Below are 55,018 nucleotides of genomic sequence, written 5' to 3' on the forward strand. Positions count from 1 at the left end.
GGCGACCACCGAGGGCGCGCAGGCCAGCAGGAAGGCGGTGCCGAGCAGGACGACCGCGGCGGCCTGGCCGAGGTCCTTCTCGACCCGGTCGCGGGCGGCGGTGAGGTCGCCGGCCGCCAGCGCCCGGGCGACCAGCGGGAAGGTCACGGTGCAGATCAGGATCCCGGCGGTCATCGCGAGCTGGGAGACCTTGGCCGCGTAGTTGAGGTGCGAGATGGTGCCGGGCGGCAGCGCGGAGCCGAGGTAGCGCTCGACGAACACCTGGGCCTGGCGGGTCAGCGTGAAGGCGGCGACCGGCAGCAGGGCGAGCGGGATGAGCACCAGGGCGTCGGTGCTGCGGGTGCGGGGCCGGCCCTCCGGGTGGGCGGCGCGCAGCCGGCGGGCGAACGGCACGACCAGCAGCCCGGCCATCAGCAGGCTGCCGAGGGCGACGCCGACCGCCGCGGACCGCACGCCCCAGGCGGTGTGGCAGGTGAGCAGCACGGCGAGGATGCCGACGTTGTACGCGACGTAGATGCCGCCCGCGGCGCTGAAGCTGTGGTGGGCGCGGAGGGCGGCGGCCAGGTAGCCGGCGACGCCGAACGGGAGCACGGTGACCGCGGTGATCCGGGTGCAGGTGACGGCGAGTTCGGGGTTGGCGAGGCCGGGGGCGAGCAGGTCGACCAGTTGCGGGGCGCCGAGCGCGGCCCCGAGCGAGAGGGTGCTGAGCGCGAGCAGCAGCCAGGGGAGGGTGGCCCGCACCAGCTGGCGGACGGGGTCGGGGCCGTCGGGGTTCTCCTCGCGCAGCACGAGGGCCAGGGCGAAGGCCGGCACCATCAGGAAGGACATGGCGTCCTCGATGAGCAGCGGCGCCGCGGTCTCGGGGACGGTCCAGGCGACCAGGAAGGCGTCGGTGCCCTGGTTGGCGCCGAAGTAGCGGGCGAGCAGCAGGTCGCGGAGCAGGCCGAGGCCGGAGCCGGCCGCGCTGAGCACCGCGGTTACGCCGAAGGCCTTGGCGAGGAAGCCGCGCCGCGGCAAGGGGCGGGCCGCCGGGAGGGCGAGGGCGGGCTGTTCGGTGCTCATGAGGTGCGCTCCGGGGCGGTGCCGGGCCGGGCCGGGGCGGGCTCCGCGGCAGTGCGGGCGGCGAGGCCCAGGACGACGGAGGTCAGCACGGTGGTGGTGCCGCCGATGTCGGCGTACAGGAAGTCGACGAGCACCCAGGTGAGCAGGGCGAGGGCGGCGAGGCCGGTGCCCCGGGCGCGGCGCAGGCAGCCGGCCAGCAGGCCGAGGAAGAGCGCGGCGTACGCGGTGATGCCGATCAGTCCCTGCTCGCTGAGCACCAGGAAGTACATGTTGTGCGGGGAGAGCAGCGGTTCGCGCTGGAACCCGATGGTGGCGTCGGCGGCGTCGCTGCCGGAGGAGAGGCGCAGCGGGGCGTGGCTGTCGCGCAGTTGCTGGAAGGCCTTGGGTCCGGCGCCGGTGACGGGGTGGTCCTGCCAGATCCGCCCGGCGGTGCCCCACAGGTCGTAGCGGTCGGAGACGGACTGGTCGGGGGCGGCCGAGACGGAGCCGATCGATCCGAGGCGGTCGGTGACGCCGTCGGCGCCGAGACCGAGGCCGCCGATCAGGACGACGGAGGCGGCCAGCGCGAGGACGGCGTTGCGGACGGCGAGCCGGGCGTCGGCGCGCAGCAGCAGGACGGCGGCGGCCGCGGCGGTGGCGATCCAGCTGCCGCGGCTGAAGGAGACGGCGAGCGGAAAGGCCAGCAGGGCGGCGGCGGCGTACAGGGCGCGGCGCAGCGGGGCGGAGCCGGCGGGGCCGCGTTCGGCGAGGGCGAGGGCGAGGGCGGCGAGCAGGCCGAAGCCGACGACGGTGGACATCGCCATGATGTCGAGGGCGCCGAAGGTGCCGACGGCGCGGACGGGCCGGCCCTGGTAGGAGGCGCCGGTGCCGGTGAGGTACTGGTGGGTGCCGACCGCGCCCTGGACGAGGGCGGCCGCGACGAACGAGCCGAGGACGAGCCGCTGGTCGGTGCGGTCGCGCAGGGAGCAGAGCACGGCGGCCGGGACGAGCACGAAGACCTGGGTGAGCCGGACGAAGCCGGTGAGGCTGGCGGCCGGGTCGATGGAGCCGACGGTGGCGACGGCGGCAGCGAGGACCACGGCGCCGAACAGGGCCGCGGTGGAGCGGCCGATCGCCGGGGTGCGCCCGCGCAGCAGCCGGAGGCCGGTGAGGGCGACCAGGGCGAGCGAGGCGAGGTCGGCGGCGGTGACGTGGACGGCGGCGGTGACGTCCTTCTCGCCGGTGGGCACGCAGACCAGCAGGACGGTCGCGGCGGCCAGCAGGCTGGGCCGGTCGGCGAGGGCCGCCGCCGCCCGGGCCCGCAGGTGCGCGGGCCGGGCGGCGGCGGGGAGGGTCAGGGCCACGCTGGTTCAGCTCCCGTCCGGGTGGAGCATCAGGGCCGCGGTGCGGAACAGGATCTTGATGTCCTGCCAGAGGCTCCAGCTCTCGATGTAGCGGTTGTCGAAGCGGGCGCGGTCCTCGATGGAGGTGTCGCCGCGCAGCCCGTTGACCTGGGCGAGGCCGGTGAGCCCGACCGGGACGCGGTGGCGGTCGGCGTACTCGGGGTAGGCCTGGCTGAACCGCATGACGAAGTAGGGGCGTTCGGGGCGCGGGCCGACCAGGCTCATGTCGCCGCGCAGGACGTTCCACAGCTGCGGCAGCTCGTCCAGGGAGCTGCGGCGCATCAGCCGGCCGACGGCGCCCATCCGGTGGTCCTGGGAAATGTTCCAGCGGGTGGCGGACTCGTGCTCGTTGCTGGGGCGCAGGGTGCGGAACTTGAGGACGGTGAAGACGCGTCCGTCGAGGCCGGTGCGCTGCTGGCGGAAGAGCACGCCGGGGCCGGTGTCGAAGCGGACGGCGAGGGCGCACAGGGCGAGCACGGGGGCGAGGGCGATCAGGCCGAGGGCGGCGGCGGTGGCGTCCAGGGCGCGCTTGGCGGCCCAGCCCGGGCGGCGCATGGCGGGGCGGCCGACGCGCAGGCAGGGGAAGCCCCAGAGGTGGTCGCCGCCGAGCCGGCGGGTGGTGTCGAGCGAGCCGTACTCGCGCAGCGCGGGCAGCAGCCAGACCTGGCAGCCGAGGCCGGCGGCGGTCCGCAGGGCGGCGGCGGTCTCCGCCCCGTCGGCGGCGCCGGCGGTGGCGAGGACGTGGTGGACGCGGTGGCGGCGGATCTCGCGTTCGAGGACCTCGCGGCCGCCGAGGACCGGCAGGTCGGTGTCGTCGGCGAGCAGCGGCGGGTCCGCGTCGATGAAGCCGACCGGGCGCATCCCGTACTCGCGGCGCTCGGCGAGGGTGGCGGCGATCCGGCGGCCGAAGCGGCCGGCGCCGAGCACCAGGACGGCGCTGGGGCGGTTGCGGCGGACCCGGCGGACCAGGTGGTAGACGAGGGCGCGTCCGCAGGCGGCGAGCAGCAGTTGGGCGGCCAGCAGGGCGGTGAGCCGGGTGGGGGTGGCCGGGCCGCAGTCGGGCCAGCGGCCGTCCAGCCCGCCGGCCAGCGTGACCGCGAAGGCGGTGGCGACGGCGGCCCGGACGGCCAGCGCGGGGAGTTCGTCGAGGACGGCGAGGGTGAGCCGGGTGCGGTAGAGGCCGCCGGCCAGGTTGAGCACGAGCAGGACGGGCAGCACAGCGGTGGCGCCCAGGAGGGGGGCGACCTTGAGGGCCGGGTCGACGCCGCGGTTGGCGATCGCGGTGGCGGCGCCGAGGGCGAGGACGTCGACCGCGATCAGGGCGACCGGGAGGGCGAGCCGGGAGCGGATCGGCTTGCGGTGGCGGCCGATCGGCATCGGGATCCGGCTGTTGGCCGCCCGGGAGGACCCCGGGCGGTCCAGCACGCCGGTGACCGGCCGCCCGCGGTCGGCCAGGGACCGGCTCGGTCGTGGCACGCTCTCGTGGTCAATGGTCATCAGTGCACGAACTCCCCTGCTGTGTGCCCGGGGTGACGGCGTCCCGGCGCCGGGCGGCCGGGAGCGCGCGTCGCGGCCCGGTGGGCGCGGTCCCGACTCCACCTGCTGCCGCTGACGACTTTCGATTTCGCCCCGAATTTCACGGAAGAAATCGAATCGAAGCAGGCGAAATCAGACAATACCGAGCGCCGATCTGAATGCTGGAAGTCGACTTGCCATTTCATTCCAGCCGCCCATTAATAGGAATTTCCGACTTGATCCTCGTCCTATTCGGCCGAGGTGTGCGAATACGGCAACACCGGAAACGGCGGGCATTCACGGCCTGTGAAACGATCAGATCGGCTCAGGGACACGGGTGCGCCGCCGCCGGGCCGCGGGCAGCATCTGGTACAGCGCGTCCACCCGTTCGACCACCGATCGCACATCGTGCCGCGCCAGGACGTGCTCCCGACCGTGCGCACCCCGTCGATCGCACTCGATCGGATCCGACAGCGCATCGGCCATCCGGGCAGCCAGCGCGGACGCATCCCCGGGCGGCACCAGCGCGGACGCGCGCTCGGCCGGCGGCAGGCACTCCCGGGCCCCCGGCACATCGCTCAACAGGACCGGCCGGCCCGCCGCCATCGCCTCCAGCGGCGCCAGCGCCATCCCCTCCCAGCGCGAGGGCAGCACCACCAGGTCCGCCGCCGCCAGCCACGGCCGGGGATCCGGCACGTCCCCCACCAGCCGGACACTCGCCGGCTCGGCCGACTCCCGCACCGCCGCGGCCAGCACCGCCGCGTCCGGCCCCCCGCCGACCAGCGCCAGCCGGGCCCGCGGCAGCCGGCGCAGCACCTCGGGCCAGGCGGCCAGCAGCACGTCCTGGCCCTTCTGCCGGCAGAGCCGGCCCACGCAGACCGCCAGCGGCGCCTCCAGGTCCAGGCCCAGCGCGATCCGGGCGGCCCGGCGCTCGGCGGGCGCGTAGTGGCGCACGTCCACCCCGTTCGGCACCACCGCCCACGCCCCGACGACACCCGCCGCCTCGCCGTCCGCCCGCTCCCGGGCACTGACGCACAGCAGCCGGTGCGCCCAGCGGGCCGCATACCGCTCCCAGCGGATTGTGGCGGTGGCCAGGGCGCCCTCGACCGCCGCGAAGGACCAGGCATGCGGCTGGAAGACGGTCGGCACCGTGCCGCGCAGCGCCAACCGGCCGGCCAACCCGGCCTTAGCGCTGTGCAGGTGGACCACGTCCGGGGCCGCCTCCCGGACGATCCGGCGCAGCCGCCACGCCTCGGCCGGCACCGAAGGGCCCGGCGAGCGGCGGGCGGGCCAGTCCCGGACCAGCGCCCCCGCGGCGGCGGCCTCGGCGGCCAGCCGGCCGCCCGGCGGACAGGCGACCAGCACCCGGTGGCCGGCCTCGCGCTGACCCCGCGCCAGGTCCACGACCACGCGGGCGACCCCGCCGTCGACCGGCTGGGAGATGTGAAGGATCGTCATATGCACGGCGGCGAGCCTAGGGTGGCGCCGCCGTGCCGGACGGCCGTCCTCACCCGCAGGTGGCGGCCGTCCACCCGTACGGCACCGGGGCCGTACGGGTGTGCGCACCGGTCGAGCGTGCGTTCCCGGCGGGGCGGGCTCCGGCGCGGGTCGCGGGAGCGCTCCGGGGCGGGGGTTCCCGCGGCGGGGCGGGGCCGGTTCCGCGGCGGGCTGTTCCGGCGCCGCCGGTCAGGGGGAGGCCGTCAGCGGACCTCGTCGACCAGGGCGGCGAGCACCTGGTCGTGGATGCGGTTGAGGCCCTTCGGGGCGAAGGTCCGCTCGAAGAAGCCGCCGATGCCGCCCGCGCCCTGCCAGGTGGCCGAGACGGTGACCCGCGACCGGCCCTCGCCGGCCGCCGCGACCGTCCAGGTGATCACCATCGACGAGTTGGCGTCCTTCTCCACCAGCTGGTCCGGGCTCGGCGCCGACACGGAGAGCAGGCAGTCGCGCACCCGCTTCTCGGTCGCCTGCAGCCGCCAGTGCACCTGGGTGCCGGCGCCGGTGCCGCCCGCCCGCACCTCGTACTCGCTGTACTGCGCCGGCAGCAGCTTGGGGCGGGTCACCTGGTAGTCGGCCAGCGCCTCGTAGACCCGCTCGGGGGTGGCGTCGTACTCCCGCGACGTGGTGGCCAGCACCTGTCCCATGACCTTGCTCTCTTTCCTGCGGATTCCTGCGGACGTCGGTTATCACGGCAAGCCAACCACAGGAGCAGGGCGGCGACAGCCGGAGGTGCCCGTACGGCACCGCTGCGGGCTCCGGGCCGTCGGCCTGCACCGGGCTGCGGGCTTCCACGGGCTCCGGCAACCGGGTCGCGGTCCCCGGGGCCGGGCGGGCTAGGGTGGCCGGTGTGCTCGATCAGGTGACAGCAGTGCGCTACGTCGACCCCCTGCGGGCCGGCGGTTCCGTGCCGGGCGTCGTCGAGACCGACGACCTGGGCACCTATGTGGTCAAGTTCACCGGCGCCGCCCAGGGCCGCAAGGCACTGGTGGCCGAGGTGATCGTCGGCGAACTCGCCCGGCGGCTCGGCCTCCCGGTGCCCGAACTGCGCCTGGTCGCCTTCGACCCGGCCGTCGCCGCCGACGAACCGGACAGCGAGATCCAGGACCTCCTGCGGGCCAGCGCCGGACTCAACCTCGGGATGGACCTGCTGCCCGGCGCCCAGGACTTCACGCCCGGCTCGATCCCCGTCGACCCGGTCGCGGCGGGACGGATCGTCTGGCTCGACGCCCTCACCGGGAACGTCGACCGCACCGTGCACAACCCCAACCTGATGGTCTGGCACCGCCGGCTGTGGATGATCGACAACGGCGCCGCCCTGGTCTTCCACCACCGCTGGTCCGGCGCCGACGCCGCCCTCGGCAAGCGCTACGACCTCAGCGCCCACGCCCTCGGCGGGTACGCACCCGACGTCCGGCTGGCCGACGAGGACCTCGGCCCGCAGGTCACCGTCGGGCTACTGGAGGAGGTGGTCGCCCTCGTGCCCGACGAGTGGCTCGCCGACGAGCCCGGCTTCACGTCGGTGGCCGCACTGCGCCGCGCCTACGTGGAGCACCTGGCCGCCCGGGCGGTGCTCTCCGAGCAGTGGCTGCCGGAGGGCTTCGCCACCCCCGACCAACTGCGCGAGGCCGAACGGCGCCGGGCCGCCCGCACCCGCGCCGGCCGCCCGGCCTGGCTCCAGGAGGTGCCGGACCTGCACGGCAAGCCCTCGGTGGAGACCCAGTGGGGGCGTCCCTTCGAGGACTGACCCGCGGCGGGACCGGGTGCCCGTCGGCCGGAGCCCGGGCGGCGGGCCGGCCCGGGACCGGAACGCAACGGGGCGGGGAGTGGGACCCGAATCCCACTCCCCGCCCCGCTCGGTTCAGCTCAGCGGTCCGGCCGCCCCGGAGGGCGGACCGGTCGGCCCGTCAGATCAGAGCCACCACTGCACGGCCTTCTCGGCGTTGATGATGCCCGCGCCGTAGAAGCCGTTGTCGTCGTCGGTGCCCTCGCAGGTCGCCTTCCAGGTGTCGGTGCCACCCGGCTTGTACACGCCGGCCGGGCAGGCGTGCGACTCGGCCTGGTTGGTGAGCAGCTCGGTCAGCTCGTCCGGGTTGGCCCACGGGTGGGTGCTGGCGAGCAGCGCCACGACACCGGTGGTGTGCGGGGCGGCCATCGAGGTGCCCTGCATGTAGCCGTACTTGTTGCCGGTGATGGTGGAGAGGATCCGGCCGTTCTTGTCCGGGGTGTCCGGGATCTGGTACAGGCGGTCGCCACCGGGGGCGGCCACGGTGACCTTGCCCTTGCCGTACGTGGAGTAGTACGACTTGTCGCCCTTGACGCCCACGGAGCTGGTCACCACGACGCCCGGCAGCTCGGTCGGGAGCGACAGGCAGTCCTTGGTGATCGGACGCTCGGCCGGGGTGGTGTCGTCCGGGCTGGAGGTGTCGACCGTCTTGTGGGCCAGGTCGAGGTTCTCGTTGCCCGCGGCGGCGACGTTGAGCACGCCCTTGCGCTGCGAGTACTCGACCGCGCGGCGCACGGCGGTGAGGATCGCCGCCTGGTCCGGGTCGTTCTTGCAGTTGAACAGCCACGGGTCCACGTAGTAGCTGTTGTTGGTGACCTCGAACTTGTGGTCACCGGCCCACACGAAGCCGCAGATCGCGTACTCCGGGTAGATGAACCCGCCGTCGTCGACGACCTTGACCGCGGCCAGCTTGACGTTCGGGGCGACGCCCGCGATGCCCTTGCCGTTCTTCGCGGCGGCGATGGTGCCGGCGACGTGGGTGCCGTGGTCGCTGGTGGTCGGCTGCCAGGCCTTCCAGTCGGTGTTCGGCTTGCCGCCGTCTATGCAGGAGACGGACTTCGCGGCGTCGATGTTGGCGGCGAGGTCCTCGTGGGTGCCCTCGATGCCGGAGTCCAGCACGCCGACGGTGACCTGGCGGCTGCCGAGCGACAGCTTGTGCGCCTTGTCGGCACCGATCTGACGGAGGTCCCACTGGTTGGCCTCGTACGGCTCCGCGCCCTGCGCCGGCGCGGCGGTCGGCTCGGCGGCGACCTCGGCCTTCTGCGTGTCGGCGGCGGTGATGCCCTTGGTCCGGCTCGCGCCGACCGAGTCGACACCCTTGGCGTTCCGCAGCTTGGCCGCGAACTGGGGGTCGGTCGAGCGGGCGATGACCACGCCGATCTGGCTGTACGAGTACACGACGCTGCCGCCGAGGGCGGTGACCGCCTTCTCGACCTTCTGCACCTGGCCCTGGTTGGCCTTGGTGTTGACCACGTAGCTGAGCAGCGGCCCGGTGGTCTCGGCGGTGTTCCCGGTGGCCGCGACGGCGGTGCCGGTCGGCAGGGCGAGGGCGCCCGCGGTGGCGAGGGCGAGGCCCGCCGCCGCATACCGGGTCCGGCTGATCCGAGGAACTCTCATAGGGGTTGGCCCTCCCGAGTCTTCATGCACCTGTGGTTTGGCAGGTGCATTGGAATGATCGGGACGCTAGTGAACATGCGTTGCAATCCGCAAGGGGTAGTCATCTAATCGACACACTTCGGCCATCTGCGGAAGGCGGAACTCCGCAGGTCGGCCGGGCGGACGGCCCGTCAGCGCCGCCCCGGGGCGTCCGAGGTGTGTCGGGCGTGTCGATTCTGCGAAGATTCACACGGGGGTGGTACGGCGGACGGCGGTGCGGGGGCGGCGCGGGTCGTACGGCGGTGCGGGTCGTACGGCGTTGGTACGGCACGCGCAGGTACGGCGGTGCGGGCCGATCGGGTGACGCGGGCGGGCCGGGCCCAGTCTGGCAGCTGCCTCAGACTCCGTACAGACGCCGGGCGTTGTCGGCGGCGACCCGGCGGGCGAGCAGTTCGGCGTCGGCCGCGGAGCAGGCGCCGTCGGCCCGCCAGCCGTCGAGCAGGACGCCGAGCCCGTGCCGGAACTGGGCCGCGCCCACCAGGTGGAGTTCCGCCGGCCCGTAGGCGTCGGTGGAGAACAGCAGCTTGCCGAACGGGACCAGCTCCAGCATCTCCCCCAGCACCACGGCCACCTGCGGCCCGGTGTACGAGGCCGTCAGCCCGAGGTCGGTGTACACCTGCGGGAACGCCTGGGCCAGCCAGCCGGCCTGGCGGTGGTACGGGTAGCAGTGCAGCAGTACCAGCGGCACCCCGCTGGGCTCGGCCGCCCGAATGAAGTCGGCCAGCAGCGAGGGGTCGGCGCGGTGCAGCGTCAGGTCCGGGTCGCCGAAGCCGGTGTGCAGCTGGATCGGCAGGCCGAGCTCCGCGCAGACGTCCAGCGCCGTCCAGAGCAGGTGGTGCAGCAGGACGGGCTCGGTGAGCCTCCCGTGCCCCGCTCGCAGCCGGGCGCCCGCCGCCGCGACCACGGCCGTCTCGGCGGGCCGCTCGGGGGGCACCGCCAGCCCGTGCCGGTAGGCCAGCACCGACTTGACCGCCACCGCGCCGGTGGCGGCCGCGGCCACCGCCTCCCGGACGGCGGCGGGCCAGGCCCCGGCGGTCGGGGTCAGCGCCTCGGCCACCGTCTCCAGCCGGACCACCTCGCGGACCCGGGCCCCCGAGGCGTCGGCGAACTCGCTGAGCGGCAGCAGCGGGTGGCCGCCGGCCTCGGTGAGTCCGGTGTCGACCAGGCAGGTGTCCAGGTCGGCCGCCGCGAGGAGGCGCCGGGTGGCCTCCTGGCCGCCCAGCTCGCGCCGCCGGGCCAGGTAGTCGGCGGCGGGCGCACGGGCCGGGAGGCCGAGCGCGGGAGGGCACCAGCGGCGGACGGCGAGGCCGAGCGCGCTGTCCAGCGGCGGGGTACCGGGCGGCGGCGGGCGGTCGGACTCGGTGAACAGCCCGGCCAGGACGTCGTCCGGCAGGTCGGCCGCCACCACGCTGTGGCAGTGGTGGTCGACGAGCGCGGGGACGTCCAGCGAGGGCATCGTCAGTACCTCCAGCGGGTGGCCGCCACCAACTGCTCGGGCGTGGCCGAGGCGTACTGCTCGCTCTCGGCCCGGCGCACCGCCAGCACCGCCTCGTACAGCGGGTCGCCGAGCGCCTCGCGCAGGACGGCCGACTTCTCGTACGCGGCGATGGCGTCCGCCGGGGCGGCGGGCAGCCGCGGAACCGTCCCGGGGGCGGCGTCGGCCGGATCGTCGGTGAACTCGGGCGGCAGGGCCTGCCGCTGGTCGAGCCCGGCGAGGCCGGTGGCGATCAGCGCGCCGATCGCCAGGTAGGGGTTGGCGGTCGCGTCGAAGCACTTGACCTCCGCGTTGGCCGCGGTGGCCCGCTCCCCGATCGAGCCGGTGACCAGCCGCAGGGCGGCCTCGCGGTTCTCCAGGCCCCAGCACTGGTAGGCGCCCGACCAGTGCTGGGGCACCAGGCGCAGGTACCCCGCCGGGCTGGAGGAGCCGAGCACCAGCAGCTCGGGCAGCGCCCCGAGCACCCCGGCGAGGAAGCCCTCCCACTCGGCGGTGAGCCCGTACGGACCGGGGCCGCCGCGGGCGAGGTTCTGCCCGTCGCGCCAGAGGCTGAAGTGGACGTGGCCGCCGTTCCCCACCGCGCCGGCCTCGACCAGCGGGGCGAAGGAGGTGCGCAGGCCGTGCCGGGCGGAGACGGCCCGGATCGTGTGCCGGACCAGCACGGAGGTGTCCGCCGCGCCGACCGGCCCCTCCGGCTCGACCGACACCTCGAACTGGCCGGGGGCGTACTCGGGGTGGATCTGCAGGACCCGCAGCCCCTGCCGGGACAGCGCGCGCAGCACGTCGCGCAGGTAGTCGGAGAGGTCGGTGAGCCGCTGCATGCCGTACGCCGGGCCGTGCGTCGGGTACTGCGGCTCCTGCTCGGGCGGCCCGGCGAGTGCGACCACCCACTCGATCTCGATGCCGGCCTTGAGGGTGAGGCCGCGCCCGGCCGCGGCGGCCACCGCCCGACGGGTGAACAGCCGCTGGCAGCCGGGGTGCGGGTTCCCCGACTGGGTCCAGCGCTCCCCCGGCGCCCAGGCCCACCCGGGCTGGGCGGCCAGCGGGACCAGCCGGTCCAGGTCGGGGTGGAGCCGGAGGTCCCCGGTGGGGCCGCCGATCAGCCGGCTGGTGGTGATGGTGTCGTCGGACTGGAAGACGTCGAAGCAGGGCGCGGCGCCGACGCCCCACTGCGCGGCGTGCACCAGGCCGTCGAGCGGGACGGCCTTCACCCGGGCGATGCCCGCGTTGTCGACCCAGGTGACGGCGACCGCCTCGACCTCGCTCGCGCGCAGCCGCTCGACGGCGGCCTGCGCCTGCCCGGCGCGGTCGGCACGGGGCGGCAGCGCGAGGGCGGCGAGCGGGCCGCCGAAGGCGGTGGTGTGCTCGGGGCGGCCCGCGGGGTCGACGGTTCGGGTGCTCATGACTCCATGCTCCCTCCGGCACCGGGCGGCCGGAATTCCCCTATCGGGTGGTTCGGGAGGACGGCGATCCGGTCGTTCACTCGTTCGAGGGAGGGCGCGGGCCGACCGGCCGGACGCGGGGCGCTCCGGGGACGAACCCCGCCCCCGGGAGGCGCGGGGCGGTGGCGGCGGACCCGGTCCCGGCCCCCTCGCCCGGGCCCCGAACGACTTCCGACCGGACCCGCCGCACCCCTTCCTACGCGGCGGTAGCTTCGCTACAGTGACCGCACGCACCACCGCCGGGCTTCGGGAGCCGCACCGGCGGGGTCGTCGCCCGGCGCGCCATCGCGCGGCGTGGGCGGCGGCGGTCGAGTGCGTCCTTCCCCGGCCAGGTGCCGCCGCTGCGCGGCCGGCCGGTCCCTTCCTCGCATCAGAGCCGCTTCCTTCGTCTTCGAGCGCCTGAGTACCACGGCACACCCCCAGCACGGCCGGAGCGGACCGGCCGGGCTGCGGGCGCCGCAACCGTCATCTCCCAACTCCCGTGCGCGGACCCTCCTCCGGCGCGCGCCGCCCCCGGCGTCCCCGGGCGCGGCGGCGCGGTCGCCGGAGCGCGCACGGGCCCCTCATGACAAGGAGTCAGGACCTATGGAGCGTCCCTTTCCCACGGTCGCCGTGGTCGGCCTCGGCACGATGGGTGCCGGTGTCGCGGTGGCGGTCGCCAGGAGCGGCCGACGGGTGATCGGCATCGAGGCGGACGAGGACTCCGCGGCACGGGCGCTGGCCCGGATCGAGGAGTCGACCGAGCGCGCGGTGGCCCGCGGCCGGCTCACCGCCGAGGAGCGCGGCGCGCTGCTCGGCCTGCTCACGGTGGGCCACGAGCTGGCGGCCGCGGCCGGCGCCGACCTGGTGGTCGAGGAGGTCCCCGAGCAGATCGAGCTGAAGCGCGAGCTGTTCGCCGAGCTGGACCGGATCTGCCCGCCCGAGACCGTGCTGGCGACCGGCACCACCGCGCTGTCGGTGACCCGGATCGCGGCCGCCACCGCCCGCCCGGAGCGGGTCCTCGGCCTGCACTTCTTCAACCCCGTGCACAGCATGAAGCTGGTCGAGGTGGTGCGCACCGTGCTCACCTCCCCGCAGGTGGCCGAGGAGGCCGCGCAGTTCGCCCGCGAGCTGGGCAAGGAGCCGGTGGCGGCCGGCGACCGGGCCGGGTTCGTGGTGAACGGCCTGCTCTTCGCGTACCTGAACCAGGCCGCCGCGATGTACGAGTCCAAGTACGCCACCCGCGAGGACATCGACGCCGCGATGCGGCTGGGCTGCGGCCTGCCGATGGGCCCGCTGGCCCTGCTCGACCTGATCGGCGTGGACACCGCCCGCACCGTGCTGGAGGCGATGTACGAGCAGTCGCGGGACCGCCTGCACGCGCCCGCACCGATCCTCGGCCAGCTGGTGGCGGCCGGGCTGCTGGGCCGCAAGTCGGGCCGCGGCTTCTACACCTACGAGGCACCGGGCTCCTCCCGGGCGGTGGACGCGGTCGCCGGACCGGCCGCGGCGAAGGTGCCGGGCCGTGAGGTCCGCACGGTCGGGGTGTGCGGTTCCGGCACCATGGCGACCGGCATCGTCGAGGTGTTCGCCAAGGCCGGGTACCCGGTGCTGCTGGCCGCCCGCAGCCTGGAGAAGGCCGAGCGGGCCAAGGCGCAGCTGGCGAAGTCGCTGGAGCGCTCGGTCAACCGCGGGCGGCTCACCGCCGAGCAGCGCGACGCGGCGCTGGAGCTGGTCACGCCGGTCGGGCAGTACGGCGAGCTGGCCGACGTGGACCTGGTGGTCGAGGCGGTCGCCGAGGACCTCGCCGTCAAGCGGGAGCTGTTCGCCGCCCTGGACGCGGTCGTCAAGCCGGGCGCGGTGCTGGCCACCACCACCTCCTCCCTCCCCGTGATCAGCTGTGCCTCGGCCACCTCCCGGCCGCAGGACGTCATCGGGATGCACTTCTTCAACCCCGCGCCGGCCATGAAGCTGGTCGAGGTCGTCTCGACCGTGCTGACCGCCCCGGACGTGACCGCGACCGTGCTGGAGCTGTGCACCGCGGTGAAGAAGCACCCGGTGGAGTGCGGCGACCGGGCCGGCTTCATCGTGAACGCGCTGCTCTTCCCGTACCTGAACGACGCCGTGCGGATGCTGCAGGAGCACTACGCGACGGTGGACGACATCGACACCGCGATGAAGCTCGGCTGCGGCTACCCGATGGGCCCGTTCGAGCTGCTGGACGTGGTCGGTCTGGACGTCTCGCTGACCATCGAGCAGGTGCTGCACCAGGAGTTCCGCGAGCCGGGGCTGGCCGCGGCCCCGCTGCTGGAGCACCTGGTGGCGGCGGGCTGCCTGGGCCGCAAGACGGGCCGCGGCTTCCGCGACCACGCGCGCCGATGACGGCGCCCGCGCCGAAGCCGCCGGGCGGCGCCGGCGACGCGCGCCCCGCCGGGTCGTACGGGCCCGCACGGCCGGGCTGGAGCCCCGGGGCGGCCTCCGCCCGGTGGCCCCGGCCGGCCGTGCCGGGGCCGGTCGCGCCGGTACGCCGGGGAAGGCCGGCCGACCGGACCGCCGGGCCGTGTAGCGTTCCGGACATGGATCGGGTTCAGTCAGCCTCCCCGCAGCAGCCAGCCGCACCGCGCACCGCCGACCGGCCGGCCGGCGCCGGCCAAGACCCGGGCCCCGGCAGCCGCCGGGCGGCGGCGCAGCGCCAGCAGATGCGCCAGGACCTCGCCACCGCGGCGATGGAGCTGTTCGCCTCGCAGGGCTACGAGGAGACCACGGTCGACCAGATCGCGGCGGCGGCCGGGGTGGCCCGGCGGACCTTCTTCCGGTACTTCCGGTCGAAGGAGGAGGCGATCTTCCCGGACCACGACGACACGCTCGTCCGGGTGGCCGACCTGCTGGCGAGCGCCGAGCCCGAGGAGCACCCGCTGGACGTGGTGTGCCGGGGTATCAAGGAGGTGCTGCGGATGTACGCCTCCACCCCCGCGGTCTCGGTGGCGCGGTACCAGCTGATCCGCCAGGTGCCGGCGCTGCGCGAGCGCGAGATCGCCGTGGTGGCGCGCTACGAGCGGCTGTTCACCCGCTACCTGCTGGGCCGGTTCGACGCCGCCGAGGAGATCCCGCCGGGCTGGCAGCGCGGCGGCGAGGACGACTCGATGCTGGCCGAGGTGTCGGCGGCGGCGGTCGTCGCCGCGCACAACCACGTGCTGCGGCGCTGGCTGCGGGCGGGTGGGCGGGGTGACGTGGAGGCGCAACTGGACCACTCCTTCGAGGTCATCCGGGGCACGTTCTGGGCCTCCGCCGCGCCCGGTGCGCGACGGAGGGGGTCCCTGGTGGCACCCGGTGCCACTGTGACGCCGCTGGAGGCGGTTGCCACGAGCGCACTGAGTGCCAGTCCCGGGGGTGAGGTTCTCATCACAGTGGCCCGCACCGACGCCCCGCTCGACGTCGTGGTGGACAGCATCAAGGCCGCGCTGATCAGCGCGCAGCGCGTCTGACGGGCGGCGTTTCCGCAGCTCACAGGCGTTTCGAGGGCCCGTGCCGGCAATCCGGCGCGGGCCCTTTCCGCGCCCTCCGCCGCCTCCTCGAACGCGGATCCGATTCACCTGAATTGATGACACCGGGTGTCTTTACGAGTGGCACAGGGTGCCACTACCTTGTTACCCACCAGTCGCGGCGCCGCGGCTCCCCACCTCGGCGCGCCGTCGTCCGGCGCTTCCACACCCCGGGAGCGACCCCCCAGCTGTACCCATCCACCAACTCTCAGCGAAGCCGGTGTCCGCTCCCGGCTCCCCCAGACGCCCTGTGCCCTCACACAGGTACGCCTTCGGAGGCAGCCATGAAGGAAATCCTCGACGCGATCCTCAGCCCCGACAGCACCTCGGCGGACTTCGCCGCCCTGCAGCTGCCGGACTCCTACCGCGCGGTGACGCTCCACAAGGACGAGGAGCAGATGTTCGCGGGCCTCGACAGCCGCGACAAGGACCCTCGCAAGTCGCTCCACCTCGACGAGGTCGCCCTCCCCGAGCTCGGCCCGGGCGAGGCCCTGGTCGCCGTCATGGCCAGCGCCGTGAACTACAACACCGTGTGGAGCTCGATCTTCGAGCCGGTCTCCACCTTCGGCTTCCTGGAGCGCTACGGCCGGCTGTCGCCGCTCACCAAGCGCCACGACCTGCCGTACCACGTCCTCGGCTCCGACCTCTCGGGCGTGGTGCTGCGCACCGGCGCCGGCGTCAACGCCTGGAAGCCGGGCGACGAGGTCGTCGCGCACTGCCTGTCGGTCGAGCTGGAGTCCCCGGACGGCCACAACGACACGATGATGGACCCGGAGCAGCGCATCTGGGGCTTCGAGACCAACTTCGGCGGCCTGGCCCAGATCGCACTGGTGAAGACCAACCAGCTGCTGCCCAAGCCGAAGCACCTCACCTGGGAGGAGGCCGCCTCCCCCGGCCTGGTCAACTCCACCGCCTACCGCCAGCTGGTCTCGCAGAACGGCGCGGGCATGAAGCAGGGCGACAACGTGCTGATCTGGGGCGCCAGCGGCGGCCTCGGCTCGTACGCCACCCAGTACGCGCTGGCCGGCGGCGCCACCCCGATCTGCGTCGTCTCCAACGCGCAGAAGGCCGAGATCTGCCGCGCCATGGGCGCCGAGGCGATCATCGACCGCTCCGCCGAGGGCTACCGGTTCTGGAAGGACGAGCACAACCAGGACCCGCGCGAGTGGAAGCGCCTGGGCTCGAAGATCCGCGAGTTCACCGGCGGCGAGGACGTCGACATCGTCTTCGAGCACCCGGGCCGCGAGACCTTCGGCGCCTCGGTGTACGTCACCCGCAAGGGCGGCACCATCGTCACCTGCGCCTCCACCTCGGGCTACATGCACCAGTACGACAACCGCTACCTGTGGATGTCGCTGAAGCGGATCGTCGGCTCGCACTTCGCCAACTACCGCGAGGCCTTCGAGGCCAACCGCCTGGTCGCCAAGGGCAAGATCCACCCCACCCTGTCCAAGGTCTACTCGCTGGAGCAGACCGGCCAGGCCGCCCTGGACGTCCACCAGAACAAGCACCAGGGCAAGGTCGGCGTGCTCTGCCTCGCCCCCTCCGAGGGCCTGGGCGTGCGCGACGCGGAGCTGCGCGAGAAGCACCTGCCGGCCATCAACCGCTTCCGCGACATCTGAGGCTCCGATGACTGATCAGAAGCGCGACCGCCCCTGGCTGATGCGCACCTACGCCGGGCACTCCACCGCGAGCGACTCCAACGCGCTCTACCGGCGGAACCTGGCGAAGGGCCAGACCGGTCTGTCGGTGGCGTTCGACCTGCCCACCCAGACCGGCTACGACTCCGACCACGTCCTCGCCCGCGGCGAGGTCGGCCGGGTCGGCGTGCCGGTGGGCCACGTCGGCGACATGCGCACCCTGTTCGACGGCATCCCGCTCGAACAGACCAACACCTCGATGACGATCAACGCCACCGCGATGTGGCTGCTGGCGCTCTACCAGGTGGTCGCCGAGGAGCAGGGCGCGGACATCGCCCGGCTCACCGGCACCACCCAGAACGACATCGTCAAGGAGTACCTGTCGCGCGGGACGCACGTCTTCCCGCCCGGCCCGTCGATCCGACTGATCACCGACATGATCGCCTACACGGTCGGCAACATCCCCAAGTGGAACCCGATCAACATCTGCAGCTACCACCTCCAGGAGGCCGGGGCCACCCCGGTCCAGGAGATCGCCTACGCGATGTGCACGGCGATCGAGGTGCTGGACGCCGTCCGCGACTCCGGCCAGGTGCCGGCCGAGCGGATGGGCGAGGTGGTCGCCCGGATCTCCTTCTTCGTGAACGCCGGCGTGCGCTTCGTCGAGGAGATGTGCAAGATGCGCGCCTTCGCCCAGCTCTGGGAGAAGGTCACCCTGGAGCGGTACGGCATCCAGGACCCGAAGCAGCGGCGGTTCCGCTACGGCGTGCAGGTCAACTCGCTCGGTCTGACCGAGGCGCAGCCGGAGAACAACGTCCAGCGCATCGTGCTGGAGATGCTCGCCGTCACGCTCTCCAAGGACGCCCGCGCCCGGGCCGTCCAGCTGCCCGCCTGGAACGAGGCGCTCGGTCTGCCCCGCCCGTGGGACCAGCAGTGGTCGCTGCGCATCCAGCAGGTGCTCGCCTACGAGTCCGACCTGCTGGAGTACGGCGACATCTTCAACGGCTCCGAGGTCATCGAGGCCAAGACCGCCGAGCTGCTGGCCGGCGCCGAGGCGGAGATCGCCAAGGTGCTGGAGATGGGCGGGGTCATCCCGGCCGTCGAGTCCGGCTACCTCAAGTCCAACCTGGTCTCCTCGCATGCCGCCCGACGGGCCCGGATCGAGTCCGGCGAGGACAAGATCGTCGGGGTCAACTGCTTCGACACCACCGAGGAGAGCCCGCTGACGGCCGACCTCGACACCGCGATCATGGTGGTCGACCCGGCCTCCGAGCGCTCCGTACTCGCCGCGCTGGAGGCGTGGCGCGGCGAGCGCGACGAGGCCGCCGCCCAGCGGGCCCTCGACGGGCTCAAGACCGCCGCCGCCACCACGGAGAACCTCATGGGCGCCACCCTGGCCTGTGCCCGGGCCGGCGTGACCACCGGCGAGTGGGCCTTCGCCCTGCGCGAGGTCTTCGGCGAGTACCGCGCCCCCACCGGCGTGGGCGGCGCCCCGGTCGCGGTCGCGGCCGAGCCCGGCGGCGAACTCGCCGCCGTCCGCGAGGCCGTCGCGGCCACCGCCGCCGAGCTGGGCGCCGGCAAGCTGCGCCTGCTGGTCGGCAAGCCCGGCCTGGACGGCCACTCCAACGGCGCCGAGCAGATCGCCGTGCGCGCCCGCGACGCCGGCTTCGAGGTGGTCTACCAGGGCATCCGGCTCACCCCCGAGCAGATCGTCTCCGCCGCCGTCGCGGAGGACGTCCACTGCGTGGGGCTGTCGATCCTCTCCGGGGCGCATCCGGAGCTGGTGCCCGACGTCCTGCAGCGGTTGCGCCGCGCCGGGGTGGAGGATGTCCCGGTGATCGTGGGTGGCATCATCCCGGCAGCGGACGGCGAGGCCCTGAAGGCCGCCGGCGTCGCCGCCGTGTTCACCCCGAAGGACTTCGGCATCACGACCATCATCGGCCGGATCGTGGACGAGATCCGGCTGGCCAACAGGCTCCAGCCCTGGACGCCCGCCCCCGCCGCGACCACCAGCTGACCCCGGAAGGACCGACCCACCCCCATGAGCAACGTGAACCGGCTCCGCCCCCGCCGCTCCTGCCTCGCCGTACCGGGCTCCAACCCCCGGTTCCTGGAGAAGGCCCAGGGCCTGCCCGCCGACCAGGTCTTCCTCGACCTGGAGGACGCCTGCGCCCCCCTCGTCAAGGAGAGCGCCCGGCACAACATCGTCGACGCGCTGAACAACGGCGACTGGGGCAAGAAGACCAAGGTGGTCCGGGTCAACGACTGGACCACCCACTGGACCTACCGCGACGTGATCACCGTCGTCGAGGGCGCAGGCCCCAACCTCGACTGCATCATGCTGCCGAAGGTCCAGGATGCCGAGCAGGTCAAGGCGCTCGACCTGCTGCTCACCCAGATCGAGAAGACCATGGGCTTCGAGGTCGGGAAGATCGGCATCGAGGCGCAGATCGAGAACGCCAAGGGCCTGATCAACGTCGACACGATCGCCACCGCCTCGCCGCGCCTGGAGACCATCATCTTCGGCCCGGCCGACTTCATGGCCTCGATCAACATGAAGTCCCTGGTGGTCGGCGAGCAGCCGCCCGGCTACTCGGCGGACGCCTACCACTACATCCTGATGCGCATCCTGATGGCCGCCCGCGCCAACGACCTGCAGGCGATCGACGGCCCCTACCTCCAGATCCGCAACCAGGAGGGGTACCGCGAGGTGGCCGGCCGCGCCGCCGCGCTCGGCTTCGACGGCAAGTGGGTCCTCCACCCGGACCAGGTCGCCGCCGCGAACGAGATCTTCTCGCCCTCGCAGGAGGACTACGACCACTCCGAGCTGATCCTCGACGCCTACGACTGGTGCACCTCCGAGGCCGGCGGTTTCAAGGGCTCCGCGATGCTCGGCGACGAGATGATCGACGAGGCCAGCCGCAAGATGGCGCTGGTCGTCTCCGGCAAGGGCCGCGCCGCCGGCATGCAGCGCACCTCCAAGTTCGAGCCCCCGCAGGCCTGAGCCCCCTAAGGACCACTGAGATGCAGTTCGGACGCACCTACGAAGAGTTCGAGGTCGGCGCGGTCTACAAGCACTGGCCCGGCAAGACGGTCACCGAGTACGACGACCACCTCTTCTGTCTGCTCACCATGAACCACCACCCCCTCCACATGGACACCAACTATGCGGAGAAGACGACCGACTTCGGCAAGAACGTCGTCGTGGGCAACTACATCTACTCGCTGCTCCTCGGCATGTCCGTCCCGGACGTCTCCGGCAAGGCGATCGCCAACCTGGAGATCGAGTCCCTGCGGCACATCGCGCCGACCTTCCACGGCGACACGATCTACGGCGAGACCACCGTGCTCGACAAGTGGCCGTCCAAGTCCAAGGACGACCGCGGCATCGTGTACGTCGAGACCAAGGGCTACAAGCAGGACGGCACGGTCGTCTGCATCTTCCGCCGCAAGGTGATGGTGCCGACCGTGACCTACACCGAGGCGCGCGGCGGCGAGCAGCCCGGCCGCCCCGAGCCGCTGGCGTAGTCCTCCCGGACCCCGGACGGGAGGGCCGCCGTCATCGGCCCGGCCCCGAACCGGTTACGGGGGCTCCACGGAGCCACGCCCGTGGAGCCCCCGCCACTCCTCGCCCGAAGCACACTGCACCGCCCCGGCACCACCGCACCGCATCACCACCGCCGTACCACCGCACCGCCCCGGCACCACCGCACCACTCCAGCACCACCGCATCACCCCCGCCCCACCGCACGCCCCCCGCACGCCCCCCACCCTCACACTCTTCTCGACCACAGGAGCCGCACGATGGGACGCCTCGCACAGACCGACGGCCTCACCGAGATCCAGCGGGACATCCTCGCCACCGTGCGGGATTTCGTCGACAAGGAGATCATCCCGGTCGCGACCGAGCTGGAGCACAAGGACGAGTACCCGACCGCCATCGTCGAGGGGATGAAGCAGCTCGGCCTCTTCGGCCTGACCATCCCCGAGGAGTTCGGCGGCCTCGGCGAGTCGCTGCTCACCTACGCCCTGGTGGTCGAGGAGATCGCCCGCGGCTGGATGTCCGTCTCCGGCATCGTCAACACCCACTTCATCGTCGCGCACATGATCAACGCGCACGGCACCCAGGAGCAGAAGGAGTACTTCCTGCCCCGGATGGCGGCCGGCGAGATCCGCGGCGCCTTCTCGATGTCCGAGCCGGGCCTGGGCTCCGATGTCGCGGCGATCTCCACCAAGGGCGTCAAGGACGGCGAGTTCTACGTCCTCAACGGCCAGAAGATGTGGCTGACCAACGGCGGCACCTCCACCCTGGTCGCGGTCCTCTGCAAGACCGACGAGGGCGGCTCCAGCCCGTACAAGAACATGACCACCTTCCTGATCGAGAAGACGGCCGGCTTCGGGCCGAACCCGACCGTCCCCGGCCTCACCGTGCCCGGGAAGATCGAGAAGATGGGCTACAAGGGCGTCGACACCACCGAGCTGGTGCTCCAGGACGTCCGCATCCCGGCCGACCGCATCCTGGGCGGGGTCCCCGGCCGCGGCTTCTACCAGATGATGGACGGCGTCGAGGTCGGCCGCGTCAACGTCGCCGCCCGCGGCTGCGGCGTCGCCCGCCGCGCCTTCGAGCTGGGCATCTCCTACGCCCAGCAGCGCTCCACCTTCGGCAAGAAGATCGCCGAGCACCAGGCGATCCAGTTCAAGCTCGCCGAGATGGCCACCAAGGTCGAGGCCGCCCACCAGATGATGGTGATGGCCGCCCGCAAGAAGGACAGCGGCGAGCGCAACGACCTCGAAGCGGGCATGGCCAAGTACCTCGCCTCCGAGTACTGCAAGGAGGTCGTCGAGGACGCGTTCCGCATCCACGGCGGCTACGGCTTCTCCAAGGAGTACGAGATCGAGCGCCTCTACCGCGAGGCCCCGATGCTGCTCATCGGTGAAGGTACTGCGGAGATCCAGAAGATGATCGTCGGACGCCGGCTGCTGGAGGAGTACCGCATCGCGGAGTGACCTCCCCGGCGGGGCGGCCCCGACGACGGCGGAACACGGGTTCCGACCGCCGGGGCGCCCGGCGGCGACGACCCGGTGACGGCCGGTCGACGGGCGTGCGGGCCCGTCCCGGCGCTGCGCCGTGCCGCATCGGTCCCGGCCTGGTCCGCCGGTCTCCGGGCACGGCTTCGCAAGAAACGGCCGTAGGGCGCGTAACACTGGCTATGCGCCCTACGGCCGCTTCCACACGCCCCTGGCGGCACCGTTTTGGGCCGACACGCCCGCTTCCACCCGCTGAGACAAGAGTCACCCACCTTGTCCGGACCCTTGGGAACCGGACGGGGCCGAGCTACGGTCGTATACACAGGAGGTACGACGCAGCCTCCCGCAGGACACATGAACGAGCAGGCGGGTTGCCCACCCACCGTGTGCTCCCGATAGCATCCACCGGGACAGCAGCCGTCCCGATTTCACTCGATCCCCGCGGTGGCCCCCGTCCAGCGGCCATGATCCCCCGCGACAAAGGTCTTCGATGCCCATCAGCCCGTCCCCTCACTCCTCCGTCACGGACCGCGATGCCCTCGCCGCTCCGACGGCCGGCCGGCGACCCCGCGTGACCATCGCGCGCGGAGCCACCCCCTGGTTCGTCCCCACCCTCGCCACGGCCGCCCTCACCACCGCCCTCACCCGGCGCAACGGTGCATGGGCGCTCGCGGCGGTGCCGGCGTGCGCGCTCAGCGCGGGCATGCTGTGGTTCTTCCGCGACCCCGAGCGTGAGATCGGCACGGGCAGAGTCATCTCCCCCGCCGACGGCGTGGTGCAGAGCATCGACGCCTGGCCGGACGGCCGCACCCGGGTGGCGATCTTCATGAGCCCGCTCAACGTGCACGTCAACCGGGCGCCCCTGCCCGGCACGGTGACGTCCGTCGAGCACGTCGCGGGCGGCTTCGTCCCCGCGTTCAACAAGGACAGCGACCAGAACGAGCGGGTCGTCTGGCACTTCGACACCGAGCTCGGCGACATCGAGATGGTGCAGATCGCGGGGGCCGTGGCCCGCCGCATCGTGCCGTACGTGGACGCCGGTACCAAGGTCGAGCAGGGCGATCGGATCGGTCTGATCCGCTTCGGCTCCCGGGTCGACACCTACCTGCCGGCCGGCGTCGAGGTCGGCGTCGAGGTCGGCCAGAAGACCACTGCCGGGGTGACGCGCCTTGACCGTGACTGATCCTGAGACGATCGTCGGCCTGGACGACGAGGAGACGGCCCTGCGCCGCCGCCGCTGGGCGCGCGACCGCGAGCTCCGTGCGCCGCGTTCGCCCCAGCACCTGTCGACCGCCGACTTCCTCACCCTGGGCAACGCCGTCTGCGGCTTCCTGGCGATCTACTCGATCACCACCGGGGTGCTCGTCCCGCACATCACCAACCCGGACGCCGCGCCGGACAAGCACAGCGCCGCCACCGCGGTGACGCTGCTGCTGATCGGCTCGATGTGCGACCTCTTCGACGGCCTGGTGGCGCGCAAGCTGCGCTCCTCGGCCCTCGGGGCGGAGCTCGACAACCTCGCCGACCTGATCAGCTTCGGTATCGCGCCGGCCTACTTCGTCGCGGTCTGGGGCATGGTCTCGCCGGGCTCCAACAGCCGGCTCTCGGCGCTGATCGCGCTGACCGTCCTGCTCGCGGTGGTGCTGCGGCTCGCCCGCTTCTCCGCCGTGAAGATGCGGCCCGGGGTGTTCCAGGGCATGCCCTGCCCGATGGGCGCGATGACGGTGATCGCCATCGTGCTGCTCGACCCGCCGTTCCTGCCCGGTCTGCTCGCCATCTTCGGCGCCGCGTACCTGATGGTCAGCCGGATCGAGTACCCCAAGCCGCAGGGTCTGCTGGCCACCGCGACGCTCTGCTGGATCGTCGTCTCGATCGGCTGCCTCGCCGCCTGGGCGACCGGCCTGCCGGGCGGGGACACCCTGCTGCACGTCGGCGCCTTCGCCCAGATCGCGCTGGCCGCGATGGCCCCGCTGCTGGTCATCCGGCGCAAGGTCGGCCAGAAGGTCGGCGACGTCCGCGCCCGCCGCGCGGAGTCCCGGCTCGGCTGATCCGCCGGACACCGACCGGACGCCACCGGGCACCCGCCCGGAGCACGTACGCCAAGGGCCCGGCCCCCTCCACGGGGGCCGGGCCCTTGCGCATGTCCTGCCACGGCTCCGTCCGGCGCCGGGAGGGCGGCTACGCGCCGCCGTGGTGCACGCTGAACGCCGAGCGGCGGGCCGCCCGGGCCACGCCCGGGTCCGGGTGGACCCCGGAGACCGCCGTCAGCACCGAGGCCGCCCGCGGGTGCCCCGACTGCCGGGCCCGCGCGAACAGCCGCACCGGGTCGCCCGCCGAGGCGCCCTCGACGTGGCCGACCAGCAGCTCCGTGCGGCCGTGGTCGAGCACCGCGGCCGCGGTGTCCACCCAGAGCCAGGCGGCGTCCTCCGCGCCCAGTACGTCGGCCGGGGAGACGCCCTCCTCGTCCGACTGCTCGGCCAGCCACAGCAGCGCGTAGGGGCGCAGCACGGGCTCGTCCACGGCGCCCCGCACGGCCTGCTCGGCGGTGCCGCCGGCGACCCGCAGCGCCTCGAAGGCGAGGCCGCGGACCAGGGCGTCCTCGCCGAGGGCGGCCTCCAGCAGTTCGGCCACGGCGCGATCGACCGGGCGGGCGGCCACCCAGGCGCGGAACTCGGCCCGGGCCGGGCCCGGCGAGTAGTCGGCGCAGGCGCCGAGCAGTTCCAGGGCGCTCTGCTCGATGTGGCCGGCGGCGGTCTGCGCGACGGTGCAGATCTCCTCCAGCTTGGCGCGCACCGCCCAGTGGCCGAGCGGGGAGAGCTCGGCGGCCTCGTCCCGGCGGACCAGCGCGCCGACGGCGGCCAGGCCGTCCAGCATCCAGTCCAGGACGGCGGCCACGTCGGCGGGCGCGGCGGGCACGTCGATCTGCGGCTCGCGGCAGGTGCCGCGGACCGCGGAGACGGCGGAGGCGGCGTGCGGTACCGGCGACAGCACGGTGGCCCCGGTGCCGGCGCCGACCCGGCGCTCGTCCAGGCCGCGGCGCAGCAGCTCCAGCAGTTCGCTCTCGGCCACCGGGCCGTCCACCAGGTGCAGGAAGGAGAGCAGCTGGGGCGCCTGGTCGACGGCCTGCCCGGCGAGCACCGCGAAGACGCCGCGCAGGGCGGCGGGCGGGACCGGGGCGAGCAGCGTCCAGGAGTCGAACAGCGCCGACCAGCCGCGGATGACGGCCTCGTCGTCGTGCTCCCAGGCATGCAGGCGCCAGCCGGGGGCGGCGCCGCCGTCGCGGGCCTCGACCAGGCCGGTCAGCAGGGCCTGGCCCCAGGCGTTGGCGGCGGCGCCCACCGTCATGGCGAGCGCGCGGCCGGCCGCGCGGGCGTCGTCGGGGAGCAGCTCGCCGCGCTTGTCGACCTCGCCCAGCTCGCCGGCCCAGCGGGCGATGCGGACGGCGTCGACCAGCATCCGGCGGGCCAGCGGGGCGAGCTCGGCGGGGGCCGGGAAGCCCGCGGGCACGGGGACCCGGCCGCGGCCGGGGGCGGGTGCCGGGCCGCGGCGGCGGGGTACGGCGGGGGCGCCCGGCCCGGGGCCGGCGAGGCGGTGGGCCGTTCCGGGGAGACGGGTCACCGTCGCACCGGTACCGATCGTCGGCGGGAGCTGGGCATCACGGTCGCGCGGGTTCCGAGACGTCACGTCGAGCAGTCTTCCCCTTGTACCGGCCTTCTGTCACATCCGGTTCGCTCCCGTCTCCGCCCGCGGTCGGGCAGGGGCGCGCAAGATCGGGCAACAGCGGCAAACCGCCTGGCCTGAACTGTCTGGCGCGCACACGCCAGGCCGGCGGCGCCGGGGCCCGCGGCGGGCGGTCGGGCGGCGTCAGAGCAGCGGGGTGAGCCAGCGGCGCAGGTACTCGGTGTAGCGGTCGGGGTCGGCGTTCCAGAGCGCGGCGTGGTCGGCGCCGGGGAAGGACTGCAGGCTGACCAGGTCGGTGCGGGCGTCCGCCAGCCGGGCGGCGGCCCGCCAGGGCGCCACCGGGTCGTCGGGGCTGTGCAGCACCAGGGTCGGCACCCGGAGGTCGGCGCCGCTGCCGAGCCGCGCGAAGTCGGCCAGGTCCACCCCGGTACGGCCTTCGGCGGCGAGCGCGCCCAGTTCGGCGAGCGGGGCGCTGAGGCCCGAGCGCACCCCGCCGCGCCGGGCGGAGGTGGGCCAGTCCAGCACCGGCGAGTCCAGCACCAGGCCGCTCACGGCGGGGGCCCAGGCGGAGCGGGCCGCCGTCTGCAGGACCATCGTGGCGCCGAGCGACCAGCCGTACAGGACGACCCGGCCGGCGCCGCTGTCGAGGGCCAGCCGGACCGCCGCCTCGACGTCGCGCCACTCGGTCTCGCCGAAGTGGCCGAGGCCGTCGGGCGAGGCGGGGGCCCCGGCGTCGCCCCGGTAGGTCACGGCGAGCGCGGGCAGGTTGAGCCGGTGCAGCAGCGGCAGCACGGGGAGGGTCTGGCGGCGGTCGGCGCCGGGGCCGTGCACCAGGATCACCCAGGTCCCGCGCAGGCCGGGCAGCCGCCAGGCGGGCAGCCGGCCGAGTTCGCCGTCGGCGCTGGTGTCGGCGTGTTCGAGGCCGAGCGCGGTGGTGGGGTCGCCGAGGAAGACCCGCGGGGTGAAGCGGACCTCGGTGCCGGTCGTCAGGGTGCCCCGGTCGGCGCGCTCCAGCCGGCGGGTGACGCCGTACAGGTCGCGGTAGAGGACGTCGCCGACCACCGCGTGGCCCGCCGCGTCGCCGCCGGACTCCCGGCCCCACTCGACGGCCCAGCGGCCGGGGCGGCTGCTCTCGGGGGTGTCGGTGAAGGTGGCGCGGCCGGCGCCGAGGGACTTCACCACCGTGGGCCCGGTCGGCGCGGCCGGTCCGCCGGCGCCCGGGCGCACCAGCCGGTCGGAGGCCCGACGGCCGATCACCAGCACGGCCGCGCCGGTGCCGACGACGGCTGCCGCCACGGCGGCTGCGGTTCCCCAACGCATATCGCTCCCCGCTCTGTTGATCGCGGATCGGGCGGACCGGGCTGCGTCCGCCGGACTGGGCACTGCCCGACCAGTCCACGCGCGGACGCCCGGGGCGGCCACCGGACAGAGCCGTCCGGGGCACCCGCGGGACGCGGCACGACGAGGGGAAGCAGCGCGGGGCGCGGCGCGGCAGCGGAGAGCGGCAGGGAAGAGGGGCAGCGGAGAACGGCGGGGACCGCAGCGGGGAGCGGGGCCTCAGACCGGGATGTCGGTGCGGTGCTGCGCCAGCAGCTGCCAGAAGCGGTCCAGCGGCGGGACGGGCTCCGCCCGGGTGGGCGAGGCGGCCGCGGAGCCCCAGCCGCCGGTCCAGTGCGAGGTGGCCTGGTGCTCGTTCTGCAGGGCCGTCAGCACGGCGCCCAGCGCGGTGTCGTCCACCGGGACGATCCGGCCGACCGGTCGCAGCTGCGCCTGCCAGCGGCCGTCCACGCAGGCCCGCAGCCGCCGCTCCAGCTCCTCGCGGCGGCCGGTCACCGCGACGAGTTCGCGCAGGGTCAGTCCGAGGACGTGCGCGAGCTCGTAGGTCTGCTCCTCGTCGCCGTCCCAGCGTCCGCCGGCCTCGGCCTCGCGGTACACCCGCTCGGGGATGCCGATGCGGCGGGCCGCGCCCTCCGCGCTGAGCTCGCGGGCGACCCGGAAGTCGCGCAGCGAGGCGGGCCGCACGCCCATCAGCTGGGCGGGCGGGCACCACAGGGCGCGGGCGAGGGCGATGAACTCCTCCTCGGTGGGGCGCAGCTCGCCGCTCTCCCAGCCGAGGACGTGCGCGGGCAGCAGCCGGACGCCGTGGGCGGCCATGCCCTCGGCGACCTGGTCGGGGGTCAGGCCGAGGCCGGCGCGGTGCGCCCGGGCGGCTGCGGGCGAGAAGGGAACCGGGGGCGGGGCGGCCGGCTGTCTGCGTCGCATGGCCCCGACGGTAGGTGGCTACCCGGGAGGACCCCACCCGCCGAACGCACGAAGCGCGGACGGGTCCGCCTGCGGGGCACTGGACGATCGCACAGCCTGTCATGCCCCTGCGCGGACCATGATCGGAGACAGCTACGGGGCAGTCGGCCTGCGGAGCCGCGCACCGCACGCCCGCCCTCCGCGCGCACGGCCGGTGCACCGGGGGCGCACCGGGGACGTGACCGGGTGTGACCAAACCCTCCGTGGCCTTGGTTGACTCCCGGTTCGGGCCCGTGATGGGATCCTTCAGCCATCACGGAGGCATGCAGAGGAAGCCGGTGCGAGTCCGGCGCGGTCCCGCCACTGTCACCGGGGAGCACGTCCGGAACACGCCACGGCGCGCCGTCAGAAGCCGCTGGAAGGCCCGGATGCGCGTCCGACCCGGGAGCCAGGAGACTCTCGCCCCCGGTACGTCGATCCAGGGCGCGGACCCTGAGTGAGGACACGCACGCGATGCAGGCTGCCCCGCCCCGTCGAGCCCCCGGTTGCCCGCCGCCGTGCGCCCGCTGACCCGCGCCGCCGCCTTCGCGCTGGGCGCCGTCGCGGGCCACCTCGCCGACGCCCGCTTCGCCGACCCGCGCCGCGGCCACCCGGTGGCCGTCTTCGGCAGTGCGGCCGACCGGCTGGAACGGCGGCTCTGGCGCGACGACCGACTGACCGGTGCGGCGTACACGGCGCTCTGCGTGGGCACCGTCGCGGCCGGGGCGGTGGCCGTCGAACGCGCGGTCGGCCGGCGCCCGCTGGGCCGGGCCGCACTGGCCGCCGCGGCGACCTGGACGGTGCTCGGCGGCACCTCGCTGACCCGGGAGGCCCGGACGATCGGCCGGTCCCTGGCGGCGGGCGACCTGGCGGCGGCCCGGGAGCGGCTGCCGCACCTGTGCGGGCGCGATCCGAGTGCGCTGGACGAGCAGCAGGTGGCCCGGGCGGTGGTCGAGTCGGTCGCCGAGAACACCGCCGACGCCGTCGTGAACGCCCTGGTCTGGGGCGCGCTCGCGGGCACCCCGGGGCTGTTGGCCTTCCGCGCCGTCAACACGCTGGACGCGATGGTGGGCCACCGCTCGCCCCGCCACCTCCGGTTCGGCTGGGCCTCGGCGCGGCTGGACGACGTGGCGGGCTGGCCGGGCGCCCGGCTGACCGCCCTGCTGACGGTCGCCGCCGCGCCCGAGCCCCGGACGGCCTGGCGGGTCTGGCGCCGTGACGGTTCGGCCCACCCCAGCCCGAACGCGGGCCAGGCCGAGTCGGCGTTCGCCGGGGCGGTCGGGGTGCGGCTGGGCGGCACCCTGGCGTACGGCACAAGGGTGGAGCACCGGCCGGTGCTGGGCGCGGAGCTGCGTCCGGTCGCGGTGGACGACATCGAGCGGGCCTGCCGGCTGTCACGCCGGGTGGGGCTGCTCGCGCTGGGTACGACGGTCGTCGGGCACGTACTGGTCCGGACGGCCCTGGGCAGGACGAAGAAGAAGAAGGGGAGCGCATGAGCGGGGCGCTGCTGGTCGCCGGGACGACCTCGGACGCCGGGAAGAGCGTGGTCACCGCGGGCATCTGCCGCTGGTTGGCCCGGCAGGGCGTCTCGGTGGCGCCCTTCAAGGCGCAGAACATGTCGCTGAACTCCTTCGTCACCGCGGACGGCGCCGAGATCGGCCGCGCGCAGGCGATGCAGGCGCAGGCGGCGCAGGTGGCGCCCGAGGCGGCGATGAACCCGGTGCTGCTGAAGCCGGGCGCCGACGGCCGCAGCCAGGTGGTGCTGCTCGGCCGGCCGGTCGCCGAGGTCGGGGCGCTGGACTACCGCGAGCGCAAGCCCGTCCTGCTGGAACGGGCGCTGGAGTGCCTGGCCGACCTGCGCCGCCGCTTCGACGTGGTGGTGTGCGAGGGCGCGGGCTCGCCCGCCGAGATCAACCTGCGCGACCGGGACATCGCCAACATGGGCCTGGCCACCGCCGCCGGGCTGCCGGTCGTGGTGGTCGGCGACATCGACCGCGGCGGGGTGTTCGCCGCGATGTACGGGACGCTGGCGCTGCTGTCGGCGGAGGACCAGCGGCACGTGGCCGGCTGGTTCGTCAACAAGTTCCGCGGCGACGCCCGGCTGCTCGCCCCCGGCCTGGACATGCTGCACCGGCTGACCGGGCGTCCGGTGCTGGGCACCCTGCCGATGCTGCCGAACCTGTGGCTGGACGCCGAGGACTCGCTCGACCTGTCCACCGTGGTGGACCGCACGGACGGCCGGGGCCCGCTCGGCGCGGACGTGCTGCGGGTGGCCGTGGTGCGCTTCCCCCGGCTGTCCAACTTCACCGACGTGGACGCGCTCGCCCAGGAGCCGGGCGTCCTGGTCCGCTGGGCGACCCGGCCGGAGGAGCTGGCCGACGCCGACCTCGTGGTGCTGCCCGGCACCCGGGCCACCGTGGCGGACCTCGCCTGGCTGCGCGCCCGCGGACTGGAGCCGGCCCTGCGGGCGCGCGCCGCGGCCGGGCTGCCGGTGCTGGGCGTCTGCGGCGGCTACCAGATGCTGTCCCACGAGATCGTCGACGACGTGGAGTCGAAGGCGGGCGCCGTGCCGGGCCTCGGGCTGCTGCCGACCCGGGTGCGGTTCGGCGCCGAGAAGGTGCTCGCCCGGCCGGTCGGCACGGCGTACGGGCACCGGGTCGAGGGCTACGAGATCCACCACGGCGTGGTGGCGGTGGAGGGCGGCGAGGCGTTCGTCTCCGACGAGCACGGGCGCGGCCTGGAGGGCTGCCGGGCGGGGTCCGTCCGGGGCACCACCTGGCACGGCGTCCTGGAGAACGACGGGTTCCGCCGGGAGCTGCTGCGCGAGGTCGCGCGGGAGGCCGGGCGGGCGTTCGTCCCGGCGCCGGACACCTCCTTCGCCGAGGCGCGCGAGGCCCGGCTCGACCGGCTCGGCGACCTGATCGCCGAGCACGCGGACACCGACGCACTGTGGAAGCTGATCGAGGGCGGGGTGCCGGCGGCTGGAGCGCTGCCGTTTCTGCCGCCCGGGGCCCCCTTGGAGAATCATGAGTGACGTCCGCTACCCGTTCACCGCGATCGTCGGCATGGCCGACCTGCGGCTCGGGCTGCTGCTGAACGCCGTCTCCCCGGCCGTCGGCGGCGTCCTGGTGCGCGGCGAGAAGGGCACCGCCAAGTCGACCATGGTGCGGGCGCTGGCCGGGCTGCTGCCGTCCATCGCCACCGTCGACGGCTGCCGCTTCGCCTGCGACCCGGCCGCCCCGGACCCGCAGTGCCCCGACGGCGAGCACCCGGGCGCCGCCGGCGAGCACCGCCCGGCCCACCTGGTCGAACTGCCGGTCGGCGTCTCCGAGGACCGCATCGTCGGCTCGCTGGACCTCGAACGGGCGCTCGCCGAGGGCGTCAAGGCGTACGAGCCGGGCCTGCTGGCGAAGGCGCACCGCGGCGTCCTCTACATCGACGAGGTCAACCTGCTGCAGGACCACGTGGTGGACCTGCTGCTCGACGCCGCCGCGATGGGCCGCTCCTACGTGGAGCGCGAGGGCGTCTCGGTGCGGCACGCGGCCCGCTTCCTGCTGGTCGGCACGATGAACCCGGAGGAGGGCGAGCTGCGCCCGCAGTTGCTCGACCGCTTCGGGCTGACCGTGGAGATCGCCGCCACCCGGGAGCCGGTCGAGCGGGCCGAGGTGGTCCGCCGCCGGCTCGCCTACGACGCCGATCCGGCCGGCTTCGCCGCGCGCTTCGGCGCCGACGAGCGGCAGCTCGCCGAGCGGATCACCGCCGCCCGCGCGCTGCTGCCGGAGGTCGAGCTGACCGACCCGGCGCTGCGCCGGATCACCGCCGTCTGCGCGGCCTTCGAGGTGGACGGGCTGCGCGCCGACATCGTGATGGCCCGGACGGCGGTCGCCCTGGCCGCCTGGGCGGGGCGCACCGAGGTGCTGGAGGAGGACGTCCGCAAGGCCGCCCAGCTGGCCCTGCCGCACCGCCGTCGGCGCAACCCCTTCGACGCGCCCGGGCTGGACGAGGAGCTCCTCGACCGGACCCTGGCAGAGCAGGCCGAGGCGGAGCGGGCCGAGGCGGAGCAGGAGCCCGGTCCCGGGCCTGAGGACGACGACCCGGAGCCCGGCGGCGACGGCCCCGACGACGGCCCCGACGGCGGCCCGGACGGCCCCGACGGCGGCGGCGCCCCCGATCCGGCCGACGGACCGGCCGGCCCCGACGGCTCCGCCGCGGCCGACGGACCCGCTGCCGAGGCCCCCGCCGCCGAACCCGACGGGCCCGCCCCCGAACTACCCGTCCCGGCCCGCCCGCCGGGCCCGGCCCGCGAGTCGGCGCCGGTCGCGGCCGGCGACCCGTACCGGACGAAGCTGCTCAAGGTGCCCGGCACCGGCCGCGGCGCGCAGGGCCGGCGCTCCCCCGCCGAGACCGACGGCGGGCACACCGTCCGGGCCCGCCGCCCGCAGGGCCGGCTGACCCGCCTGCACCTGCCCGCCACCCTGCAGGCCGCCGCGCCGCACCAGGCGGCCCGCGGGCGCAGCGGCCGGGCGCTGGAGCTGCGCTCCGACGACTTCCGCGAACAGGTCCGCCGGGGACGCGAGTCCAACCTGGTGCTGTTCGTGGTGGACGCCTCCGGGTCGATGGCGGCCCGGCAGCGGATGAGCGCGGTCAAGGGCGCGGTGCTGTCCCTGCTGATGGACGCCTACCAGCGGCGCGACAAGGTCGGGCTGGTCACCTTCCGGGGCGGGGGCGCCGAGCTGGCGCTGCCGCCGACCTCCTCGGTGGAGGTGGGGGCGGCCCGGCTGGAGTCGCTGCCGACCGGCGGCCGGACCCCGCTGGCGGCCGGGCTGCTGCGCGCCCACGAGGTGCTGCGGGTGGAGCGGATGCGCGATCCGCACCGCCGTCCGCTGCTGGTCGTGGTGACCGACGGCCGGGCGACCGGCGCGCGGGACGCGGTGGCGCAGGCCGACCGGGCGGCCGGGCTGCTCGCCGCGCAGGGCGTGGCGGGCGTGGTGCTGGACTGCGAGGCGGGCCCGGTGCGGCTGGGCCTGGCCCGCCGGCTGGCGGCCCGGCTCGGCTCCCCCGCCGTCACCCTGGACGAGCTGCGCGCCGAGGGCGTGGCAGCGCTGGTCCGCGAGACTCGTTCCTCCTCGTCCCCGACCGCACGAAAGGCGGCCTGACCATGCCCAAGGGTGTCCCCGAGAACGTCCCCGCCGACGGCCTGACGACCCGTCAGCGCCGTACCCAGCCGATCACCGCCGTGCACACCGGACCGGGCAAGGGCAAGTCCACCGCCGCGTTCGGGATGGCGCTGCGGGCCTGGAACCAGGGCTGGCCGGTCGGGGTGTTCCAGTTCGTCAAGTCCGCCAAGTGGAAGGTCGGCGAGGAGAACGCGCTGCGCGTGCTCGGCGCCTCCGGCGAGGGCGGCACGGTCGCCTGGCACAAGATGGGCGAGGGCTGGTCGTGGGTCCAGCGCGACATCGAGTCCAGCGAGGAGGCCGCCAAGGAGGGCTGGGAGCAGGTCAAGCGCGACCTGGCCGCCGAGACCTACCGCTTCTACGTGCTCGACGAGTTCACCTACCCCCTGCACTGGGGCTGGATCGACGTGGACGAGGTGCTCGCGGTGCTCAAGGACCGCCCGGGCAACCAGCACGTGGTCGTCACCGGCCGCTACGCGCCCGAGGCGCTGACCGAATTCGCCGACCTGGTCACCGAGATGACCAAGGTCAAGCACCCCATGGACGCCGGCCGCAAGGGCCAGCGCGGCATCGAATGGTGAACCCCCGCACGTGAACATCCCCCGTCTCGTCATCGCCGCGCCGTCCTCCGGCGCGGGCAAGACCACCGTCGCCACCGGCCTGATCGCGGCGCTCGCCGCCCGCGGTCTGGCGGTGTCCCCGCACAAGGTCGGCCCGGACTACATCGACCCCGGCTACCACGGGCTGGCCGCCGGCCGGCCGGGCCGCAACCTGGACGCCTTCATGTGCGGCCCGGAGCGGATCGCACCGCTGTTCCTGCACGGCGCGGCCGGTGCGGACGTGGCGGTGGTCGAGGGCGTGATGGGGCTGTTCGACGGGGCCTCCGGGCGGGGCGAGCTGGCGTCCACGGCGCACGTCGCCAAACTGCTGCGCGCCCCCGTGGTGCTGGTGGTGGACGCCTCCTCGCAGTCCCGCTCGGTGGCCGCGCTGGTGCACGGCTTCGCCTCCTGGGACCCGCAGGTGCGGCTGGCCGGGGTGATCCTCAACCGGGTCGCCTCCGACCGGCACGAGCAGCTGCTGCGGGAGGCCCTGGAGGAGGGCTCGGGGGTGCCCGTGCTGGGGTCGGTGCGCCGCTCGGCGGCGGTCGCCACGCCCTCGCGCCACCTCGGCCTGATCCCGGCCGTGGAGCGCTCCGCGGAGGCGGTGCAGGCCGTCCGGGACATGGGCGCACTGGTCGCCGACTCGGTGGACCTCGACGCGCTGCTGGCGCTGGCCGCCACCGCCCCGCCGCTGGACGCCGAACCGTGGGACCCGGCCGCCGAGGTCGCCCCGGTGGCCGGGGCCCGGCCGCGGATCGCGCTGGCCGGCGGCGCCGCGTTCTCCTTCTCGTACGCGGAGAACGCCGAGCTGCTGGCGGCGGCCGGCGCCGAGGTGGTGCCGTTCGACCCGCTGCACGCGGACGGACTGCCCGAGGGTACGGCCGGCCTGGTCGTCGGCGGCGGTTTCCCCGAGCTGTACGTCCGGGAGCTGAGCGCCAACACCCGGTTGCGTACCGCCATCGCCGGGTTCGCCGCCGCGGGCGGGCCGATCTCCGCCGAGTGCGCCGGACTGCTGTACCTGGGACGGGAGTTGGACGGCCTGCCGATGTGCGGGGTGCTGGCCACCACGGCCCGGATGACCGAGCGGCTGACCCTCGGGTACCGGGAGGCGGTCGCGCTGCACGACTCCCCGCTCGCCCCGACGGGCACCCGGGTGCGCGGCCACGAGTTCCACCGGACGGTCTGCGAGCCCGGCGCGGGCGAACCCCCGGCCTGGGGCTGGCGGCTGCCGACCGGCCCGCACACCGAGGGCTTCGCGGCCGGCAACGTGCACGCTTCGTACCTGCACCTGCACTGGGCGGGATCGCCGCAGCTCGCAGCCTCGTTCACGGCCGCCGCGGCACGGTGGGCGGGCCGGGCCTAGCGGCCGAGCGGAGGGCCCGGCCCGGCCGACTGCGGAACGGGGTCGGCCGGGCACCCACAGCAGGGTGCCCGGCGGGTCTGGTGCTCCGCCGTACCGGAGCGTCAGAATAGGGACAGACAACCGCATATCGCTCCGAACGCAACCGGTACCGGCCAGACCCGACCGCCCTCCGGCGGGTTCCCCGCCGACGGCGGACCGACCGGTGACCGCGGATCCGGCGGAGGCGGGCGCACACGCCCCTCCGGCGACCCGGCCCCGAGGGAGCTGTCACCATGCGCCACACGTTAACCCCCCTGCGTCCCCACCCGACCGACCCGGACGACCACCACCCCTGCCGCATACCGCTGTCCCCGCAGGCCCAGGCCCAGCTCCAGGCCCGCTACCAGGACCTCATGAACACCCGTCGACTGCCGAAGGAGACCACCTTCGAGCAGTTCTACTTCGTCTGGCGCTCCCGGCGGCGCGGCGAGAACCTGATCGGCCTCGACGACGGCGCCGTCCGACCCGGCCCCAGCACCGGAGCCCAGCTCATCGACCGGCCGGCCAGGCAGCTCAAGGGCGTCGTCCGCACCCTGGTCCTGCTGATCGACTTCCCGGACCGCCCGCACGAGCCCGACCACACCACCGGCCACTTCGAGCAGATGCTCTTCAGCGAGGGCACGTTCCCCTCCGGCAGCATGCGCGACTTCTACCGCGCCATCAGCGGGTACGACCCGGCCGCGCCCGACGCCCGCGGCGTCGACGTCCGGGGCGAGGTGCACGGCTGGTTCCGGATGCCGCAGCCGATCGCCTTCTACGCCGACAACAACTCCGGCCTCGGCCAGCTCCCGCCGCGCAACGCCCAGGGCATGGCCCGGGACGCCGTGCTCGCGGCCCTCGCCGAGGGCGTCGACTTCAGCTCCTACGACGCCCTGGGCGAGGGCATCGTCACCGCACTGTTCCTGGTCCACGCCGGGGGCGGCGCCGAGCAGACCACCTCGTCGAACGACATCTGGAGCCTCAAGTGGAACACCCCCGGCGACGGGGTGGAGGTCGCACCGAACCTGCTGGTGCGCACCTTCCTGACCGTCCCGGAGGACTGCGCCGTGGGCGTCTGCGCCCACGAATGGGGCCACCTGGCCAGCCGCTGGGCCGACTACTACGACACCGGCTCGCTGCGCGAGACCCGCTCCAACGGCCTCGGCGGCTACTGCCTGATGGCCGCCGGCTCCTGGGGCAACGGCGGACTGACCCCCACCTTCCCCAACGGCATGCTGCGGATGTTCCACGGCTGGACGATCCCGCAGGCGGTCACCGCCACCACCAAGGGCATCATCCTGAGCCCCGTCGCCGAGGGCGGCGACATCCTCTTCGTCCGCAACGCCGCCCGGATGAAGGAGGAGCAGTACGTCATCGTCGAGTACCGCCGCCGCCGCGGGCAGGACGCCTTCATCCCCGACGAGGGCATCGCCGTCTACGCCGTCGACGAGTCCGTCGACAACGTCAACGACGAGCAGAAGCTCGCCATCGAACTGTTCCAGGCCGACGGCCGCAGCGACCTGGCGAAGATCTTCGGCCAGGGCAACCGCGGCGACGCCGACGACCTCTACCCCTCGCTCGGCAACCGCAGCCTCGGCGAGACCACCGTGCCGTCCCTCCACCTGGCGACCGGCGAATGGAGCGGCATCACCATCGACGTCGCCGGCACCCCGGGCGCCGACCAGATGGAGGTGGACATCACCTTCGCCTGAGGCGGCCCGCAGGCCCCTCCGACGGACCCTCGGGTCCCCCGCCGCTGCCCGCCGTACCCTGCGGTCGGCCCCGGTGGCTCCGGCGCCGGCCGCACCGCGCGGTTGGTGAGGCCGGACCGGGCAGCGGCGGCTTTCCCGTGCCCGGGCGGGGTCTAGCGGTTGGTGAGGGTCTACCCGATGGCGCGGACGTAGATGTCGGCGGCGCCCGGCAGGCCGCCGGTGGCCAGGGCGACGTAGATCCGCCGCCGGGAGGCCGCTGCGGGCGAGCCGGTGGCGGTCGGGGAGGCGGTGGCCGCTGCCGTGGCGGAGGGGCCCGCGGTGTCGGTGGGCGACGGTGTCGGGGAGGGCGTCGGCGAGGGCGTCAGGGACGGCGACGGTTCGGCGGGCACGGCGGACTCCGACGGGGTCGGCGCCGCGCTCGGGCCGCCCTCCTCGTCCGCCCCGGACCGGCAGGGCTCCGGCCCGCCGCCCTCCGCACCGTCTCCGTCCGCCCCGTCGTCCTCGCCCCCGGCCGTCGTTGGCCCCGGCTCGGCCGCCGTGCCGTCGGTCCGCACCGGAGCCGGCTCCAGGGTGGGCGCGGGCGTGGCGGTGGGCGTCGGCTCCGACGTGAGCGTGGGCATGGGCGCCGGTGTCGGCGCGGGCTCGGGGCCCGCCGGGCCGGTCGGTGCGGACTCCTCCGCCACCGGCAGCTCCAGGGCCGTCTCCGGCTCCTCCCCCGCCAGGGCGGCCGTCAGGTCGGCCGGCAGCGGACCGGCCGCCCCGGGCGCCGGCAGGTGGTACGTCCGCAGGAAGCCCGCCACGTCCACGTCCGGGCCGCCGCTGAGCCGGTAGTGCAGGTAGGCGACCGGCGAGCCGTCCGCGGTGCGGGTGTACACCGCGCCGATCGGCACGTAGTAGCGGGACGCTCCCGGGTGCTGGGAGCGGTGCAGCCCGGCGAGCCGTTCGGCGCGGTCGCGGTCGGTCTCCGGCAGCACCCGCTGCGCCGTCAGGGCCGATATGCCGCGCACCAGCACCACCGCGGTGAACGCCACGCAGAGCACCAGCCCCACCGCGATCGACCGCCGCAGCACCGGCCGCCCGTACAGTGCGGGCCAGGACTCCGCCGGCAGGCGGTCGCCCGGTAGGTCCCTCCCGTCGTGCCGCGCTCTCCCCGCCCCCGGACGCGTTCGGTCCACCGTTCCCGCTCCCCCGTACCCGGCACTCCCTCGCGCCTCCCCGCCTTGCTCGACGTGGCGGGCGCTCCCGAAGTTCCGATCATCCCAGTCGCTCCCGGCGGCCCTGACGTCCCCTCCTCCGGTACGGGGGCGGTCCCTCCTCCGGTACGGGGGCGGTGAAGGTCACAGGGGCGCCGATTGACCCGTCCGTCGGGGGCGTGGTGGGATCTCCTGGCCCGCCGAGCGGGCTGGACCAGCGGTTTCGGGCGGAAGGACTCGGCGGATGATCGGCCTGGTGGCGGCACTTCCCTCCGGCCGTCCGCTCGCCGACGAGCTGCACGCCGCCTGGCCGGACGCCAGCACCGTGCACCGCGCCTCCGGCGGCTCCTGCTTCGGGCCGCGGGAGGCCATGGAGCTCGCGCTCTCCCGCCACACCCGGGTGGTGTGCCTGGCCCCGCTCGCCCTCGCCGTCCGGCTGCTGGTCGAGGTGCAGCCCGAGGAGTGGGGGCCCGACCGCGCCGTGGTCTGCGCCGACCCGCAGCGGCGCTGGGCGGTGCCGCTGACCTCCGGTGCCGAGGAGCTGGCCCGGGAGGTGGCCGCGGTGCTCGGCGCGACCCCCGTGCTCGGCCCGGGCCGCCCGGCCGCACCCGCTCCGCTCGACCTGCTGCACGGCCACGCCGTCCAGGTGACCGGCGGCCCGGGCGGCGAGGCCGTCCGGCAGGCCCTGCGCGAGGGCCGACCGGTCCGGCTGGAGGCCGAACTCGACCACCCGCTGCCCGCCCTGCCGCCCTCCGTCACCCCCGACGCGCCCGCGGACGCCCCGGTCCTGCGGATCACCGACCGGGCGTACCGGGACGACGTCCTGCTGGTGCAGCCCCGCACCCTGGTGGTCGGGGTCGGCGCGGGCACCGCCGCCGGGGACACCGAGGTGATCCGGCTGGTCCTGGACACCCTGGCCGCCGAGGGCTTCGCACGGAACGCCGTCGCCCGGCTGGCGACCGTCCGGGGCAAGGCCGGGCACCCGGGCGTCCGCTGGGCGGCGTTCTGCCTGGGCGTGCCGGTCGTGGAGCTGCCGGCCGAGGAGTTGGCCGGGGTGCCGGTGCCCACCCCCTCGGACGGCGTCCGGGCGGCCGTCGGCACCGCGAGCGTCGCCGAGGCGGCGGCCGTCCTGGCGGCCGACGGCGGCGAACTCCTCGTCACCAAGCGGAAGTCGGCCGCGGCCACGGTCGCCGTCGCCCGGACCGCGGTGCGCGGCCGGCTGGCGGTGGTCGGCCTCGGGCCCGGTGACCGCGACCTGCTGGTGCCGCGCGCGGTGGAGGAGCTGCGGCGCGCCTCGGTGGTGGTCGGTACGCCCGCCGCCGTCGAGCGGATCGCCGATCTGCTGCGCCCGGGCACCCGCCGGGTCACCCCCGACCCCGACGCCGCCGTCCCCGGTGACGCCGGCGACCCGACCGCCGCCGCCGTCGCACTCGCCGGGCGCGGGCAGGCCGTCTGCCTGGTCGCCGACGGGGACGGCACCCGGTACGACCCGCCGGGCGGCCGCTACGAGCTGCTGCGCGTGCCCGGCCTCCCCACCCCTGGAGCGACCCCGTGACCAGCCCCGCCCCCGAACCCGACCTGCGCCACCACGGGGACGCCGAGGTCCGCGCCGCCGGTCTCGTCGACCTCGCCGTGAACGTCCGCACCGGCACGCCCCCGGCGTGGCTGCGCACGCACCTGGCCGGCACGCTCGGCGACCTCGCCGCCTACCCGGACCCGACCGCCGCCCGGGGCGCCGTCGCCGCCCGGCACGGCCGCCCGGCGGCCGAGGTGCTGCTGACGGCGGGCGCGGCCGAGGCCTTCGTCCTGCTGGCCCGGGTGCTGACGGCCCGTCGGGCGGTGGTCGTGCACCCGCAGTTCACCGAACCGGAGGCCGCCCTGCGGGACGCCGGGCACACCGTGGAGCGGGTGCTGCTGCGGCCCGCCGACGGCTTCCGGCTCACCCCCGGCGCCGTACCGCCGGACGCCGACCTGGTGGTGGTCGGCAACCCGACCAACCCGACCTCCGTGCTGCACCCGGCCGGGGCCCTCGCCGTGCTCGCCCGCCCCGGGCGGACCCTGGTGGTGGACGAGGCGTTCATGGACGCCGTGCCGGGCGAGCCCGAGTCGCTGGCGGCCCGGCGCGACCTGCCCGGCCGGGTGGTCGTCCTGCGAAGCCTCACCAAGACCTGGGGCCTGGCCGGCCTGCGGATCGGCTACGCCCTCGGCCCGGCCCCGCTGATCGCCGAACTGGCCGCCGCCCAGCCGCTGTGGCCGGTCTCCACCCCGGCGCTGGCCGCCGCCGAGGCGTGCAGTACGGCCGCGGCCGTCGCCGAGGCGGAGGCCGCGGCCGAGGAGCTCGCCCTGCACCGCGGGTACCTGCTGAAGGGGCTGGCCGCCTTCCCGGCCGTCCGGGTGCACGGCGAACCGGCCGCCTCCTTCGTGCTGATCGAGCTGCCGGGCGCCGCCGAGGTGCGGGTCCGGCTGCGCGCGGCGGGCTTCGCCGTCCGCCGGGGCGACACCTTCCCCGGGCTGGGCGGGGACTGGCTGCGGCTGGCGGTCCGCGACGAGGCCACCACCGACCGCTTCCTGGCCGCGCTGGCCGGGGTGCTCACGCCCTGACTCCCGCCCCTCCGGCGACGGGCGCGGGGCCGGTCACGCCGCCCAGGCCCGCAGCGCCGCGAAGTCGGTGTCCCGCAGTCCGACCCCGGGGTCGACCCAGTGGGTCAGCGCCGGGCCGGGGTGGTGGTCGGCGATCCACGCGGTGTCCTGCGGGCCGAGTTCGTCGTCCACCCAGACGAAGGGCCGGCCGGCCGCCCAGTCGACCAGGTGCCGGGTCTTCCAGTGCAGCCCGTCCGGGTCCTCCCGGAACAGCTGCGGCCAGGCGATGAAGGGGAGTTCGGGCAGGCCGACGAGCGGTCCGATCCATTCGTTGGCCTGCCCCATCCAGGCCGTCGCCCACACCAGTTCGTACGGGAGGGCGAGCAGTTCCGGCCCGTGGTCGGGGTTGATCCAGAGGCGGATCGGCTTGATCGGCTCACCGGTGCGCTCGGCGTTGCGCAGCACCCAGTCCGGTCTGGCCCGGTGGGTCCCGTACCCCGTCGGCCGTCTGCGCAGCTTGGCGGCGTAGGGGTTCAGGGGTCCGTCGACGTCGAGGAGGAGGAGCGGCGTGGAGTCATGCGGCATGCCCAGCATGGTGCGGGCGACCGGGCCGGCGGGGCCAGCCCTTTTCCGGCACTTCCCCCGGGCCGCCCCGATCCGGGCCGCCCGGCCCGTCCGGGTCGCGGGGCCTGCGCGGCGGTCGGGGCTGGGCGAGCAGCACGGCGGCGATGATCACCGCGATCCCGGCCAGTTGCAGGGCCGACAGCGTCTGGTCCAGGAACAGGTAGCCGAGCAGGGTGGCGACGACCGGGCTGCCCAGGGCGAGGAAGGAGACCGCCAGGGCGGGCAGCCGGGCGATGCCGCGGAACCAGATCGCGTAGCTGAGCACGGCGCCCAGCGAGACCAGGTACCCGAAGCCCAGCAGGTTGGTGCCGGTGACGGTGCTCGGCAGCCCCTCCAGGGCGAGGGTGAAGGGCAGTGAGACGAGTCCGCCGGCGACGAGTTGCCAGCCGGTGAAGGCGAGCAGCCCGACGCCCTCGGGGCGCCCCCACCGCTTGGCGAGGGTGATGCCGCCCGCCAGGCTGGCCGCCGCGGTCAGCGCCGCCGCCACCCCGACGGCGTCGAGGGCCACCGACCCCTTGAGGACGAGCAGCGCCACCCCGCCGGCCCCGAGCAGGCAGGCGGCCACGTGCAGGGGCCGGATCCGGTCGCCGAGCAGCAGGGCGGCCAGGACCAGGACGAGCATCGGCTGCACCGCGGTGATCATCGCCGCGACGCCGCCGGGCAGCCGGTAGGCGGCCACGAAGAGCAGGAAGTTGAGCGCGCCGATGTTGAGTGTGCCGAGGGCGAGGGTGCGGCCGAGCCAGCGGCCCTTCGGCAGGGTGCGGGTGAAGGCCAGCAGGATCAGGCCGCCGGGCAGCGCCCGCACGGTGGTGGCGAGCAGCGGGCGGTCGGGCGGCAGCCACTCGGTGGTGACCAGGTAGGTGCTCCCCCAGACGGCCGGGGCGAGCGCGGTGACGCCGGAGGTGAGGAGGGGGCGGCCGTTCGTCATGCGGTGCACGCCGTCGCGCCGCGGGGCCGGTCGCCGGAGCGTCCCGGCGCCGGGCAGCACACAATAGTTTCCATGGAAGACAGATTGCTTTCCGCGGAAGGTATAGTCAAGCCATGCCCGAGGAAGCCGAGTCGACCGCCCCGCCCGAGCCGACCGCGCCCCCCGCCGCCGCGGAGCCGGCCGATGCGCTCGACCGCATCGTCGGCCAGTGGCTCCGGGAACGGCCCGATCTCGACCCCTCCCCGATCCACGTGGTCGGCCGCATCACCCGGCTGCACTGGGCGCTGGAGGAGCGGCTCTGCCAGGTCTTCGCGCAGTACGGCCTCGGCCGCGGCGAGTTCGACGTGCTCGCCACGCTGCGCCGCTCCGGCGCGCCCCACGAGCTGACCGCCGGCGAGCTGCGCGGTTCGGCGATGGTCACCTCGGGCGCGGTCACCAAGCGGGTCGACCGGCTGGAACGCGCCGGGCTGGTCGGCCGCCGGACCGCCGAGGACGACGCCCGCGGCCGGCTGATCCGCCTCACCGACCGGGGCCTGGCCCTGATCGACGGGGCCTTCGAGCACCACCTCCGCAACGAGGCCCACCTGCTCGCCGGCCTCACCGCACAGGAGCAGCACACCCTCACCGGCCTGCTGCGCAAGCTCGGCCGGACCCTCCCGCCGCACGGCCTGCCCGGGTAGCGCCCGGCCGCCCGCCCGATCCGGCCTGCCCGGGCCCCGGCCCGGCTCAGTGGCCGCCCCGGAGGTTGAGGACCACCACCCCGACGATGACCAGGGCGATCCCGAGCCACTGCAGCCGGCCCAGCGGCTCGCCGAACACCACCGCGCCGATGCCCGCCACCGCCGCCGTGCCGGCGCCGGACCAGACCGCGTACGCCACCGAGACCGGGATGTCCTTCAGCGCCCGGCCCAGCAGGAAGAAGGAGAGCGCGTAGCCGAGGCCGACGCCCAGGCTGGGCCAGAGCCTGGTGAAGCCCTCGGTGAGCTTCAGGCAGCTGGTGGCGGCGACCTCGCTGAGGATGGCGAGGGCCAGCAGCAGGTAGGCCACCGGCCGTCACCCGGCCGGGACGAGGCGGCCGAGCAGGGCGAGGTCGGCGTCGGCGAGGGTGGCCAGCAGGGTGATCCGGGGCGCGGCGGCGATCGGGGCCGGCGAGGACGGCACGGCCAGCACCGCGCAGCCCGCGGCGGAGGCGGAGGCGACCCCGGTGGGGGTGTCCTCGACGGCGACGCAGTGCGCGGGGTCGAGGCCGAGGCGGGCGGCGGCGGCCAGGTACGGGTCGGGCGCGGGCTTGGTCCGCGGGGTGTCCTCGGCGGCGAGGGTGACGGTGAACCACTCCCGGCCGATCGCGTCGAGCACCAGGTCGACGACGCGGCGCGGGGAGGCCGAGACCAGGGCGGTGGGCACCCCGGCCGCGCGGAGTTCGGCGAGCAGGTCGAGCGCGCCGGGGCGCGGCACGGTGGAGGCGGCGACCTTGGCGGCGAAGGAGTCGCCGAGCCGGGCGGCGAGTTCGTCCTCGGCGAGGCCGGTGCCGCTGACCCGGTGGAGGTGGGCGGCGGTGTGCTCGATCGCCCGGCCGAGGATCTCGGGGACGTCCTGCTCGCCGAGCACGAGGTCGAGCTCCCCGGCGAGTTCGGCGGCGGCCTGCCACCAGAGGTGTTCGGTGTCGACCAGGGTGCCGTCCATGTCGAACAGCACGGCGGCGGGGGCGGGGGTTTCAGGCATGGCGGTACCTTCGGTGGAGCCGGTGGATGGTTCGGGAGGACGTCTCAGACGCTACGCCGGTCGACCAGCACGGGCCGTTCGGGCAGGCGGAGTTCGGCCGCGGAGCCGACCGGCAGTGCGGCGGCCCGGGCGGTCGGCAGGTCGGCCTTGACCTCGGTGCCGTCGGCGAGCCGGACGGTCAGCCGGGTGACGGCGCCCAGGAAGGACGCGGCGACGACCACGGCGGCGTCCGGGTCGTCCGCGGCGGGCACCAGGGCGACGTCCTCGGGGCGGACCAGCACGTCCAGCGGTCCGTCGGCGGGCACGTCGCCGTCCACCGGGTGCCGGCGGCCCAGCACCTCGACACCGCCGGAGGCGCGCACGCAGGGGATCCGGCTCATGGTGCCGACGAACTCGGCGACGAACGCGGTGGCCGGGCGGCCGTACAGCTCGGACGGCGCGGCGCACTGCTCCAGCCGGCCGGCCCGCAGCACCGCGACCCGGTCGGCCATCGAGAGCGCCTCCTCCTGGTCGTGCGTGACGAACAGCGTGGTGATGCCCAACTCCTGCTGCAGGCGCCGGATCTCCTCGCGCAGGGTGAGCCGGACCTTGGCGTCCAGCGCGGACAGCGGCTCGTCGAGCAGCAGCACCCGCGGCTGGAGGGCGAGCGCCCGGGCGAGCGCGATGCGCTGCTGCTGGCCGCCGGACAGCTGGTGCGGGTAGCGGTCGGCGTGCTGCGGCAGGCCGACCAGCTCCAGCAGTTCCTGGGCTCGGCGGCGGCGCTCGGCCTTGCCGGTGCCGCGCATCCGCAGGCCGAAGGCGACGTTGTCGGCGGCGGTGAGGTGCGGGAAGAGGCTGTACGACTGGAAGACCATGCCGGCGTCGCGGCGGTGGGCGGGGGTGGCGGTGATGTCCTCGCCGTCCACCAGGACCTGGCCGGAGTCGTGCTGCTCGAAGCCGGCCAGGATGCGCAGCGCGGTGGTCTTGCCGCAGCCGGACGGGCCGAGCAGGGCGAGGAGTTCGCCGGGGCGGACGGTGAGGTCGAGGCCATCCAGCGCGGTGGTGGCGCCGAACGCGCGGCGCAGTGCGCGGAACTCGACGGTGGCGCCGCCGGAGCGGGCGCCGGTGGTCTTCTCGACTGCGAGGGAGGTCATGGGGGGTGTGTCCTTCTGCTGCGGCAGGCGGGGGTTCAGGGGGCGGTCTTCCGGTGCCGCTCGCGGCCGAGGTAGGCCAGCAGGAGCAGCAGCAGCCAGGTGATGAGCAGGCTGAGGATGGAGACGGCGACGGACATGTGGGCCTGGCTGTTGCCGACCGTGTAGATCCAGACCGGGAAGGGCTGGTAGCCGAGGATGGAGGCGGCGGTGAACTCGCCGAGCACCAGGGCCAGGGTGAGGAAGGAGGCGTTCAGCAGGGCGGTGCGCAGGTTGGGCAGCACGACGGTGAGGACGGCCCGCGGCCAGCTCGCGCCGCAGTTGCGGGCGGCCTCGACCAGGGTGCGGACGTCGACGGCGCGCAGGCCGGCGTCCAGGGCGCGGTAGGCGAGCGGCAGGGCCATCAGCACGTACGCGATCACGAGGACCAGCGGGAAGTCCGGGTCCTGGACGAACACGAAGGTCTGGAAGAACGGCGTTTCCATCAGGTAGTCCGGGCCCCAGCGCAGGACGCCGATCAGGCCGGCGGTCAGCGCGACCGGCGGGACGACCAGCGGCAGGGTGCAGAGCACGTCGATGACGGGCCGCAGCCGGGGCGCGCCGAGGCGCACGGCGATCAGCGCGGGCACCAGCAGCAGGAGCAGCACCAGGACGGTGACCACGGCGAGCCGCAGGGTGAGCCAGAGGCTGTCGAGGAAGCCGGGGGCGCCGAGCAGGCCGGTGTACGCCTCCAGCGAGTAGCCGTCGGGCTCGTCGATCGAGAAGTACGCGGCGGCGGCGAGCGGGACGAGGAAGTAGACGGCGGCGACCAGCAGGACGGCGCCGCGCCAGTACCGCGGCCGGGGGCGGGCGGGGCGGGCCGCCCGGGCGCGGCCGGCGGCAGGGGCGGTGGGGGTCAGCTGAGCCATCGGGCGCTCCGGCGCTGGAGGGGCAGGTACACGGCCATCACGAGCACCGCGACGACGATCATGTTGAGGCTGAGGGCGAGGGCGAGGTTGCCCTGACCGACCAGGACGTTGCCGGAGAGCGCGTCGGCGATCGAGCGGCTGACCAGCGGCACGGTCGCGCCGACCATGGCGGCGGCGGTGGCGTACGCGGCGAAGGCGCTGCCGAAGAGCAGCACGAAGCCGCCGAGCAGCGAGGGCAGCAGGATCGGCAGCGCGACGTACCGCCAGTACTGGTACGTGGTGGCCCGGTTGTTGTGCGCGGCCTCGCGCCACTGGACCCGCAGGCCGTCGAGGGCCGGGGTGATGGTGAGGACCATCAGCGGGATCAGGAAGTACAGGTAGACGATGGTGAGGCCGGTGAAGGAGTAGAGGGTCCAGCCGTGGTCGGTGAGGTTCAGCAGCTGGGTGACCTCGCCGGCGTTGCCGAGGGTCGCGACGAAGGCGAAGGCCAGCGGCAGTCCGCCGAAGTTGGCGAGCACGCCGGAGGCGGTCAGCACGGCCTGCCGCAGCGCGGTGAAGCGGGAGGTCACCACGGCCTGGGCGATCGGCAGGCCGATCAGCACCGACAGCAGGGCGGTCAGCGCCGACAGCTTCAGGCTGCTGACCATGGCCGTCCAGTAGGCGCCCTGGACGGAGTCGGTGACGTTGTCGAGGGTGAACTGCCCGGCGCCGCTCTCGGCGTCGCTGGACGCGGTGAACGCGCCGATCACGATGGCGACGGCGGGCAGGCCGAAGCCGATCAGGAAGAACAGGAACAGCGGGAGGGTGGCGAGCCAGGAGGCGCCGCCGCGGCGCGGGCGCGGACGCCTGCGCGGGGTGCCGGGGGTGGCGGTGGCGGACGCCCCCGCGCCGCCACCGGGGGAGGTGGCGGCGGGGGTGGTCGGCACCGGGGTGGGAGCCGTGGTCATGAGGTGGGTTCAGCCCGTTCGCAGTGGGGAGGGGTGGCGGCGGTTCAGCCGGCGATGGCCTTGGTCCAGTTCTCGGTGACGACCTTCTTGGCCGCGTTGATCTGCTCCACGGTCGGGAAGGTGGTGAACGGCTTCTCGACGGCGGGCAGCTTGGCCGCGGCGGCGGCGTCCAGGGTGCCCTCCTTCTTCAGCGCCTCGAAGGTGGCGGGGGTGGCGTAGCCGCCGAGGAAGAGGTTCTGGCCCTCGGCGCTGAAGAGGTACTCCTGCCACAGGCGGGCGGCGGCCGGGTGCGGGGCCCACTTGTTGACGCCCTGGTTGTAGAACTGGGCGTAGCTGCCGTCGGCCGGGATGGAGACCTTCCAGTCGACGCCCTTGTCCTTGAACTGGTCGCTGTAGCCCGCGTTCAGGTAGGACCAGTCGATCGAGATCGGGGTCTCGCCCTTCTCGATGGTCGCCGGGGTGGACTCGACGGGGTTGAAGTTGCCGATCTGCTTCAGCTTGCCGAAGAAGTCGATGCCGGGCTGGACGTTGTCCAGCGAGCCGCCGTTGGCGAGGGCCGCCGCGTAGACGCCGCCGAAGGCGGAGCCGGACTTCGTCGGGTTGCCGTTCAGCGCGACCTGGCCCTTGTACTCGGGCTTGAGCAGGTCGGCGAAGGTCTTCGGGCAGTTGGCGATCTTCTTGGCGTCGCAGCCGATGGAGATGTAGCCGCCGTAGTCGTTGACGCGGGCGCCGCTCGGGTCCTTCATGGTCTCCGGCACCTTCTCGAAGGTGGCGACCTTGTAGGGGGCGAGCAGGCCGTCCTTGACGGCCTGGATGGCGAAGGCGCTGCCGAGGTCGACGACGTCGGGGGCGCGGTCCTGGCCCTTGCGGGAGTTGATCGCGTTGATCTCGTCCTGGCTGGAGCCGTCCGGGTTCTCCTCCTCGACCTCGATGCCGTACTTGGCCTTGAAGCCGTCGATGATCCTGCCGTAGTTCGCCCAGTCCCGGGGCAGCGTGATGACGTGCAGCTTGCCCTCCTTCTTGGCGGCGGCGATCAGGCCGTCCATGCCCCCGAAGTCGGCGGCGGAGGTGGCCGTCTTCGCGTCCTTGGCACCGCCCTTGGCGGCGTCGCCGGACTTCGCGGCGGAGCCCGCGGAGCCGCAGGCGGTGAGGGAGAGCGCGGCGGCGGTCAGGACGGCCGCGAAGGCGGCGGCACGGGCGCGGTGCACGGTCACTGGTCAGTCTCCAGATCGGGGCGTACAGCAAGGGGGGTTCGGGGGGTGTCCGGGCGCAGGGGTCGCGGGAGTGAGCCGAGTTGACTAGCCAACTTCGCCCGGTGCGGCACCAGTACGCCCGAACCCGGTGACGGGAAGGTGAACGGTCGGCCCAGAACCGGGGTCGGCTGCGGGAACGGTCGAATCCACCGCCCTGCGGGCCCCGCGCCGGGTGCGATGCTTCGGATGCGCAGCGGGATACGCTCGGGCCGTCCGCGCCGGTACGGCTGCGCAGGACACCGCCCCAGGAGGGACCTTGACAGACGTGGCACTCGAACCGGAGCACCCCGCGGCGGCCGGACCGGAACCCGCGCCGGCCGGCGGAGCGCTCTACCGCAGGGTCGCCGCCGACCTCCGCGAGGCCATCGCCGGCGGCGCGTACGGCGAGGCCGGCCGGCTGCCCGCCGAGGGGGCGCTCGCCGAGCAGTACGGCGTCTCCCGCGGCACCGTCCGCCAGGCGCTCGCCGTCCTGCGCTCCGACGGGCTGGTCACCTCCCGGCGCGGCACCCGCCGGGTCGTCCTCGGCACCGCCCGGGTGCAGAGCTTCTCCGAACTCCTCAGCTTCACCCACTGGGCCCGCTCGATGGGCGAGGAACCCGGCGGCATCCTCGACTCGCTGGTCCGCCGCCCCGCCGACGCCGCCGAACGCGAGCAGCTGCGCCTGGAGCCCGGCACCGAGGTGTACGCGACGGTCCGGCTGCGCACCCTCTCCGGCACCCCGGTGATGGTCGAGCGCACCGTCTACCCGCCCCGGGTCGGCGAGATCGTCGCCCAGCTGCCCACCGACGTCGTCTCGCACACCGAAGTGCTGCGCGAGCACGGCATCCTGTTCACCGACGCCGACCACACCATCGACGTGGTCACCGCCAACGCCGAGGACGCCCGGCTGCTCGGCTGCCGCCGCGGCAGCCCGCTGCTGCGCGAGCGCCGCCGCACCACCGACCCGACGGGCACCCCGGTGGAGTGGTCCCAGGACCGCTACCTGCCGGGCACGGTGGCGTTCAGCGTGCACAACTCGCTCGCCACGTCGGCCCTCTCCCGGCACGCCCGGGAGCAGGACTAGGGCGTCTCGACGGGGGCTCAGCCCATCAGCGCCGCCAGCAGCGGGCGGAAGTGCGCGAAGTCCGGGGTCCGCGCGTCCGCGTCCTTGGCCCGCTCGTCCCAGCGGCGGACCGCCACCGCGTCGGCCGCCCCCGGCAGGGCGGCGAAGGCCGCGGCCTGCTCCGCCGTCATCGGGCCGCCCTGCACCCCGAGGGTGTACTCGGAGGCCTCCGACAGGCCGGCCCGGTAGGCCGCTTCGACCGCGCAGAGGTAGCGCTTGGCGGCCACGTGCAGCCGCACCGGCCCGGTGACCTCCGGGCCGAACCACTGCGCCAGCCAGTCCGCGCCGGTGTCGCTGTGGTGGTTGTCCCGGCCCTGCATGAGGTCCCGCCCGTGCAGGGCGCCGCGGAAGTGGCCCACGTCGTGCAGCAGCGCGGCGGCGACCAGGTGCGGCGGCGCGCCCGCCGCCTCGGCCAGCGCCCCGGCCTGCAGCATGTGTGCGGCCATGGTGACCGCCTCGCCCAGGTACTCCCCGGCGCCCTCGCCGGCGAACAGGCCGGCCAGGGTGTCGAGGGCGGCCTCCCGGCGCTCCAGCACGGCGAGCGTCGACGACAGTCCGTCCAGGTCGGCGTAGCAGCCCTGGAGGTGGCGCGCGCCGTCCTGGGCGAAGGCCGTCCGGGCGTGCAGCAGGCGGACGTTGTCGAACACCAGGCAGTCGCCCGGGTCGAGCCGGAAGTCCAGCCGCAGCTCCGGGCGCAGGGTGATCCCGGCGAAGCGGCGGTACGCCGCGTAGAACTCCTCCAGCTCCGCGGCCGAGCCGCGCAGGGTGCCGATCGACCGGTTGTTGAGGCGCACCTCGCGGATCCGCCCGAGCCCGTCCACCCCGATCAGCGGGCGGTCGGCTCGCAGTTCGGTGCCCCGGTCGCGGAAGACGAACGGCACCGGCGTCCGGGTGAGCACCGCGAACGCCTCCGGGGCCTGCGCACGCAGCAGGGCCGCCGCCCGGAAGCCGTCCACCAGCCCGGAGTCGCCGCCGGTCGCGGAGTTCTCCAGACAGTGCAGCAGTTGCAGGGTCGGGACGGGGTCGCGGTAGGGGTTGTCGGTGTGCGGGGCGATGGCTGTGCTGGTGAAGGCCAGGTTGTTCGGGTCCGGCTCGATCCGGACGTCGAACAGCTCGCCGTAGTTGGTCACCCGCACGTACCCGAAGGTGCGGGCGACCTCCAGCACCGCGCGTTCCGCCACCGGCACCCCGCGCAGCACCGCGAAGCCGCGGCTGCGCACCGCCCGCAGCACCGCCGCCCGTTCGGCCGGGTCGGCCAGGTAGGCCGCCCACTCGGCCTCCGGCGGGCCGGCCGCGAAGTCGGCCGCCTCCCAGAGCAGTTTGTCCGCCTCGGTGCGCCCGTCCCCCTCCCCCGCCGCCGCGAGCCGGTCGGCCGGGTACCGCGACCGGTGCCCGTCCGACCAGCGGACCGTCAGCCACCCGTCCGCCTCGTGCTGCTCCGCGATGGCCAGGCCGGGCGGCAGGTCGGTGATCTGGAACAGCTTCTGCCCGTTCCGCGGATCCCGGCACTCCGTGCACGGGCAGTTGTCGCGCAACCAGTACGGGGACAGTTCCGACATGGCCTCTCCTCCTGAAGTCCCGCAAAGTTGTACAGCCAACTTTGCCTCTTCAGGAGCCTCCCGCCCCCCGGTGTTCCCCCGGTGCCCAGCGGGTGAACGACTCCCGAACACTCCCGGGGAGGGCGGTGGACGGCACCCGGGTCGGACCGGGCCTACCCGACCGACGCCGTCCAGGCCGTGTCGGCGGCGGCCAGGGCCCCGGCGGGGTCGGTACCGAGGGCGGCGGCGAGGCCGGTGAGGACGGCGGCGACGGTGGTGCGGGCGGCGGCCGGGCCGTAGTGGTTGACGCGGAGCATGGTGGCGGCGAGCGGGCCGCCGCCGGGCTGGACGGGGAGCGCCGGGTCGAGCCGGGCGGCGAGTTCGGCGGCGTGCAGGCCCGGCGGGGTGCGCAGGGTGGTCGCCACCGGGGCCGCGTGCCCGTCGTGCACCACGAAGGGGGTGAGCGTGCCGAGGGCGCGGACCCCGGCCCGGGTGGCCGCGGCGGCGGCCCGGTGGCGGGCGATGACCGCCGGCAGGCCGTCCGCGGCGATCCGGTCGAGGCAGGCGTCGAGCGCGAGCATCTCCAACTGGGCGGGCGCGTGCGGCAGTGCCGTCCGCCCGGCGTCCGTCCAGCGCTCCTTCCAGTCCAGCAGCGAGAGGTACGACCGGCGCGGCGCGGCCGGGTTGGCGGCGATCCGCTGCCAGTCGCGCGCGGAGACCGAGACCGCCGAGACGCCGGCCGGGCCGCCCATCGCCTTCTGCCCGCCGATGACGCAGAGGTCGACGCCCCAGGCGTCGGTGAGCAGCGGTTCGGCGGCCACCGAGGCGACGGCGTCGAGCATCAGCAGCGCGCCGTGGTCGCGCACGACGACGGCGATCTCCGCGACCGGGTTGGTGTTGCCGGTGGCGGCCTCGGCGTGGACCAGGGAGACGAAGTCGATCTCCGGGTGGGCCCGCAGCGCTCCGGCGACCTGCTCGGCGGTGACCGCACTGTCGAACGGCACGGCCAGGTCGACGACCTCGGCACCGCAGGAGCGCAGCCAGCCGCCGAAGGTCTGCCCGTACGGGCCGGTGACGACGTTGAGCGCGGTGGAGCCGGGGTGGACGGCGCCCCGGATGGCGGCCTCCAGCGGCAGCAGCGCCTCGCCCTGGGTGACGACGACGTCGGCGGTGGTGTGCAGCAGCGCGGCCACCCGGTCCTCGATGGCCGCGAAGCGGGCGGCGGTGAGCGGGGGCAGGTCGAGGAAGGGGCTCACGGTGCGGTCGGCCTTTCACACGGGGAGTACGGGTGCGAACGGGGACGAGTCTGCCGCATTCGCACCGGTTACAGGACATTCCGGCGTCGGTAGAGTGCGGCCATGAGCGATGGCGCGGTGCTGCACGTCAGGGGTCGGGTACTGGTCGGGCCGGAGGACGTCCGGGACGAGCTCTGGGTGGTCGACGGCCGGGTGACCTTCACCCGCCCGGCCGCGCCGGACGTCCGCACGGTGACCGGCTGGGTGCTGCCCGGCCTGGTCGACGCGCACTGCCACGTGGGCCTGGACGCGCACGGCGCGGTGGACGCGGCGACCAGCGAGAAGCAGGCGCTCACCGACCGCGACGCGGGCACCCTGCTGATCCGCGACGCCGGTTCGGCCGCCGACACCCGCTGGATCGACGACCGCGAGGACCTGCCCCGGATCGTCCGGGCCGGCCGGCACATCGCCCGCACCCGCCGCTACATCCGCAACTACGCGCACGAGATCGAGCCGGGGGACCTCACCGCGTACGTCCGGGCCGAGGCCCGGCGGGGCGACGGCTGGGTGAAGCTGGTCGGCGACTGGATCGACCGGGAGCGCGGCGACCTCGCCGCCTGCTGGCCGGGCGACGCACTGGCGGAGGCGATCGCGGCGGCGCACGAGGAGGGCGCCCGGGTGACCGCGCACTGCTTCGCCGCCGAGTCGCTGCCGGACCTGCTGGCGGCCGGGATCGACTGCGTGGAGCACGCGACCGGGCTGACCGAGGAGCTGATCCCGGCGTTCGCCGAGCGCGGGGTGGCGATCGTCCCGACGCTGGTGAACATCGCCACCTTCCCCGCACTGGCGGCGGGCGGCGAGGGCAGGTTCCCGAACTGGGCCGCGCACATGCGCCGGCTGCACGAGCGCCGCTACGACACGGTGGGCGCGGCGCACGACGCGGGCGTCCCCGTCTACGTCGGCACCGACGCCGGCGGCTCGATCGCGCACGGCCTGGTGGCGGACGAGGTGGCCGAGCTGGTGAAGGCCGGCCTGACGCCCTCCGAGGCGCTGGCGGCGGCGAGTTGGGACGCCCGCGCCTGGCTGGGCCGACCGGGTCTGACCGAGGGCGCGCCGGCCGACTTCGTGGTGTACGCGGAGGATCCGCGGGCGGACGTCCGGGTGCTTGCGGACCCCCGGCTGGTGGTGCTGAGGGGTCGTCCGGTCGGGTGAGGAGGGCCGCGGGCCTGCGACGTGGACGGACTGTCGGAGGGGGCCGATAGGGTGACACCCATGGCACCGCGTCCACTGAACGAGATCGTCGAGCCCGGCTGGGCCGCCGCCCTGGAGCCGGTCGCCGGCCGCATCGCCGCGATGGGCGACTTCCTGCGCGCCGAGATCGCCGCCGGCCGTACCTACCTGCCCGCCGGGGCGAACGTGCTGCGCGCGTTCCAACAGCCCCTCGCCGACGTCCGGGTCCTGATCGTCGGGCAGGACCCGTACCCGACGCCCGGTCACGCCGTCGGCCTGAGCTTCTCGGTGGCGCCGGACGTCCGGCCGATCCCGCCCAGCCTGGTCAACATCTTCCGCGAGTACGGCACCGACCTCGGCCTGCCGCAGCCCTCCAACGGGGACCTCACCCCGTGGACCGAGCAGGGCGTGCTGCTGCTGAACCGGGCCCTGACCACCACCCCGCGCAAGCCCGGGGGCCACAAGGGCAAGGGCTGGGAGGCGGTCACCGAGCAGGCGATACGCGCGCTGGTGGCGCGCGGCGGCCCGCTGGTGGCGATCCTCTGGGGCAGCGACGCCCGCAACCTGCGCCCCCTGCTGGGGAACGTCCCCACGGTCGAGTCGGTCCACCCGAGCCCGATGTCGGCGGACCGCGGCTTCTTCGGCTCGCGCCCGTTCAGCCGGGCGAACGAGCTCCTGGTGCAGCAGGGTGCGCAGCCGGTGAACTGGCAGCTGCCGTAGCCGGACGGACAGGCCCGGTACGGCGGGAGGCCTCCATCGGTCAGCCCCGAACGTCAACCTCACCCGTACGGGTGAAATGACGTTCAGTGTTACTCATGTGACGGATTGTTCGAGAAGACTGGCGCGCTCCACCGCTCGACCAGACCCGGGATCCCGCCATGCCTTCTCGCCGGACCATGTCCAGCCGAATCGTTTCCGCCTCCGCCGCCACGGCGGTCTGTGCACTGCTCACCGCCCCACCTGCGGTCGCCGACGGGCCCGCCCCGGCGCCGACCGGCCGGGCGAGCGCCGTGACCGCCGAGCTCGACCTCGCCGTCAGCCTGCTCGACAGGGCCGTGGAGGTCCCGGTGAAGGTCTCCCTCAACCGGGTGGAGACCCCGCAGCAGCGCACCGGCGCGATCCTCACCGCCACCGTGGACGGCGTCGACCAGCGCGGCCCGGTCACCCTGGTCAAGGCCGACGCGGGCAGCTCCACCACCCGTTCGGACGCCACCGGCACCGCCGCCTCCGTCCGGCTGGTCAACGCCGACGTGCGCGCCCCCGGCCTGCCGCTCACCACCCTGCTCGGCCTGGAGGCGATGAGCGCGGAGGCCACCTGCCCGGTGGACGGCGCGCCCACCGCCCAGGTCACCGCGCCCGCGAAGCTGACCGTGCTCGGCAAGCCGGTCACCGTCGGGCTGTACGGGCCGACCAAGGTGGACGTCCCGGCGGTGGGCAGCGTGTCGGTGGAGCTCTCCAAGCGCAGCACCACCTCCAGTACGGCCGCCGCCTCGGCGCTGGAGGTGCAGGTGGAGGTGAACCCGCTCAACCTGAACGTCGCCAAGGTGTCGGGCCGGATCACGGTGGCCTCGGTCAGCTGCGAGAAGCCCGCCGCCCCGCCGGCCCCGACCGGCACCCCCGCGCCCGCGCCGGGCACGGGGGTGCCGAGCACCCCGCCCGCCGTCCGCCCCGCCGCCGACCCGGCCACCGGGGCCGCCCGGCCCGGCCCGCAGGCCGGCGGCGGTGGGGGGGCCCCTGCCGCCCCCCGGCGCAGCGGGGGCACCGCGGCCCGCGCCCCCGC

Annotated in this window: 45 protein-coding genes and 1 riboswitch; of the genes, 23 read left to right on the top strand and 22 right to left on the bottom strand. The window is 74.8% G+C overall.

Features of this window, described 5'->3' with window-relative positions; all coding sequences use genetic code 11:
- From ACWGB8_RS14700 to ACWGB8_RS14720, 5 genes are all read right to left on the bottom strand, one after another.
- Positions 1-1,062 (bottom strand): lipid II flippase MurJ (locus ACWGB8_RS14700; protein WP_452213626.1); only part of this gene is annotated, 1,062 nt, incomplete at its 3' end.
- Positions 1,059-2,405: an O-antigen ligase family protein gene (locus ACWGB8_RS14705; RefSeq protein WP_452213628.1), complete on the bottom strand. Its 1,347-nt coding sequence runs from the start codon at positions 2,403-2,405 to the stop codon at positions 1,059-1,061. The genes ACWGB8_RS14705 and ACWGB8_RS14700, both read right to left, overlap by 4 nt.
- Before the next feature lie 6 nt (positions 2,406-2,411).
- Positions 2,412-3,941 (bottom strand): sugar transferase, encoded by a 1,530-nt coding sequence (locus ACWGB8_RS14710; RefSeq protein ID WP_452213630.1) that lies wholly within the window; start codon positions 3,939-3,941, stop codon positions 2,412-2,414.
- Positions 3,942-4,274: 333 nt separating this feature from the next.
- On the bottom strand, positions 4,275-5,417 hold the full coding sequence (locus ACWGB8_RS14715) for a glycosyltransferase (protein WP_452213632.1): 1,143 nt from the start codon (positions 5,415-5,417) through the stop codon (positions 4,275-4,277).
- Between the two features lie 242 nt (positions 5,418-5,659).
- A complete protein-coding gene (locus tag ACWGB8_RS14720; RefSeq protein WP_452213633.1) occupies positions 5,660-6,100 on the bottom strand; it encodes an SRPBCC family protein in 441 nt (146 codons plus the stop codon).
- 203 nt (positions 6,101-6,303) lie between these two features.
- On the opposite strand from ACWGB8_RS14720, the gene ACWGB8_RS14725 reads away from it, so the two are divergent.
- Entirely contained in the window at positions 6,304-7,200 is an 897-nt protein-coding gene (locus tag ACWGB8_RS14725; protein WP_452213634.1) for a HipA family kinase, read from the top strand.
- A 165-nt stretch (positions 7,201-7,365) separates the two neighbouring features.
- On the opposite strand, the gene ACWGB8_RS14730 is transcribed toward ACWGB8_RS14725, so the two are convergent.
- The 3 genes from ACWGB8_RS14730 to ACWGB8_RS14740 form a co-directional block, all read right to left on the bottom strand.
- Positions 7,366-8,856 (bottom strand): S8 family peptidase, encoded by a 1,491-nt coding sequence (locus tag ACWGB8_RS14730; protein ID WP_452213635.1) that lies wholly within the window; start codon positions 8,854-8,856, stop codon positions 7,366-7,368.
- Between the two features lie 376 nt (positions 8,857-9,232).
- A complete protein-coding gene (locus ACWGB8_RS14735; RefSeq protein WP_452213637.1) occupies positions 9,233-10,351 on the bottom strand; it encodes an amidohydrolase family protein in 1,119 nt (372 codons plus the stop codon).
- 2 nt (positions 10,352-10,353) lie between these two features.
- A complete protein-coding gene (locus ACWGB8_RS14740) occupies positions 10,354-11,793 on the bottom strand; it encodes a glutamine synthetase (protein ID WP_452213639.1) in 1,440 nt (479 codons plus the stop codon).
- Positions 11,794-12,417: 624 nt separating this feature from the next.
- Here ACWGB8_RS14740 and ACWGB8_RS14745 point away from each other — a divergent pair.
- The 9 genes from ACWGB8_RS14745 to ACWGB8_RS14785 all read left to right on the top strand — a co-directional run bounded on the left by ACWGB8_RS14745 (position 12,418) and on the right by ACWGB8_RS14785 (position 24,069).
- A complete protein-coding gene (locus ACWGB8_RS14745; RefSeq protein ID WP_452213640.1) occupies positions 12,418-14,193 on the top strand; it encodes a 3-hydroxyacyl-CoA dehydrogenase family protein in 1,776 nt (591 codons plus the stop codon).
- A gap of 194 nt (positions 14,194-14,387) precedes the next feature.
- Positions 14,388-15,296: a TetR family transcriptional regulator gene (locus ACWGB8_RS14750; protein ID WP_452213642.1), complete on the top strand. Its 909-nt coding sequence runs from the start codon at positions 14,388-14,390 to the stop codon at positions 15,294-15,296.
- A 341-nt stretch (positions 15,297-15,637) separates the two neighbouring features.
- Positions 15,638-16,975, top strand: coding sequence for a crotonyl-CoA carboxylase/reductase (gene ccrA / locus ACWGB8_RS14755; protein ID WP_452213644.1), 1,338 nt, complete (start codon positions 15,638-15,640; stop codon positions 16,973-16,975).
- Positions 16,976-16,982: 7 nt separating this feature from the next.
- Entirely contained in the window at positions 16,983-19,010 is a 2,028-nt protein-coding gene (locus tag ACWGB8_RS14760) for a protein meaA (protein WP_452213645.1), read from the top strand.
- A 24-nt stretch (positions 19,011-19,034) separates the two neighbouring features.
- Complete coding sequence (locus tag ACWGB8_RS14765) at positions 19,035-19,997, top strand: HpcH/HpaI aldolase/citrate lyase family protein (protein WP_452213647.1); 963 nt, start codon at positions 19,035-19,037, stop codon at positions 19,995-19,997.
- A gap of 20 nt (positions 19,998-20,017) precedes the next feature.
- On the top strand, positions 20,018-20,521 hold the full coding sequence (locus tag ACWGB8_RS14770; RefSeq protein WP_452213649.1) for a MaoC family dehydratase: 504 nt from the start codon (positions 20,018-20,020) through the stop codon (positions 20,519-20,521).
- A 276-nt stretch (positions 20,522-20,797) separates the two neighbouring features.
- Positions 20,798-22,000, top strand: a complete 1,203-nt coding sequence (locus tag ACWGB8_RS14775) for an acyl-CoA dehydrogenase family protein (protein ID WP_452213650.1) — start codon at positions 20,798-20,800, stop codon at positions 21,998-22,000.
- 511 nt (positions 22,001-22,511) lie between these two features.
- Entirely contained in the window at positions 22,512-23,204 is a 693-nt protein-coding gene (locus ACWGB8_RS14780; RefSeq protein WP_452213652.1) for a phosphatidylserine decarboxylase, read from the top strand.
- Positions 23,191-24,069, top strand: a complete 879-nt coding sequence (locus tag ACWGB8_RS14785; RefSeq protein WP_452213654.1) for a CDP-alcohol phosphatidyltransferase family protein — start codon at positions 23,191-23,193, stop codon at positions 24,067-24,069. Before ACWGB8_RS14780 ends, ACWGB8_RS14785 begins: the two co-directional genes overlap by 14 nt.
- Before the next feature lie 130 nt (positions 24,070-24,199).
- Here the strand turns inward: ACWGB8_RS14785 and ACWGB8_RS14790 are convergent, their stop codons facing one another.
- The 3 genes from ACWGB8_RS14790 to ACWGB8_RS14800 form a co-directional block, all read right to left on the bottom strand.
- Positions 24,200-25,705: a hypothetical protein gene (locus ACWGB8_RS14790; RefSeq protein WP_452213656.1), complete on the bottom strand. Its 1,506-nt coding sequence runs from the start codon at positions 25,703-25,705 to the stop codon at positions 24,200-24,202.
- Between the two features lie 180 nt (positions 25,706-25,885).
- The gene (locus ACWGB8_RS14795; protein WP_452213657.1) at positions 25,886-27,022 is read right to left on the bottom strand and encodes an alpha/beta hydrolase family protein; all 1,137 of its coding nucleotides are present in this window, start codon (positions 27,020-27,022) and stop codon (positions 25,886-25,888) included.
- A gap of 237 nt (positions 27,023-27,259) precedes the next feature.
- Entirely contained in the window at positions 27,260-27,964 is a 705-nt protein-coding gene (locus ACWGB8_RS14800) for a helix-turn-helix domain-containing protein (protein WP_452213659.1), read from the bottom strand.
- A gap of 279 nt (positions 27,965-28,243) precedes the next feature.
- Positions 28,244-28,404: riboswitch (cobalamin riboswitch) on the top strand.
- Between the two features lie 96 nt (positions 28,405-28,500).
- On the opposite strand from ACWGB8_RS14800, the gene ACWGB8_RS14805 reads away from it, so the two are divergent.
- The 6 genes from ACWGB8_RS14805 (at position 28,501) to ACWGB8_RS14830 (ending at position 36,848) form a co-directional block, all read left to right on the top strand.
- Positions 28,501-29,478, top strand: coding sequence for a cobalamin biosynthesis protein (locus tag ACWGB8_RS14805; protein WP_452213661.1), 978 nt, complete (start codon positions 28,501-28,503; stop codon positions 29,476-29,478).
- Positions 29,475-31,016 (top strand): cobyric acid synthase, encoded by a 1,542-nt coding sequence (locus ACWGB8_RS14810; protein ID WP_452213663.1) that lies wholly within the window; start codon positions 29,475-29,477, stop codon positions 31,014-31,016. The genes ACWGB8_RS14805 and ACWGB8_RS14810 overlap by 4 nt, the downstream gene beginning before the upstream one ends.
- Entirely contained in the window at positions 31,009-33,138 is a 2,130-nt protein-coding gene (locus tag ACWGB8_RS14815) for a putative cobaltochelatase (protein WP_452213665.1), read from the top strand. Before ACWGB8_RS14810 ends, ACWGB8_RS14815 begins: the two co-directional genes overlap by 8 nt.
- 2 nt (positions 33,139-33,140) lie before the next feature.
- The gene (cobO, locus tag ACWGB8_RS14820) at positions 33,141-33,737 is read left to right on the top strand and encodes a cob(I)yrinic acid a,c-diamide adenosyltransferase (RefSeq protein WP_452213667.1); all 597 of its coding nucleotides are present in this window, start codon (positions 33,141-33,143) and stop codon (positions 33,735-33,737) included.
- 10 nt (positions 33,738-33,747) lie between these two features.
- Positions 33,748-35,118 (top strand): cobyrinate a,c-diamide synthase, encoded by a 1,371-nt coding sequence (locus ACWGB8_RS14825; protein WP_452213669.1) that lies wholly within the window; start codon positions 33,748-33,750, stop codon positions 35,116-35,118.
- Positions 35,119-35,390: 272 nt separating this feature from the next.
- Positions 35,391-36,848 carry a M6 family metalloprotease domain-containing protein gene (locus tag ACWGB8_RS14830; RefSeq protein WP_452213670.1) on the top strand — a complete coding sequence of 486 codons (1,458 nt, stop codon included), beginning with the start codon at positions 35,391-35,393 and terminating at the stop codon, positions 36,846-36,848.
- A gap of 170 nt (positions 36,849-37,018) precedes the next feature.
- Here the strand turns inward: ACWGB8_RS14830 and ACWGB8_RS14835 are convergent, their stop codons facing one another.
- The gene (locus ACWGB8_RS14835) at positions 37,019-37,918 is read right to left on the bottom strand and encodes a hypothetical protein (RefSeq protein ID WP_452213671.1); all 900 of its coding nucleotides are present in this window, start codon (positions 37,916-37,918) and stop codon (positions 37,019-37,021) included.
- A gap of 367 nt (positions 37,919-38,285) precedes the next feature.
- Here ACWGB8_RS14835 and ACWGB8_RS14840 point away from each other — a divergent pair, with 367 nt between their 5' ends.
- On the top strand, positions 38,286-39,596 hold the full coding sequence (locus ACWGB8_RS14840; RefSeq protein WP_452213673.1) for a cobalamin biosynthesis protein: 1,311 nt from the start codon (positions 38,286-38,288) through the stop codon (positions 39,594-39,596).
- Positions 39,593-40,642, top strand: coding sequence for an Rv2231c family pyridoxal phosphate-dependent protein CobC (gene cobC, locus ACWGB8_RS14845; protein ID WP_452213675.1), 1,050 nt, complete (start codon positions 39,593-39,595; stop codon positions 40,640-40,642). Before ACWGB8_RS14840 ends, cobC begins: the two co-directional genes overlap by 4 nt.
- Positions 40,643-40,675: 33 nt before the next feature.
- On the opposite strand, the gene ACWGB8_RS14850 is transcribed toward cobC, so the two are convergent.
- Positions 40,676-41,206, bottom strand: a complete 531-nt coding sequence (locus ACWGB8_RS14850; RefSeq protein WP_452213676.1) for a hypothetical protein — start codon at positions 41,204-41,206, stop codon at positions 40,676-40,678.
- The gene (locus tag ACWGB8_RS14855) at positions 41,196-42,173 is read right to left on the bottom strand and encodes an EamA family transporter (RefSeq protein WP_452213678.1); all 978 of its coding nucleotides are present in this window, start codon (positions 42,171-42,173) and stop codon (positions 41,196-41,198) included. The genes ACWGB8_RS14850 and ACWGB8_RS14855 overlap by 11 nt, the downstream gene beginning before the upstream one ends.
- Before the next feature lie 113 nt (positions 42,174-42,286).
- Here ACWGB8_RS14855 and ACWGB8_RS14860 point away from each other — a divergent pair, with 113 nt between their 5' ends.
- Complete coding sequence (locus ACWGB8_RS14860) at positions 42,287-42,853, top strand: MarR family winged helix-turn-helix transcriptional regulator (protein WP_452213680.1); 567 nt, start codon at positions 42,287-42,289, stop codon at positions 42,851-42,853.
- A gap of 46 nt (positions 42,854-42,899) precedes the next feature.
- Here the strand turns inward: ACWGB8_RS14860 and ACWGB8_RS14865 are convergent, their stop codons facing one another.
- From ACWGB8_RS14865 to ACWGB8_RS14890, 6 genes are read right to left on the bottom strand one after another with little or no spacing between them, the layout of a single operon-like run.
- Entirely contained in the window at positions 42,900-43,220 is a 321-nt protein-coding gene (locus ACWGB8_RS14865; RefSeq protein WP_452213682.1) for a DMT family transporter, read from the bottom strand.
- A gap of 6 nt (positions 43,221-43,226) precedes the next feature.
- Positions 43,227-43,895, bottom strand: coding sequence for an HAD family hydrolase (locus ACWGB8_RS14870; RefSeq protein WP_452213684.1), 669 nt, complete (start codon positions 43,893-43,895; stop codon positions 43,227-43,229).
- 44 nt (positions 43,896-43,939) lie between these two features.
- Positions 43,940-45,028, bottom strand: coding sequence for an ABC transporter ATP-binding protein (locus ACWGB8_RS14875; RefSeq protein ID WP_452213686.1), 1,089 nt, complete (start codon positions 45,026-45,028; stop codon positions 43,940-43,942).
- A 35-nt stretch (positions 45,029-45,063) separates the two neighbouring features.
- Positions 45,064-45,933 (bottom strand): ABC transporter permease, encoded by an 870-nt coding sequence (locus ACWGB8_RS14880; protein ID WP_452213688.1) that lies wholly within the window; start codon positions 45,931-45,933, stop codon positions 45,064-45,066.
- On the bottom strand, positions 45,921-46,880 hold the full coding sequence (locus ACWGB8_RS14885) for an ABC transporter permease (protein ID WP_452213690.1): 960 nt from the start codon (positions 46,878-46,880) through the stop codon (positions 45,921-45,923). The genes ACWGB8_RS14880 and ACWGB8_RS14885 overlap by 13 nt, the downstream gene beginning before the upstream one ends.
- A 44-nt stretch (positions 46,881-46,924) precedes the next feature.
- Positions 46,925-48,094: an ABC transporter substrate-binding protein gene (locus tag ACWGB8_RS14890; protein ID WP_452213692.1), complete on the bottom strand. Its 1,170-nt coding sequence runs from the start codon at positions 48,092-48,094 to the stop codon at positions 46,925-46,927.
- 304 nt (positions 48,095-48,398) lie between these two features.
- Here ACWGB8_RS14890 and ACWGB8_RS14895 point away from each other — a divergent pair, with 304 nt between their 5' ends.
- Positions 48,399-49,196 carry a GntR family transcriptional regulator gene (locus ACWGB8_RS14895; protein ID WP_452213703.1) on the top strand — a complete coding sequence of 266 codons (798 nt, stop codon included), beginning with the start codon at positions 48,399-48,401 and terminating at the stop codon, positions 49,194-49,196.
- Between the two features lie 17 nt (positions 49,197-49,213).
- Here the strand turns inward: ACWGB8_RS14895 and tmpA are convergent, their stop codons facing one another.
- Both tmpA and ACWGB8_RS14905 read right to left on the bottom strand, forming a co-directional pair.
- Positions 49,214-50,794, bottom strand: a complete 1,581-nt coding sequence (tmpA, locus tag ACWGB8_RS14900; protein WP_452213694.1) for a 2-trimethylaminoethylphosphonate dioxygenase — start codon at positions 50,792-50,794, stop codon at positions 49,214-49,216.
- A 152-nt stretch (positions 50,795-50,946) separates the two neighbouring features.
- Positions 50,947-52,029: a pyridoxal-phosphate-dependent aminotransferase family protein gene (locus tag ACWGB8_RS14905; protein WP_452213695.1), complete on the bottom strand. Its 1,083-nt coding sequence runs from the start codon at positions 52,027-52,029 to the stop codon at positions 50,947-50,949.
- A gap of 102 nt (positions 52,030-52,131) precedes the next feature.
- Here ACWGB8_RS14905 and ACWGB8_RS14910 point away from each other — a divergent pair, with 102 nt between their 5' ends.
- The 3 genes from ACWGB8_RS14910 to ACWGB8_RS14920 form a co-directional block, all read left to right on the top strand.
- On the top strand, positions 52,132-53,220 hold the full coding sequence (locus ACWGB8_RS14910) for an amidohydrolase family protein (protein WP_452213697.1): 1,089 nt from the start codon (positions 52,132-52,134) through the stop codon (positions 53,218-53,220).
- A 60-nt stretch (positions 53,221-53,280) separates the two neighbouring features.
- On the top strand, positions 53,281-53,958 hold the full coding sequence (locus ACWGB8_RS14915) for a uracil-DNA glycosylase (RefSeq protein ID WP_452213699.1): 678 nt from the start codon (positions 53,281-53,283) through the stop codon (positions 53,956-53,958).
- Positions 53,959-54,134: 176 nt separating this feature from the next.
- Positions 54,135-55,018, top strand: an 884-nt coding sequence (locus ACWGB8_RS14920; RefSeq protein WP_452213701.1) for a choice-of-anchor P family protein, incomplete at its 3' end; no start/stop codon positions are given.

It is taken from the genome of Kitasatospora sp. NPDC054939 (genome assembly GCF_053610105.1).

Coding starts and splice junctions, on each gene's coding strand:
- ACWGB8_RS14710 (WP_452213630.1), bottom strand. CDS start 3,941: ATGACCATTGACCACGAGAGCGTGCCACGACCGAGCCGGTCCCTGGCC.
- ACWGB8_RS14715 (WP_452213632.1), bottom strand. CDS start 5,417: ATGACGATCCTTCACATCTCCCAGCCGGTCGACGGCGGGGTCGCCCGC.
- ACWGB8_RS14720 (WP_452213633.1), bottom strand. CDS start 6,100: ATGGGACAGGTGCTGGCCACCACGTCGCGGGAGTACGACGCCACCCCC.
- ACWGB8_RS14730 (WP_452213635.1), bottom strand. CDS start 8,856: ATGAGAGTTCCTCGGATCAGCCGGACCCGGTATGCGGCGGCGGGCCTC.
- ACWGB8_RS14735 (WP_452213637.1), bottom strand. CDS start 10,351: ATGCCCTCGCTGGACGTCCCCGCGCTCGTCGACCACCACTGCCACAGC.
- ACWGB8_RS14740 (WP_452213639.1), bottom strand. CDS start 11,793: ATGAGCACCCGAACCGTCGACCCCGCGGGCCGCCCCGAGCACACCACC.
- ACWGB8_RS14745 (WP_452213640.1), top strand. CDS start 12,418: ATGGAGCGTCCCTTTCCCACGGTCGCCGTGGTCGGCCTCGGCACGATG.
- ACWGB8_RS14750 (WP_452213642.1), top strand. CDS start 14,388: ATGGATCGGGTTCAGTCAGCCTCCCCGCAGCAGCCAGCCGCACCGCGC.
- ccrA (WP_452213644.1), top strand. CDS start 15,638: ATGAAGGAAATCCTCGACGCGATCCTCAGCCCCGACAGCACCTCGGCG.
- ACWGB8_RS14760 (WP_452213645.1), top strand. CDS start 16,983: ATGACTGATCAGAAGCGCGACCGCCCCTGGCTGATGCGCACCTACGCC.
- ACWGB8_RS14765 (WP_452213647.1), top strand. CDS start 19,035: ATGAGCAACGTGAACCGGCTCCGCCCCCGCCGCTCCTGCCTCGCCGTA.
- ACWGB8_RS14770 (WP_452213649.1), top strand. CDS start 20,018: ATGCAGTTCGGACGCACCTACGAAGAGTTCGAGGTCGGCGCGGTCTAC.
- ACWGB8_RS14775 (WP_452213650.1), top strand. CDS start 20,798: ATGGGACGCCTCGCACAGACCGACGGCCTCACCGAGATCCAGCGGGAC.
- ACWGB8_RS14780 (WP_452213652.1), top strand. CDS start 22,512: ATGCCCATCAGCCCGTCCCCTCACTCCTCCGTCACGGACCGCGATGCC.
- ACWGB8_RS14795 (WP_452213657.1), bottom strand. CDS start 27,022: ATGCGTTGGGGAACCGCAGCCGCCGTGGCGGCAGCCGTCGTCGGCACC.
- ACWGB8_RS14800 (WP_452213659.1), bottom strand. CDS start 27,964: ATGCGACGCAGACAGCCGGCCGCCCCGCCCCCGGTTCCCTTCTCGCCC.
- ACWGB8_RS14810 (WP_452213663.1), top strand. CDS start 29,475: ATGAGCGGGGCGCTGCTGGTCGCCGGGACGACCTCGGACGCCGGGAAG.
- ACWGB8_RS14815 (WP_452213665.1), top strand. CDS start 31,009: ATGAGTGACGTCCGCTACCCGTTCACCGCGATCGTCGGCATGGCCGAC.
- cobO (WP_452213667.1), top strand. CDS start 33,141: ATGCCCAAGGGTGTCCCCGAGAACGTCCCCGCCGACGGCCTGACGACC.
- ACWGB8_RS14830 (WP_452213670.1), top strand. CDS start 35,391: ATGCGCCACACGTTAACCCCCCTGCGTCCCCACCCGACCGACCCGGAC.
- ACWGB8_RS14840 (WP_452213673.1), top strand. CDS start 38,286: ATGATCGGCCTGGTGGCGGCACTTCCCTCCGGCCGTCCGCTCGCCGAC.
- ACWGB8_RS14850 (WP_452213676.1), bottom strand. CDS start 41,206: ATGCCGCATGACTCCACGCCGCTCCTCCTCCTCGACGTCGACGGACCC.
- ACWGB8_RS14855 (WP_452213678.1), bottom strand. CDS start 42,173: ATGACGAACGGCCGCCCCCTCCTCACCTCCGGCGTCACCGCGCTCGCC.
- ACWGB8_RS14860 (WP_452213680.1), top strand. CDS start 42,287: ATGCCCGAGGAAGCCGAGTCGACCGCCCCGCCCGAGCCGACCGCGCCC.
- ACWGB8_RS14870 (WP_452213684.1), bottom strand. CDS start 43,895: ATGCCTGAAACCCCCGCCCCCGCCGCCGTGCTGTTCGACATGGACGGC.
- ACWGB8_RS14875 (WP_452213686.1), bottom strand. CDS start 45,028: ATGACCTCCCTCGCAGTCGAGAAGACCACCGGCGCCCGCTCCGGCGGC.
- ACWGB8_RS14880 (WP_452213688.1), bottom strand. CDS start 45,933: ATGGCTCAGCTGACCCCCACCGCCCCTGCCGCCGGCCGCGCCCGGGCG.
- ACWGB8_RS14885 (WP_452213690.1), bottom strand. CDS start 46,880: ATGACCACGGCTCCCACCCCGGTGCCGACCACCCCCGCCGCCACCTCC.
- tmpA (WP_452213694.1), bottom strand. CDS start 50,794: ATGTCGGAACTGTCCCCGTACTGGTTGCGCGACAACTGCCCGTGCACG.
- ACWGB8_RS14910 (WP_452213697.1), top strand. CDS start 52,132: ATGAGCGATGGCGCGGTGCTGCACGTCAGGGGTCGGGTACTGGTCGGG.
- ACWGB8_RS14915 (WP_452213699.1), top strand. CDS start 53,281: ATGGCACCGCGTCCACTGAACGAGATCGTCGAGCCCGGCTGGGCCGCC.